This is a genomic window from Runella sp. R0.1_18 (assembly GCF_057652155.1).
Map to the genome: position 1 here is coordinate 57,672 of NZ_JBYFCK010000022.1, position 47,201 is coordinate 104,872.

Genomic DNA, 47,201 nt, shown 5'->3' on the forward strand with positions numbered 1-47,201 from the left:
ACTTGCGAAAGCCCTTTTTTGGATGAAACTTGGCTCGATAGATTGACTGGCGACGCCGATATGCTGCTGATATTGGCCGCAGGTGCCCGATACACCCCTCCCCGAGAGCTATTGACCTTGCCATATTGCTTCAAATACGACTCCCAGTACTGGCCTAGGTATTTTTCTTCAATTTTGGTTGTGACATACAATCCTTCAAAAGTGGACTTGTCAATGTCTTGTTTACCAGGCAATACTGTCTGTGCTTGTGTTGAGTAGCCAGCCAACCAGCCTAAAATAGCTACTATTAGTACTTTTTTCATTGTTTTCGTATGTTTCTGTTTTGACGCAAAGTACACGCTTTTTGTCACGATTTCATACGATAAATGTCATTTTCTATACTGAGCGGCAAGCTATTTTTATTAATTATTAGTAGTTACGGCCGTAAGTCTCTACCTTTACTTCAAATAATGAATATCTCTAAACCTCCATTAATCATTGTGAATCCTGCTAAAAAAATTCGTTTCGTTAACAAAGACAAAAACCAATTTTTCTCTACCCTCAAAAAAAGAGTTGACGCATATTTTAAAGATCAGAAGATTTCTAAATATTCCAACACGACGCTGATTGTCAAAACGATAGTACTTACTGCAATTTATACCGTCCCTTTTTGTTTGTTTTTGTACGTACAGCCTCCATTTGCCCTGAGCATGGTACTTTGGGCATTGATGGGTGTTGGCCTTGCGGGGATTGGGATGAGTGTCATGCATGATGCCTGTCACGGTGCCTATTCTGAAAATGAAACAGTGAACGAGTGGATGGGTGCTATTTTCATCACCATGTTAGGAGGATCGCCTTTTAATTGGAAGCTACAGCACAACGTCCTGCACCACATGTACACCAATGTAATTCACTTTGATGAAGACATAAAAGACAAACTCGTTCTCAAGTTTTCGCCACATACGCCCATCAAACCTTTCCACAAGTTTCAATGGATATACGCTTTTCTTTTTTACGGAATCTTGACACTCTATTGGGTAACTGCGAAGGACTTTGTTAACTTTTTTACTTATACCGCCAACGGCGTCAATACCAACACACGTTCCCAGAACATTGTCGTACTAAGTAAGATTATTTTGTCCAAAATCGGCTATTTTGCCGTTTTTCTTGGGATTCCTCTGTTTGTATTTGAAGTACCAACCCAAACATTAATTACGGGTTTTCTGCTGATGCACTTTATTGGTGGAATTATTTTAACGACTATTTTCCAGCTAGCCCATTCGGTAGAAGGCACTACGCATCCACAACCTAACTCAAGAGGTGAAATTGAAAATGATTGGGCGATTCATCAAATGAATACGACAGTCAACTTTTCGCGCGACAATAAATGGCTTTCATGGTACGTTGGTGGGCTTAATTTTCAGGTCGAACACCATCTTTTTCCTAAAATTTCGCACGTACATTACCCTGCCATTTCGCATATTGTCAAAGAAACAGCCGAAGAATTTGGGGTTCCTTATCTTGAAAATCCTACGTTTGCTGTAGCATTACGCTCTCATATCACAACCTTGCATCAGCTTGGGCACTTACCTGATCTCAACGAAGCATTTGGATAACAACTTTTGCCACGTCAAACCTTCATTAGAGGTTTGACGTGGTATTTACTACAACAAGTCGTTTTTGAAGGCGTAAGCTACCAAGCCCGCCGTGTTTTTGGTTCCCGTTTTTTCGAGAAGCCGTAAGCGGTGTCCCTCCACTGTGCGAGGGCTTACAAATAGTTTTTCGCTAATTTCGAGCGTAGAAAGCCCTTCACATAGTAGCTGTAACACTTCCATTTCACGGGGCGAAATTTGAATTTTGCTGTTAAACAACGGTGCTGGTGGATTGGCACGGGTAATTACTTTACGATGCAGCGCTTTTGACACAAAATCACTGTAATAAAAACCATCCGCCATGACGCGCCGTATGGCATTTTCTACTTCTCCAGGCTCCGAGTCTTTCAACAAATACCCATTGACGCCTTTTTCCAACAAATGAATAATAAAACGATCTTCCTCGTGCATCGACACAATGATTACTCGTAAATTCGGAAAATGTTGTTGAATTTGTTCAGTCGCCTCTACCCCATCCATAATGGGCATTTGTAGATCCAACAACGCAATGTCAGGAGTTACTTTTTCTAAGAGTTCCAACAATTCTTTTCCGTTTGCCGCCTCACCAATCAACTCAAAATCAGGAATTTGATTCAACATTGCAGTCATTCCTTTACGAAAAAGGTTGTGATCATCGGCAATCACGAGTTTTATCTTATTCATCTGTCCGTGCTGTAAATGTGTATTACTTTACTATTATTTTTTCGGGAGAAAGCGGCGAGTTCAAGGGCGTAAACTTAGGTAACCTCACCACCACTCGGCATCCTTTATTCAGGCCTGTTTCGTAATCAACTTTTCCGCTAATTACCCGCAATCGCCCCTCAATGCTGTCGAGTCCTAACCCAGGTGATGGCCGCAAACGCACATCATTAAGGTCAAACCCCAGTCCATCGTCTTCCACAACAATGCAAAATTGTCGCGGAGGGAGTTCAATCTGTATGTGAACATTCCGTCCATTCGAATGCTTGAGGGCATTGTTAATCAGTTCTTGTACTACCCTGTATAGCATCAATTCTGTACGAGATTCCAACCGAAACTCTTCATCTCCAAGGCAATCAAACGTCACTTTCAAGGCATGATGGGAATTACTTCTAGCCGCAAACTCTTGAATGGCAGCCGCTAACCCAAATCGCTCTAAAGTAGTAGGAACTAACTCGCGGCTAATACGACGAACGTGGCTAATGGTTTCGTCGAGGGCCTCACGTACTTGTTGGGCGAGGCGTTCGGCTTGTTCTTTGGAGCCCAACTGACTATACAACGCATTGAATGTTAGCTTTGTAACAGACAAAAGTGCCCCGATATCATCGTGTAAATCTTGGGCAATGCGCCGCCGTTCGGCTTCCGTAGAGGCCATAGAAACCTCTAAGAGTTTCCGTTGAAACTCCGCCTCCATATCTTTGACGCGTATTCGCTGCTCAATCTGTTTGCGTTGGTAATACATCACAAACACGACAATAAACATTGCCATGATAAGCATGATACTTGTCCCAATAACAATGGTATAAGACGGCTCCATAGTGAAGGGGCAAAACGACTGGCATTATATACTGTCAAAAATACGGAGAAAAACGAGGTGAGCTATACTTTTTTAGTAAACGGCATATATTTCTCTTTAATATAGCCATAGCCTCTAACTGGGTCGAGGTTTCATGTACCAAATGGCTACTGCTAAGAAGATGTTGAATACAACCGATAACAAGGCATCTACTACCCAGTATTGGTCTCTTAATTTCAAATCGTTGAAAGTATTATTAATAAAAATGTACGAAAATATAGTCCCAGAATAATAAAATAACGCCCCAGAACTAAACCAAAACAATGGCGATGAGCCTAGCTTAGGTTCGGGTAAATATTTGAGGAGTTCAAAATAATAAATAAGAATTAGTAGTATGGTAAAACTTCCAGAAGCATGATAGGAAAAGCTATTAAAACTTATAGTATTGACATCTAACAATGACTGTAGATCCAAACACGCTATACCTACCGAAACCAACAATAACAATAGCGCAAGCCCTTTGAAGTAGCGGTTCTGAAAAGTTAAATAATACAAAACCGCTACTACGATGAAACTGATTAAATTGTACCAATTATAGATGTAAATATTGAAAATGCCTATTCGTGCTAAAATAGACGTTATAAGATTCCGCAACAACGTTAATAGTACAAATACCAAGACAATCTTACTGGTCTTATCCAAGTGGGTGATTGCCATTGTTTTAAACAACAATAAAGCAAAAACCACTGGAATTAGCACACTAAAATCAGCTACATGAGATATAAGTCGTTGAGTCATCCTTGTTATGGATTACAGAAGTTGGGACAAGGGACTCCCCCACCAGCGCCACCTGGCTCACCTTCTCCATCTTTTTCGCCAGTGGTGTCAATTTTAAATTTCATGTCGCGGCCAAGGCCATCTTGGCCAATTTGAACGGGTACCAAAAACAAGCGTGGCTGTTCGTTACCCACAATCGAAAAATCAATTTCGCCTTCTTTGTTTTCGGGGGCATGGCCATAATAAATCCGAATCCCGTCGCAGCCTTCTACTTTGAGCAGTGTTTCAAGTATCTCACGGCTAAAGTATTCGGCTTTACGTATGCTTTTTGGGCTTTGGTGTTTTGCTTCAAAATTTTTACGTCCAAGTGCTATTTCTTTGACAGAGAATATTTTACCAGCTTTTTCCATGAAGTTTGTAGGGCTATTATTTGTGGAACAAGTTTGCAAGATATACTACTAGTCAGGGAAGTCCAAACCGTTAAATAAATTTTAATAGGTATAGATACGCAAGAAAAAAACGCGTATTTCTACGCTAAAATTTCTCAGCTTTAGCCGCGACCTTTGTAACGGGTTTGGTTGAATTAGCACTCAAAAGTGCCAACTTTTTCTCATAGGTTAGGTTAGAAGGAAAAAGCCGAAAACACTTGTTTTCGGCTTTTTTAGGTCTAAAGCGAAAAAACAATCGCTATTATTGGCCTTTGGCGGAGAAAGATGTTTTTTTGTACAACTTACGGTTCTATCACGCCGTCACGTCTTTTTCCTCAATTCATGAACAAAAAATTTCTACTCTATTCGTCATTAAGCGCATTGCTTTTTGCTTTCTCATCCACCACATTTGCCCAAACCACTGCCCGCCTCGTCTCTTACGTAGATGTAGCAGGTGCATGGAACACCGCTGCCTGGTCTGCCAATGCTCAGTACCATCAGTACTTAAAAGTTGACCGAAAGGGGGTATTTCAAGTCGGTTGGGGCATACGGGGCACTCATTTTCGTGGGAATAACCTCCCTTTCATCACTGCCCCCGCCTCTCAATCTCGTGGAAAAACGGGTTTCAGCGCCTTGAGCGCTCCATTACTGCTGCGAAACATTGATACGTTGCAAGTATCGGCGGGTATTACTTCTTTTAATTTTAACCTGGGGATACAGCTTTCGGTTTTTGATAAGGTAGATATTGGCGTAAATGCCGACATTCTTGGGCTGGCCCTCGGAGGCAAAAAGTCGGGCTTTTATTCTTCAACAGTAGGATATAACAAAGTAGATTCGCTCAATTTACACCAGACTTATCAACAAGCAAAGCCGACTTCGTCCAATGTACAACTCCTTGGCGACAATGCAGTTGGCAACCTCACGACCGAAATTTATGCCCGTTTACACATTACCGAACGGCTGGGGCTAAAAGCTGGCTATGTCTTCAATACCAACGAGTACCGCACGTCCAACAAACAGCTTGTTGCCGATGTGCGCCGTTTTCGGTATCGTTCAGATATGTTGCTGGTAGGAATTACGTTTAAAGTACTTCGGTAATTTTCTAACAACCATCCCGAAAGTAAAAAAACTTTCGGGATGGTGTGCTAATATGCTTTTAGGCTCAAGTCCAAGCTTTTGATTTGGTGCGTCAAAGCTCCGCACGAAATATAATCGACCCCCGTTTCAGCTACGGCACGCAGTGTTTCTTCCCTGATTCCACCTGAGGCTTCGGTAGGGTATTTTCCAGCCACTCGTTGAACAGCCGTGCGAAGGTCGTCGAGGCTAAAGTTGTCGAGCATGATGCGTTGAACCTGTCCAATCTGCAACACTTGTTCTAACTCCGCAAGATTGCGCACTTCAATTTCAATCTGTAGCTGTCTTCCCGTGCGTTGCAAATACGCATTGGCTTGGTTAATGGCCGCCTCTATTCCTCCAGCATAGTCCACGTGGTTGTCTTTGATAAGAATCATGTCGTACAACGCATATCGGTGATTCACAGCTCCCCCAATTTTAACCGCCATTTTTTCAAATAGGCGAAAATTAGGCGTCGTTTTGCGCGTATCCAGTAGTTTGGTTGGCAAGCCATCCAAAAGACGTACCAGCGAATGGGTGTAAGTAGCAATACCGCTCATTCGTTGCATTGTATTGAGTACCAGTCGTTCTGCTTTCAAAATTGACTGCGCATCTCCACTGACATGAAGCACGATGTCGCCTTTGTTGATGGCTTGCCCGTCGTTGATAAACACTTCTACCTCCAACAGCGGGTCCACTTCTTCAAAAATGATTTTGGCAACCTCAACACCTGCCACAATACCGTCTTCTTTTACGAGCAAGCGCGCCCGTCGCTCCGCATCACGGGGGATGGTCGAGAGCGAAGTATGGTCACCATCGCCTACGTCTTCGGCAAGGGCCAAACGAATGTAATCACGTATATCCATACCGCAAATGTGCGGGTTTTCGGGAGAATAAAAAAGCGAAGGGGTGGTTTTTCAGAACAGCTCTTTTTGCAGCACCACCATGCCTCGGAGCTCTGCGCGTAGCCGACAAAACACTTCATCGTCAAGGCGTGTTGTTGCGATTTTAACAAAACCTGCTTTTTCGTAGCTTTGAATCGTTTTTAGGGACGAATCCATGGCCATCAACCAAACCTTGTTGATACCCCATTGGCGCGCTTGTTCATCTACCCAAGCCATGGCTTTTTGCCCCAGCCCAAGTCCTGTTGCCTTTTTGAGGAAATAGATTTTTTCGAGGTACAAAAACGATTCTTTCGGCTGATTTTCAAACGGTGTTTTGTGTTTCACAAGTTTAAGAAAACCCACATTTTCGCCATTGAGCCGTACTGTAAAATACAATAAATGAGGATTTTCAAAATCGGCCTTAAGCGCATCATCCCCAAAGCAGCGTTCCATGTACCATTCTATCCCTTGGGTGTCATACCACAAGTGCGTATAATGAGGAAAATACGTTCGAGAACCTAAATCTCGGATGGCCTCAAAATCATTAAGTTGCTGAATATCAAAGCTATTTTCTGTCATTTATTCCGTAATTTTTCGACGCATTGCTTTGGTGTCTGACTGCCGCTGTTTTTCTTTCAGGCGTTTTTCTATCACTGCGGCAGAGGGTTTAGTTGCTTTGCGGGGTTTGGCTACTTCAAAGCATTTTTTGATAAGGTCGTTAAATTTTTTGACTACTTTATCGCGGTTGGCCAACTGAGAACGTTCGGTTTGGTGCGTCAACACCAACACGCCCTCGGTCGTCAAACGATTGGCTAATTTTTGTTGTAAAAGCGCGCGTTCGGTTTCGGTCAATAGCAGCGATTGCGAGACGTCAAAACGCAGTTCAACTTTGGTCTCGACTTTATTGACATTTTGCCCACCCTTGCCTCCACTGCGAGCAGTTTGAAAGACAAGTTCGGAATGGAGTTTTATTGGGTCAAACATGGTTAATTTCATTGAAATTTTGCACAAAAATAGCAGTTTGCGGCGCAAAGATTTGATAGAATACGACTTTTCAGTAATTTGTCGCAACCAACACTCTTCCCAGCGTTATTTTCTTTGAACCGATGGCACCTTTTGAGCGATTTTTAAAACTTCGACGGTTTGTGTTAGCCGAGCTTTCGCAGCAGCTCTCACCCAAGCTTACCTACCACGGGATTCACCACGTCCGTGATGTGCTATTGGTTTGTCGTCAGTATATTAAACGGCTTTCGCTCAGAGAGCCCGAGGCCGAACTATTACTTACTGGCGCCCTTATTCACGATATAGGCTTTACCGAAACCTACCAAGGACACGAAGAGAAAGGCATTGAAATGGCCAAGGTACTACTTCCAAATTTTGGCTTTACCAGTATCGAAATTGAGCTTATTAGTGGACTTATTATGGCCACAAAAGTCCCCCAAGAACCGCTGACTATGCTCGAAAAAATCTTGTGCGACGCCGATTTAGACTATTTGGGACGTAGCGATTTTAACCCCATTAGCGAAAGTTTATTTCAAGAACTTCAAAACATGGACATGCTCCACGACCGCCAAAAATGGGACGAAATTCAAATCAAGTTTTTGGAAGCGCACAAATACCATACTCCCTTTGCCCAAAAATACCGACAACCCAAAAAGGAGCAACGGATCAAAGAAATCAAGGAACGACTTGGCACTTAATGAGCGAATTGGCTTTGCTCTATTAGACGGATTTTTATTCCTTTTTGAGTTTCTCCCGCAATTGCAACAATTCGTCGCGATAACGGGCAGCTTCCAAGAAATTGAGTTCTTTGGCGGCGGCTTCCATTTTGCGCTGTGTTTCCGCAATTAGCTTTTCCAATTCGGGTTTTGCCATGTATTGTACCACTGGGTCAGCAGCTACCCGAACCTCTTCTGGTTCTACGTAATAACGTTTTGCCGATGGTTTTGAATCAGCCACCGACGTTTGTTCCATGATGGCCTCGCGGCTCTTGAAGACCGTTTTGGGCGTAATTCCGTGTTCCCTATTGTACGCCATCTGAATCTCTCGACGGCGATTGGTTTCTTCAATGGCCTTTTGCATCGAGCCTGTCATACGGTCGGCATACATAAGCACTTTTCCGTTTTCGTTTCGCGCCGCCCGCCCAATGGTCTGAATGAGCGAACGAATATCCCGTAAAAAGCCTTCTTTATCGGCATCCATAATTGCTACCAACGACACTTCGGGCAAGTCCAAACCTTCCCGCAAAAGGTTTACTCCTACCAGCACATCAAATGCCCCTAAGCGTAAATCACGCAAGATTTCGACCCGATCGAGGGTTTTTACCTCCGAGTGAATATATCGGCCTTTGATGCCTACCCGCTCCAAGTATTTACTCAATTCTTCGGCCATTCGTTTGGTCAAAGTCGTTACCAAAACGCGTTCATTTCGCTTGGCACGTTTGTCGATTTCTTCCAACAAATCATCAATCTGATTGAGGCTCGGACGCACCTGAATTTCGGGATCAAGCAAGCCCGTTGGACGAATAATTTGCTCTACCACGACACCATCCGTCCGTCGGAGTTCGTAGTCGGCAGGAGTTGCACTCACAAAAATCGTTTGTCCTGCCAAGTTTTCAAACTCTTGAAAAGTCAACGGTCGATTGTCCATCGCACTTGGTAAACGAAACCCAAAATCGACCAACGACTCTTTACGGGAGCGGTCGCCGCCCCACATCGCACGAATTTGGGGCATCGTCACGTGACTTTCATCCACCACAAGCAAGAAATCATCGGGGAAATAATCAAGCAAACAAAACGGTCGTTCGCCTGGTTTTCGATTGTCGAAATACCTTGAATAGTTTTCGATACCCGAACAGTAGCCCAATTCGCGCATCATTTCTAGGTCAAACTCCGTTCGTTCACGAATGCGCTGGGCTTCCAGCAACCGCCCTTCTTTTTCAAAATAACTAATTTGCGCTACTAAATCGTCCTGAATATGGCGAATTGCATTTAGTAAAACGTCCCTTCCTGTCACGAATAAATTGGCGGGAAAAATGGCCACCATCTTTTCGGACGATATTTTTTTGCCGTTGGCGGGATTGATACGCTGAATTTCCTCAATTTCATCACCAAAAAAAATGATACGATAGGCAAAATCAGCATAGCCTGGATAAATATCGACCGTATCACCTTTTACCCGAAAGTTTCCCCGTGCAAATTCGGCTTCCGTCCGACTATAAAGAATTTCAACCAAACGAAACAGAAACTGATTACGAGTGATTTGCTCTCCAACGCCTACCCGCACAATACTTTTGCGGTATTCCTCGGGGTTTCCTGCGCCATAGATGCACGACACCGACGCCACCACCAAGACATCTCTTCGCCCTGACATCAACGACGAAACCGTCGAAAGCCGAAGTTTATCAATCTCTTGGTTGATTGCTAAATCTTTCTCGATGTAGGTATTGGTCGTTGCAATGTAAGCTTCGGGTTGGTAATAATCGTAGTAGCTAATGAAATACTCAACCGCGTTGTTGGGAAAAAACTGTTTAAATTCTCCGTACAACTGTGCGGCGAGGGTTTTGTTATGGCTCAACACCAACGTAGGGCGATCGATCTGCGCTACCACATTGGCAACGGTAAATGTTTTTCCAGAACCCGTTACCCCAAGAAGCGTTTGGGAAGGTTCGCCGTTGTGAATACCTTCCACAAGCTGTGCAATAGCTTGGGGCTGATCTCCAGTAGGTTGATAGGTAGAAATGATTTCAAATGGCATATTAATAGAAGAAGTATAAGCCTAGATAACATCTAAAATAGCCACAAAAGTTCTGTTTTTCAAAGACAACTTGTTCCCCCTTAAAAAAAAACATGGCCCCGTTCCAATGAAACGGGGCTAATGCCAAATTACCCTACTCTATTATATTAATTATTGTTTACACAAGCATCGTGCCAAACTTGTCCCAAAAACTGGACAATTTTTTATTCCCCTACCGCAACGATTCCCCTCCGCCGTTAGTTATCTTCAATATACTCTATCTTTATCACTATGGCGGAAACTGTTTTAATTACTGGCGGAACGGGCATGATTGGCCGTCGTCTTACCACCCTACTCCTTGAAAAAGGCTATCAAGTGGCCTATTTAAGCCGAAAACAACAAAACAATCCCAACGTTAAAATTTACCGTTGGGATATTGAAAAAAATTTCATCGAAGAAGACGCCCTTCGTAAAGCCGACTACATCATCCATCTCGCTGGGGCTGGAATCGCTGACCAACGGTGGACTGCCAGTCGTAAACAAGAGATTATTCAAAGCCGTACCAAAAGCATTGAACTAATTGCGCGTAAACTTCAAGAGCGCCCCTACGACGTCAAAGCTTGCGTATCGGCTTCGGGAATTGGGTTTTATGGGGCCGACACGGGCGATGTGCGTGTATCCGAACAAACCCCTTCAGGAACTGATTTTGTGGCCCACGTAACGCGGCATTGGGAAAACGCCGTCGAACTGATTGACAATATTGGGATTCGTACGACAAAACTCCGTACGGGCATCGTTCTGAGTACGCAAGGAGGAGCGCTGCCCAAAATTGCGCTGCCCGTTCAGTGGGGCGTAGGTGCGCCACTTGCTTCTGGCAAACAGTGGACTTCGTGGATACACATTGACGATTTGTGCCGAATGTACATCGAAGCCCTCGAAAACCCCACATGGCGAGGGGCTTATAACGCCATAGCGCCCACGCCTGTGACGAACGCCGTTCTCACTCGTCAAATAGCTGAAGTCTTAGACCGCCCCCTTTGGTTGCCCAACATTCCAAGTTTTGTGCTCAAAGCCGTATTTGGAGAAATGGCCAACTTAGTCATTGGAGGAAATTACGTGCTCAATCACCGAATCAAGACCGAAACCAACTTCACTTATCAATTTGATGACCTAAAACAAGCCCTTAGCCAGCTGTACGAAAAGTAAATTCTGGGTCAGTAAGTGAGGCTTATTGAAAATGATTTTTTACTTTTGAAAAAGTCCGCTTTACCCAATATGATTGAACGTATTCTGACCAAGTATTCCAACCACTTTGTATCACGTCATCTCATTTTAGCGATTGACGGCGGCGTGGTTATTGGATCCTTCGTCATTGCCTGTATTTTACGATTCAACCTCAATGTTTCCAACATTAATTGGGCATTGTACAAGTACTATTTGGTAGCGTTGTTGGTCAATCGCTTGCTTTGTTTTCTTTATTTTCGATCTTACACGGGTATCGTTCGGCACAGTAGCGTCGAGGATGCTTCGCTCATTTTTAAAGCCACCACCGCCAGTAGTATCCTGACCATCATTGGTTCTACTTTCTTGAGCCATAGTACCGACAATGCGGTTTTTTACATCCCGATTTCAATCCTCATTATCGAGTATTTTATTTCATTATCGGTGATGATTTCGAGTCGTTTTTTGGTTAAAAATATTTACAAGACCCTAATTGCCAATGCTCCTGGCGAGAAGGTCAACGTGTTGATTTATGGCGCAGGCACGCTTGGAATTTTAACAAAAAATACCCTCCTCCGCAATCGACATAAAAAATATACGATTGTCGGATTTATTGACGACAACCCTTCTCTTAGTTTCAAAACCGTTGAAGGGGTACCCGTTTATCCCGAAAGTGAAGCCATAAAACGCTTTGTGGAAGACGAAATTCCCAGCGACCTAGAAGTCGTTTTGGCCATTCATCAAATAAAACCGCACCGCAAAAACCAAATCATCGAACGGTTTTTGAAAAAAGACATCATCGTCAAAGTCGTTCCTTCCATGTACGAACGACTCAACGGCGACCAGCTTCGTTCGGACGACATTCGCAACATTCGGATTGAAGACTTGCTCGAACGTGACCCTATTCTGCTTGACAATCAAAACATTATTCGCCAATTATCAGGGCAAATCGCCCTTGTAACTGGCGCGGCGGGGTCAATTGGTAGTGAGATAGTTCGGCAACTCATTCGATTCAAACCAGAAACCTTGATTCTTATCGACCAGTCAGAATCAGGGCTATATGACCTTGAAAACGAACTAAAGCAACACTTTCGCCGCTTTCTCGACGATGCCACGCGGGTGATTGTGCAAGTAGCTGACGTCACTGATGAAGTGCGAATGCGGCATATTTTTCGTCAATATACGCCTCAGTTTGTGTTTCATGCCGCCGCGTACAAACACGTGCCATTGATGGAAGAACATCCTTACGAAGCTGTGAAGGTCAACGTTTTTGGCACAAAAATCATCGCTGATTTATCCGTTGAAACCAACGTCAGAAAGTTTGTAATGATTTCAACCGACAAGGCCGTCAATCCTACCAACGTGATGGGCGCGACCAAGCGGCTGGCGGAAATGTACGTTCAAAGTCTCAATCATCGTTTTCTTAAAGGAACGCGCTTTATCACAACCCGTTTTGGCAATGTACTTGGCTCAAACGGCTCCGTTGTACCCCTTTTTCAAAAACAAATACGGGCAGGTGGCCCCATTACGGTGACTCACCCCGACGTCATTCGGTATTTTATGACCATCCCCGAAGCCTGCCAATTGGTACTAGAAGCAGGTAGTATGGGCAACGGCGGAGAGATTTTTGTGTTTGACATGGGCGAACCAGTTCGCATCGCAGACTTGGCCCAAAAGATGATAAAATTGTCAGGATTACGGGTCGATAAAGACATTCAGATTACGTACTCGGGGCTGCGTCCAGGCGAAAAACTCTACGAAGAACTCCTCAGCGACAAAGAACATACACTGCCCACCTACCATCCCAAAATTCAGATTGCCCAAGTCGATGAGCAACCATTTGGGGAAATTTCGGCGGCGCTACAAGACCTCAAAAAAGCACTTCGTGAGGGCGATAAAGCCCTGATGGTGACGTACCTTAAAACGGTTGTGCCTGAGTTTATCAGTAACAATTCGGAATACGAAGAGCTTGATGGTTTGGAATTGAGCTAAGTCAACCAATGAAACTATTTACTGTTCCCCAAATTCGGGCATGGGATGCTTACACCATTGCTCACGAGCCTATTTCTTCGCTCCAGCTAATGGAACGCGCCTCTACTGCTTTTGTCAAGTGGTTTTGCGAACGATTTGACGACCGTTGCACCATCAACGTCGTATGTGGAATGGGCAATAACGGCGGCGACGGTCTCGTTATCGGACGGTTATTGCTCCAAAAATGTTACAACGTCCACGTCTTTGTGGTAAAGCACAGTTTGGAAGGGTCAGCTGATTTTGAAACAAATTTAGCACGACTTCACCCAATGACAACCGTTCATTGGATCACAGAAAGCACGGAAATTCCCAATTTCTCCCAACAGTCGTTGGTAATTGACGCCCTTTTGGGTTCGGGTTTGTCTCGTCCTACCCAAGGACTTTTAGCCGAAGTTATTCAAAAAATCAATGCTTCCTCGGCCAACATCATCGCAGTGGACATTGCCAGTGGGCTTTTTGCAGATACCCCCAACGCTCCTTCAGACATCATTATCAAACCCGACTATACGGTTTCGTTTCAGTGCCCCAAACTAGCTTTTGTGCAGCCACAGTCGGCCGAGTACGTAGGAGAATGGCAGGTGGTGGACATTGGCCTGAGTGCTGCGTATGCCGAAGCCACCGCTACCCCTTATTTTTTCAGCAACACCTCCCTAATTAACGATTTTAAGATTTCAAACCGACGAAAGAAATACGCCCACAAAGGCTCTTTCGGACACGCGCTGCTCATTGGTGGAAGTTACGGAAAAATAGGCGCCATTGTGCTGTCTTCCAAAGCCTGCTTACGCTCAGGAGTAGGTTTATTAACAGTCCAAACGCCGCGTTGTGGTTACGACATTTTACAAACGAGCTTGCCAGAAGCAATGGCCTTGCCCGACTGGCATTGGATGGTCAATACCACCGTACCTGACATAGCGGGCTATAGCGCCGTAGGAATCGGGCCTGGACTAGGCAAAGACCCGCTCACCCTTCAACTCCTCCAAGAACTTTTACCGAGGCTCACACAACCTACCGTTTTTGACGCCGATGCGCTCAATTTGCTCAGTGAGAACCGCGAATTGCTCACATTACTCCCTCCGAATTCCATTTTAACCCCTCACCCCAAAGAGTTTCAGCGTCTGTTGGGACATCCTTGGCAAGATGATTTTGAGAAACTCTCTTTGTTACGAACATTTGCCCAACAACACCAAGTGATTGTCTGCCTTAAAGGGGCGCATACCGTGGTGGCATTGCCCGATGGCTCGCTGTATTTTAATTCGACGGGCAACCCAGGCATGGCCACGGGCGGTAGCGGCGATGTACTTACGGGTATCATCACGGGGTTATTGGCTCAAGGCATTCCTCCTCACCAAGCAGCTATTTTTGGCGTCTATCAGCACGGGGCAGCAGGCGACCGCGCCGCCCAGAAATGCACCCAACCTGGCCTTATTGCCTCCGATATTATAAACGAAATGGGCTGGTAGTTACCCCAGCCCATTCGCTACTCTCTATTTTTCTACCCTTTTACTTTCTCTTAATTGTCACCGTATAAGGAATACATTTTGGAGGAGGACAGCTACAATCTGGGGCTTTTACTGTCAATTGTGCCTTGCAACTATCTGTTGACGTAGCCGTTACGACTGCGTCTTTGTTGATTGGTACACCTGACACAGTAAACGTACCGTTTTGGTTGTTGGTAACTTGACCCGCATCCGCCGTAACTGTTCCGTTTGATGTAACGGTAAAGCTGTATGTCTGACGATCTGCACTACACTTAGGCTGTTCGCTTACAACCACTGTCGGATTGGGATAATAAGTCAATGTAAGTGGGATACGCAAGCTAATACAGTTTGAACCGTCATTTTTACGAGCTTCTACCCAATACGTGCCAGCGGCAGTAGGTTTGAACTCTAACGTACCATCGGCCAATTTGGTACCACCTGTTTCGCTGCTATACCAGTCGGCAGTTTCGCCAGTTCCTACCACAACCGTCAATTTTGTAGCGCTATCACCTTCGCAGAACGATTGACTAGAGCCGATTGGAGGATTCACGGTAGGGCAGTTACAATCAGGGGCTGCGATTTCGAGTGTTGTTTTACAATTGCTGTTGGTAGCGGTTGCAGTTACCAATACACTTTGACCCGCAGGAATACCCGAAATAGTGAATAAGCCACCACCGTTGTCAACTACATTGTAAGGAGGTGTTGTGGTAATAATTCCGTTAGAAATTACCTTCACTGAGTACGTTCCGAGGTTCAATGCGCAACTACGTTCTGACACTTCGAGGAGTGGTTTGGTAGTATCAGCACTTACGGTAGTAATACCTGTTCCTTTACAGCCGTTTATTGTATTGGTTACTTCAACTGAATAAGTACCTGCTACACTTACCACAAAGCTCGCTACATTGCCTGGATTAGCTACCCCTTGTGGCACTTGCCAAACATAAGTAGGAGTAGTTCCGCCGTTGTTCACGGTTGCGGTCAGCGTTCCTGTAGGCGTTGCACAGGTCAAGTTGAGCGGGTTAAGTGCTACTATCACGCGGTTGGTATCGTTCAATACAATCTCGCTTGCATTGCCAACGCATCCATTAAGGGTATTGATTACCTGTACTGTGTAAAGACCCGCAACCGACGCCGTCGCCGTTGGGTTGTTACCAGGATTGGTAGCACCCGCTGGCACGCCCCAGATGTACGTTGGAGCTGTACCCGCATTCACCACCGTAGCAGTTAAGCTCTGCGAAGGTGCGCTACACGTCAATGTAATTGGATTCAAAGTTACCGATACTTTTGTTGTATCAAGAGCAACGGTTGTACTTGCAGAAGCGCTACAACCATTGCCAGTATTGGTCACAATCACCGAATACACACCTCCTTGGCTCACCACTAAACTATCCACATTGCCTGGATTAGTTACGCCGCTTGGTACACTCCAAACGTAAGTTGGGGTTGGTCCTTCGTTGTCGGCAGTCACTTTCAACGTTTTGGTTGGGCTTGCACAAGTTAATGTCACGTTATTCAGGGCCACTGTTACTTTGGTAGTATCTGCCGTTACCCCTGTGATGGCTGTCCCTTTACATCCGTTGATAGCATTTGTCACTTCCACCGAATAGAATCCAGTTTTAGAAACAACAAAGTTATTTACGTTACCTGGGTTAGTTACACCACTTGGCACCGTCCACGAATAAGTTGGATTAGCACCTGCATTGGTTGCCGTTGCGGTAAGTGTTTGGCTCAAATTTGTACAAGTCAGCTTGATAGCATTGAGAGCTACAATCACTTTTGCCGTATCAGCCGTCACCGTTGAAGAAACCGTTGCTTTACAGCCGTTGGTACCATTGGTTACCTCCACGGCATACAAGCCAGTTGTAGTTACATTAAAGCTTGCGACGTTACCAGGATTTGTTGCTCCACTTGGTACTGTCCACGAATACGTAGGGTTTGCACCTGCGTTGGTAGCCGTAGCAGTCAAGGCTTTACTTGGCTGGGCACAAGTTAGCGTCACTGAATTAAGTGAAACTTTTACCGAGGCTGTATCAGCAGCTACGGTTGTTGTGGCCGATGCTTTACAGCCATTGGCGGCACTTGTTACTTCAACAGCGTATGTTCCTACACTTGTTACGGCAAAGCTTGCCACATTCCCTGGGTTGGTTACGCCGCTTGGCACTGTCCATGCGTAAGTTGGATTTGCCCCTGCATTGGTTACAGTTGCCGTCAATGTCTGACTAGGCGCTGCGCAGGTCAAGGTAAGTGGGTTCAACGCGACGGTTGGTTTTAAAGTATCTTGCGTCACCAGTGTACTTCCATTAACCGAACAGCCGTTGACAGGATTTGTGACCAAAACAGAATAAGCCCCTGCTTTCGTTACGGCAAAGCTCGCTACATTGCCTGGGCTCGCCACGCCACTTGGCACTGTCCAAGTATAAGTTGGATTTGCACCCGCATTGGTCGTAGTGGCAGTCAACGTCTGGCTTGGTGATGCGCAAGTCAATTTAATCGTGTTCAAATCCACCGTTGGTTTGGTAATGTCTTCGGTTACAATCGCGGTATCCGAAGCCGTACAACCGTTGACAGTATTTTTAACCGTTACGATATAAGACCCAGTGGTATCCACCACGATGCTTGAAGTAGTTAGTCCATTCACCGACGGATGGCCACTCCACACGTATGTCACCCCACTAGAAGCCACTGCTGTAAGCGTGATTTCTGTTTTGATACAAGTGAGCACGCCCCCTTCAACCGAAACCGTTGGATTCGTTTTGTTTTCATCAACCACTACCGCATCCGTAGCCACGCATCCATTAGGGCCTGTTACCGTTAAGGTATAAGTACCTGGCAATGTAACGGTTGGGGTTGGACTTGAAGCATTTGGCGAGAAGGTAGCACCAGCAGGCCCAGTCCAGCTATAAGTAACGCCTGGTGTTGTGCTGCTGCCGTCCAATTTTACCGAAGTGACTTCGCAGGTCAGCGTTTTGTTTTGGCCTGCATCCACATTTGGAAGGGTTTTGTTTTCAGTCACTACTGCCGTATCTGATGCCGTACAGCCATTGTCTGGATTTAAGACCGTCACGGTATAAACACCGACTTGTTGAACGGTAATAGAGGCATTGGTCGATGTAAAGCTGCTAGGACCAGTCCATGAGTAAGTTACCCCTGGAGGCGCTGCTTCGGCCAAGATAGTCACCGACGATTTAACGCAAGTGATTTCTCCACCATTAGCCACTACAATCGGACGGTTTACATCTTGCGTCACTACCGCCGTATCGCTCGCAGTACATCCACTTCCTAAGTTGGTAACTGTTACTTGATACACACCAGAAGCAGAAACCGTCACATTTTGGGTAGTTTGGCCATTTACGCCTAAACCTGTCCAAGCATACGTTACATTTGACGAAGCATTTGCTGAGAGTGTTAAGTTTAAGGTCGAGCACGTCAATTCGCCCCCATTCACCTGTACGGTTGGTACCGTTTTATCTTGGGTTACTGTGGTTGATACGTTTCTAGTACATCCGTTGGCTGAGTTTGTCACTACCACCGAATAAGTACCTGCCACTGTCACGGCAAAGCTTGCTACGTTGCCAGGGTTGGTCACACCTGCTGGAACAGTCCAAACATACGAAGCTGTTCCTCCGTTCAAGCCACTCACGGTGGCAGTCAAGGTCTGGCTTGGTGCTACGCATGTCAATTTGATGGTATTCAAACTAACAGTAGGTTGAGTTTTATCTTGAGTTACAGTGGTTGAGGCTGATCTCGTACAACCATTTTTTGCGTTTGTTACAACCACCGAATAAGTACCTGCCACTGTCACGGCAAAACTTGCTACGTTGCCAGGGTTGGTCACACCCGCAGGTACTGTCCAAGCGTACGAGGCAGTTCCGCCACCCAAATTGCCCGCAGTAGCGGTCAAGGTCTGGCTTGGCGATGCGCAAGTGAGTTTAAGGGTGTTCAAAGAAACAGTTGGCAGTGCTTTGTCCTCAGTGACTGTGGTTGAAGCTGTTCTTGTACAACCATTTTTAGAATTTGTCACTACGACAGAATATGTACCTGCTACTGTCACGGCAAAACTTGCTACGTTGCCAGGGTTGGTTACACCCGCAGGAACTGTCCAAACATACGATGCCGTTCCGCCATTTAGTGCGCCTACGGTTGCAGTCAAGGTTTGACTGGTAGAAGCACAGGTAAGCACAACTGTATTCAAACTTACCGTTGGTGGCGTTTTATCTTCGGTAACTGTCGTAGTCGCCGTTCTTGTACAACCATTTTTAGAATTTGTGACCGTCACTGAATACGTACCTGGGGTTGTCACGTTAAAACTAGCCACATTGCCAGGGTTAGTAACTCCCGATGGTACTGTCCAAGAATAAGAGGCAGTTCCGCCGTTCAGGCCACCCACCGTTGCGGTCAAAGTTTGGCTAGTCGTTACACAAGTTAAAGTAACTGTATTCAGCGAAACTGTTGGCTGGGTTTTATCTTCTGTTACAGTCGTAGAGGTAGAAGCAGTACATCCATTTCTTGAGTTGGTAACAGTTACGGAGTAGTTTCCAGCCGTGGTTACGGTAAAACTAGCTACATTGCCTGGGTTAGTAACTCCTGAAGGTACTGTCCAAGCGTAAGATGCTGTTCCACCGCCTAAGTTCCCCGCCGTGGCCGTCAGCGTACCACTTGTTCTTGTACAAGTCAAGGCTAAACTATTGATACTTACGGTAGGCGTAGAAACGATACTTGTAACAATGGCTGTATCAGTAGCAGTACAAGTTACGCCCGACTTCGTTGCCGAATACGTAACAGTGTAAGTACCTGCCGCCGAAACCGACGGATTGGCCGAAGCACTTGTAAAAGAGTTAGGTCCCGTCCAAGCATACGCAGAAGTTACACCGCTCGTTGGGCTACCCACTGCCGTAATTTGCACGGTGGACGGAACACACTTCAACAGGCCACCAGTGGCCGAAACAGTCGGTCTCAACACATCTACTTGGTATTTTACCCAAGGTTGGCAGGCAGCTGTTGCCCCTTTCAAACAAGCATACACGTAATATGTTTTTACTTGTCCATTTACAGCAGGAAAATTAGAAGAAGACAACGACGCCGAACCTGAATTGATAGCACCACTGCCTAAAATCGTTTTACCGTTTCCTGTAGCCGTGTATGGATTCGTCACTTCTGAATCAAAACGAACCCACTCAATAGTCACAGGGCTACGCGCTGTAGTACTGGCAGAAAATGTTACACTCGTACCTGGGCAAATGGTTCTTGCCGCCGACGGACTGGGATTGGTAACGGTTGGGCACGTTACTTGCAAACAAGCAAGATCCACTTTGATATAGTCCCCGTTGGCCGTTCCTTCTACTTGTACGTAAGAGGTATTGGCAGGGGCAGTACCACTCAAAAAGTACTGCTGTGTTAGCGGCGTTGGGCCAACGTCCACGTCTTTATCAACCTGTACTTCGGTGCTACTTAAAAGTGTATTCGAAGAATTGAAAAATTTAAGTTTGATACGGTGGTCCAAGTCTGGGCGGTGCGTACCTGCCCAAATAGACAATGAGACCGTGCTTCCTGGCGTAATATTAACATTTTGGTAAAAACGGGCGCTCGTACTAGTCGCTTCCAAAAATGCGTTATTGTTTCCACAGACTTGGTAGCCCGTTCCGCTGTAAAAATTTCCACCACTGGAACTCCAACCCGATACGCCTCCTTCAAAACTTGGATTGGAAAGTACGTTATTGGGGCAATTACAGCTTACCGTACATGTTAATTGTACGTTAAGGCTGGAGGTTGGCGAAGTGCCTGTTCTGGTGTAATTTACGCCTGCATACGTAAATTCGATACGGACAGGCGTACCATTGGCAATCGACGCCACATTATAACTTCCTAATGAATTGGTAGTTGCGGAACCAAGTGAGGCACCCGTAGAGCTATTGAAAACCCGTACGAGGATACTTGTCAATCCCTCACCATCATTATAGGCATTATTACCGCTTTTATCGCAGTAAATACGACCACCAACATCGGTGGCTAGGGCTGCATGAGCAACAACTAGCATCAACACTCCTGCCCACCAAGAAAAGGTCTTGGGGCTTAGTAGGGAGGAGAAAAGCTGCCTAGGTTTGACTCGAAATTTGCTTGTAAACGAAGTCATGGGGCGTAAAATTTAGATGTATTATATGATAGAGCAGTAGATTTATTACTTTTTAATAGGCACACCGCCTTTTTTGGTTTGTTTGATTGTGAATGGCACGCACAAATCAGCTGGGCAGCAGTTGTTGCTGGCTTCAACAATAATAGGACAACACCCATCGGCTGGACAGGCATTTGACGAGGCCGTAAATGTATAAGTACCTGGTTCGGTGATAAGAATGGCATTTCCAGTAGCCACGGGCGTTTGTCCACCATCTTTAAACCATTGTACATTTTGGTATTTTTCAGGAATAGATGCTTGAATTGCATCACCTAAGCACACTTCTAATGGCACCGTAAAACACTCACTGTCAATATCATCTTCTTCTGTATTGCCATTGCAGGGTGTTGAATCTTCGTCTTTTTCAGTCATGGTACATATCTCAGCGGTATTAAACCATACGCCTTGTGCCACTACTTTGACAACCAATAATAGCACCGCTGTATCTCCTGGCGCGATAGAGCCGATTGTCCATGTTTTACTGTTAAAGTCATAATTTCCAGTAGCAGAGGCATAAGTAACGTACTCAACGCCTGCGTTTAGACTATCCTTGACCGAAACATTGGTAGCCGTTGACTGACCCTCGTTCCATACCTTGATGGTGTAAGTAAGGTTATCACCTATTTTGGCCACTTTTTTATTAATGGATTTATCAAGCGCAAGGTCGTATGCTCCTTCGCATGCCTTAAACGATGGCTGAGGAGCGGGTAAGGCAGACGTACAACCGTTGGCATCTTGTACAAAGATGATATTTCCACCCATTGTTTTTAATTGCAAACTGGCCACTTGGCCACCACCTGCCACGCCTGTAATAGTCTGAGTTACTCCTACAGGAATCGGCCCATTTCCGATGGATGCAAGACCTGTCGCTACTGTTACTTTAAATGTCCCCTGACTCGAAATCTTGAGCGTAACCGTGTATGTAGTATCTCCCGTACAAGCAGGAATCGAATCAAGCTCAAATTTTGGTAATGGTAGCACCGTATAAACTTTTTCTGCGAATGGGAAACAGTTAGGCTCACTCGTAGGGGGCACACTCAGTATTGCGTACATGTAGTATTTTACTGGAGCCGTACCATTGTTGACGGGTAAATTTAACCCAGGAACTCCGTTGGGAGCACTGGCAAAGAAGTTTTGTGGTTTCACTTCCTCCAGTAGTGTTCCACCCGAATACATGCTATTTCCTGTTTGTGGCGAAGTGAAGTAAACAAACTTTATAAGTTTAGCGGTATCTGAGACTTGAACACTCATCCCCTCCCCATAATAGCCCGAGCAAAGCGTATCGGTGGCATCCACCGCTGTAATGGTTGGACAGTTGCCCACGCATGGGGTAGGGTTTACCACTACTGATGTATCTTTGTAACAACCTTCGTTGCTAAATACCCGCACATAATAGGTAGTCGAGGCGGTTGTATTGGCAATATTTTGGGCAATGGTCGTAGGCAAGCTACTAATTTCAGTACCTTCCGACGCCGCCGTTGGTAGCGTTCCTGCTCCTGTAGTGTTAGAAGCGAAGAACTGGCCCACTGTAGCCGAGGTAAGTGCCACTCTACCATTATTCAAGGCTGTACCACCTTGGCAAGTAGGGTTTTGTGCTTGCACCGTAAACGTAGGTTTAGGACTAATGGCCAACGTTACTGGAATCCGTACTCCGTTTACTTCATTGTTACAACCTGAGGCTGTGCTTTTGGCTTGCATATAATAAGTGCCTACCGTCGTAACACTGAATGTGAGCGTATTAGAAGCTAAAAGCGTTCCTCCAGTAGCTGCACTGTACCAATCTACCGTCGTATTTTCACCTACCAATGCCGTGAAAGTCGGAGTAGGAATGCTAACTCCTTCACAAATTCCCACGTTTGCTGCCAATGCCGTCGGAGTCGTTGGAATACAAGCACAGTTAGGAGCAATGATGGTCGTATCTTTTGTACAGCCATTCAAGGTTGAAGTCAAGACCAGATTCTGCCCTGCGGTCACGTTTGAAATGGTATAAGTACCTGTTCCCGTGATGGTAGTTCCCGACGGTGAGCTTACCGTCACATTTCCCGTAGAAGTAATGGTAATTGAGTATATTGAATTACCTGCGGCACAATTGGCGATAACGCCACTAAAAGTTGGATAAGGTTTCATTGTTACCCCAACCTGTACGCCTGTGCTTTTACAGGTTGATGCCGTTGAACTAACACAAGCAACGTAATAATTGCGGGCCTGTGTCAAAGCAGGCGTTGTGAAGCTAACACCACTGCCAACTTCCGTCGTTAATGCCGACGAATCGTACCATTTTGGCACGGTACCTGCGGCACAATTAGACGCCGTTAAAGTGGCTGTTGTGCCTACACAAATCGCTACACTGGACGCGACAGGGGCTGCTATCGGTGGGCAGTTGACACTACAAATGGGTTTATTTACCGTCAGACGAGTGCGACATCCGTTTAGGGTTGCTGTGATGGTATATTGTGTTGTATCACTTCCAACTGTGACTGTGAAGGTCGTGCCACTTCCACTGACAAAGCCTGCGTTTGACGTAACGACCGCACCATTGTCAACGGTTACAGTAGTTGTATATTTTGAGGTATCGGATGAACAAACCGACGATACTAAAGTAAGTTTTGGCGCGGGAAGCACCGTGACGGTGATAGTATCTTTACCTGTACATTGGGTCTGCAACGACGTGATGGTGACGTAATAATCGGTTGTCACCAAAGGCTGTACCGTAATGCGCGCGGTGGTTACCCCCGTATTCCAAGCATAGGAGAAATTTGTACTATCAGTATATCCAAAAGTCAATTGAGTCCCTGGACAAATTGGGTTCAGCTGAATTTCGGGCACAACGACCGTCGTTTTTTGAACTCGAATTGTATCTGTACAACCACTACTGTTGGTCAATACAAACCGATAGAAACCTCTTTTATCCAAACTTGCGATATTACCCTGGGCGTCAATGGTCGCCACGTCGGTATTTGAACTATTATTGGGGTCATTGAAAGACAAAAACGACCATGTTTCACCCGTACTTGCCGCAACTACCTTGGCCGTAGTTTCACAAACAGTGATGTCTTGTCCCGCATTTGGTTTGGGCGAAACCGCCACTTGAATCGTATCTCTAAATACACAGCCCGTTGATGAAGATGTAACTGCCACACGGTAATCAGTGGTTTGGGTAGGGCTTACGGTAATCGTAGGAGTGGTTGCGCCCGTGCTCCACAAGTAGCTGACGTTCGACAACCCTTGGTAGCCAAAAGTTAAGTTTTCTCCTGGGCAAATCGACTTATCGGTAATGGTTGGCAACAAAAAACTAGATTTAGTCACAACAATCGTATCACTACAGTTGGCGTCTGATTGTCTTCTAAGGACAAATCTATATTGCCCCGAAACCGTCAAACCAGTAGCCAAGCCCGTGGTAAAAATGGTGGCGGCGGTATTATTATTTGAAGAAAGAAACGCCCACACTTCGTCCGAAGCTGGCGTTTTCAACTGAATTGACGTCACACAAATTGTTGTATCTTTTCCTGCGTTGGGCTTTACACAAGTCACAACTCCGCAGTCAACATTTCCCTCAAATGGGTAATGGTGCATTTCGCCTCCCGAATGCACAAAAGACTGCCCCACCAATTGTCCCTGAATATTCGATTGGTTGGCCGTTTTCACCACGGCGGCATTAGGCGCTAGGATACTACCTTCAATGGTTGCGTTTCCTTCAATGTTCAGTGTTGTTGCACTAGGGAAGTTCCAGATAATATATTTCATCGCCCCGCCCACATTCTGGTTTTTTACATTCCAAGTAAAAGAAGCACCCGTCGATACATTAATAACGAGGGGTTCGCTTGCCGTAGGAGTAAAGCGTAAATTCAGTTCATTGATGGCGTTCAAATCCGCTCCTGATACATTCCAAATACGGGGCTTGCCCGCAATGGGGCTTGCAGGCAAATCTAAGAATAGGTTTTGTCCCGAAATACTCGTCAAAACATCCCCATTGGCATTCTCCGTTACGACATTCGTCCCTTGACATTCTGCAAGAGACGAAGAATTGGCCTTTAGCGTAGTAAATACGGATGTAAAATTGATAGAAGTAGTTTCACAAACGGGGTTGTTGGTGCTACTTACTTGGTTCGGTTGGGCATATCCAGCCCAGCCGTCCGCTTGCGTATTGATTTGAATCCAGCTACTTGGCGAAGCATAACCTTCTGTATTTTTGGTAATACGTATTGGCGAAAACGCGTCGTTATTATCTTTATACCAAACCGTTAAACCAGTGCAATTGCCTATTTTAACGTACCCTTGGTTATTCATTTGCAACTGCCCAGAAGTCAGCGTCACTCCGCCACCTACCACAAGCCCAATCGGGATATTACCCACTTTCAAATCACCCACATTGACGGTGGTAATTTGGTAATTACCTCCCACAGTCAAATTGCCTCCGATAGCGACGGGTCCTTCACTCTCGTTGTTCGTCAATGTAGCATTGCCTTGGGTAAAAACATTAAACTTCCCCACACTGGAAAGTGGATTTTGCGCAATCGCGAAAAAAGGAAGTGAACTTATAAGTACGGACAACATCCATCCAATACTTAAATTTCTTGAAGATTGTCGAATAACAAGGCACGCATTAATGCGAAGCCTTGAATAGGGCTTGTAAAGAAACAACATAATAGAGTAGAGTAAGTACTGTTAAAATAAAGCACTTGCGATGAAGCTATATAACAGCAACCAAAAGAAAATTTTTCTAAAAAATGGTTTTCTTTCAGGTGGCATTATACCACTTTAACGTCCTTATTTTTAGGACAAAAACTATACCAAAAAGAGGAAGACAGTGACAACACCCTCAAAAACAAGAAGTTATATATTATACTTTCTTTTCACCAAAAGTATAAGTATCAAAATAGAATGTACAGGTATAGTCCACAAATTTTGTGCCATTTATTTAAGGCAGAAGGTCGGGGCGCCGCGCTTGTGTGCGTTCCAACGATTGTTGAAAGCGCCAATCAGAGATTTTAGCTTCGTGCCCCGAAAGTAGAATGTCGGGAACTTTCCAGCCTTCAAAATCGGCAGGGCGCGTATAAACAGGAGGCGCCAACAAATTGTCTTGAAAAGAATCGGTAAGGGCCGAAGTTTCGTCGTTTAGAACCCCAGGAATAAGGCGAATAACTGAATCGGCAATGACGCAGGCGGCCAACTCGCCACCAGACAGTACATAATCTCCAATGCTAATTTCTTTGGTAATAAAATGCGTTCTCACCCGCTCATCCACCCCCTTGTAGTGGCCACAAAGAATGATTAAGTTTTCGGTGAGCGACAGTCGGTTTGATGTTTTTTGGTTAAGACGCTCGCCATCGGGCGTTACGTAAATCACCTCATCGTAGGTGCGTTCGCTCTGAAGTTGTCGAATACAGCGCGCAATGGGCTCAATGGTGAGTACCATTCCAGCCCCCCCTCCAAAGGCATAGTCATCCACTTGGCGTTGTTTGTTAAGACTATAGTCGCGCAAGTCATGCACAACCACCTCCACATGCCCACCCTCTTGAGCACGTTTTAAAATAGAGTGTTCAAAAAAACTATCTAACAAACGAGGCAAACAAGTGATGATGTCAATGCGCATAGGTATAATTCTTATAACTTTTTGTAGGCGACTAATCTTCTATTTCACTATCATCGTCATCAGCGACGGCGTTCATTCCTTCGGTATAAACATCCACTAAACCCTCTGGAAGGCTCACATTCATCACTTTTTCTTGACGATTTACGCCTTTGATAATGTCATCATTGACAGGAATGAGCACTTCTTGTCCCTGATACTCCATCGCAATCAGATCCTGCGTAGCCATGCTATAGACAGTTGTCACTAAGCCCAATGCGCCCAAAGTAGCGTCTATAATTCTAAAACCAACAATTTCGTGGTAATAAAACTTCGACCCATCCAGTTCATCAAGGGTATCTTCTGGCAAGAATAGTGGACAATTAATCAGCGGAGTAGCCTGTTCGATGGAGTGAATATCTTCAAACTTCACGATGGCTTTATTTCCCCGTTGAATGTTAATTTGTTCGATAAAGTAAGGAATTAACTGTCCTTTTATTTCGACAAAGACAGACTCCATCTGCTCGTAGTCGTCAGGAAAGTCAACGTCAAGGAAGATAACCACCTCCCCTTTCGTTCCATGGGTACGAGTGACGTGGCCGAGTTGAAAACAATCGTTATGCTGCATGATGTCTAAAAAACAAAAAATGGTATGGGGCTAAACGAATAGACCCATACCATTTGTAAAAAGAGAAAATTATTCAGCTGCTCCTTCGGCTGGGGCTGCCTCTTCGGCTGCTGCCTCAACTTCTGCTACTGCCACTGCATTTTTCTTTGCAATAGCGGCCGCACGTGCTTCATTCACTTTGCGTTCTGCATCTAGTTTTGCCAATTTATCATCTGCTTGTTTTTGAGTCAAGCCTTCAGATTTGGCATCATTACGTGAAGCTTTTTCTTGTTTCCAAGCTTCAAAACGAGCATCAGCAACTTCTTGAGTGATTGCCCCTTTTCTTACCCCTACTTGCAAGTGCTTACGCAACATTACACCTTCGTGGCTCAAAAGCGCGCGAGTTGTATCTGTAGGTTGAGCACCATTTAAAAGCCATTTTACCGCTTTATCAACGTTCAAAACAACTTTTGCAGGGTTAGCAATTGGGTTGTATGTACCCAATTTTTCAATGAAACGACCATCACGTGGTGCTTTAGCATCTGCTACGACGATGTCGTACATTGCTCCTTTTTTGCGTCCGCGACGCGCTAAACGAATTCTTACCATTGTTTTTGTTCAGTTTACTATATGAAGGAACACGTCCTTCGTGTGTAACGTGGGCGCAAAAGTACGCGATTTTACTTAAAAAACAAAATGGGCATTGCTTCAAAAGCAACGCCCATCTGTTCTTTTTATAAGAATCGTTACCGATTATTTCTTCTTTCTAGGCTCTTTGGCTACTTTACCAGGCTCTTGATCTTTCTTTTTACCCGTACGGAAACCTGCAGGATAAGAAGAACGAATTGAGTTCATTGGCAAAATACGAATCTCTACCCGACGGTTACGGCTCATTCCTTCTACTGACTTATTGTCAGACACTGGGCGCAACTCTCCGTAGTATTCTACCAATACGCGACTTGGGTCTTGCATACCGTTACGAATCAAGTAACGTTTAGCAGCTTCCACCCGACGCTTCGACAACTGAATGTTATAATTATCAGATGCACGGGCATCGGTATGGCCTACAATCACTGCGCGGCAGTTTGGACGCACGTTCAAGAGGTCAATTACTTGCTTCAAGATTTGCTGAGATGGATCTTTGATGATGGCTTTATCAGTATCAAACTCAATATTACCAAACATCGCCTCGCACTCTTCTTTAGGCAAATTTTTCGCAATGATGTCTTTCACGTATTTTTCCAAATCCATCGCAACCCCACCTCCAGACACAATGCTGTTGGCTGGTGTGTTGGGTTCTTTATCGAACAAGTCAGCTACGCCATCACCATCTGTATCGGTAAACAAGCGCGGATCAACTGGCTTAGGCATATTTGCTTTAGCAATCGAGTCCGCATCGTTCATGGTAGGATTATACGGCGGGGCAATCAAATCCATTGGATTGGTATAACGCAAGTGGTAGCGGCCTTTGGCAGGGTCATGTACCCAGTTTCCTTTGGCATCTTTTTTAGCCATCACCGCATTCTTACCAATTTTATAGGTGAGCGAAAGTCCAATGCTTCCCCATTTATCTAACTTTGAGTCACCTTTTCTAAACAACCAAATATCTTGACGAGGATATTGTTCTGAACCACCTCCACCGTAAGTTACGTCTAATTTTTCCGTATTTACGTGATTGAGGGTAAAATCTAAACCAATGTCGATTCTAGGAGATGCTTCAAAATGAATGGCCGAACCGATTGGGAAAACAATTTCACGGGTATAAGTCGAACCGTCGCGTTCCCACTCACCTGCTGTTTTAGAGCTTCGGTTAGTATTTGTACGAATCAATTCCACTGATTTACCAGTACCTAAGCGATACACCCGCGAGTTGAACCACATGTAGCCATAACCAGCGTACACATCCCACTTCCAGCGTTTCAGCTTATTGTATCCAAACAAAATCGGCTTGAGGTTTGCGTGGGCGTTGATGGTGGTCTGTAAAAACCCTTTACTTTCAAAATGGGCATTGTAAATACGCTCTTTTGAACCATTCAGGTTTCCAGTCCAAAAATTGAGACTAGCGCCAAAGATAGGCGTTACTTGCTTGTGGAGCGCAAGTCCAAGGCCGCCCGTCAAATGTTCTTCGGGGCCGAGTTTAAAATCATACTGACGAAGATCCCCATAAAATTGGGTAAGAGCCGGGGTAATTGTAAGTGCCCATGTATTTAACTTGTTTGGACCTTCGTAGCCCGCGCTTTTAGGGCTAGGCGACTGAGCATTGGTCTTTGCTACAGCCAACGATAACAAAAATAGAGTGGACAGTAAATTAATTTTTTTCATGGGCAATGAGTGTTGTTTACTGCAAAATAGTATTACAAAACTTTTTTTTAATAGCGTAATCGGGCCTATAAGCCGGATTCTGTTTATCAATTTAACTTGACAATCTTATCATTTATCTGGCTTCAACGTTGCCGTTGAAATCTATCAACCTACCCATGCCGACACCTCCGAAGAGAATTAGAACGAGTAGCTCTAAAATCGACACTTATTTGGTCTTTCAGCCCGTAAGGTTTACCGTGCCCCGTCTGTCGCCAGCCGAGCGGTGGGCTTTTACTCCACCTTTTCACCTTTTCCATTTCTTATTCAGAAACGGTAGTTTATTTTCTGTTGCACTTGCTGTCAAATAGCCGTCGCCAACTATCTGCCTTCCCGTTAGGAAGTACGGTACTCTGCGCTGTCCGGACTTTCCTTCCTGCCCTCAACATAAAGCGAGAGCAGAACGATAAGACGGCCTCGATAACGCTATCGGGTACAAAGCTATAAAGAGTTCGCCTCTTTAAAAATCAAATAAAAAGAAAAAAATCGTAAATACCATGAATAGGGGCGCTTTTTACCCTACAATAAGCCGTCTATTTTGACGTCAATCTGTCCTTTTGCCACAATTAATGCCACCAAAGAGGTCGGTGTTAGATAGACTTGGTCGGGGTCAAGATGGTCTAATCGCCCTCCAAATGCCACTCCTTTGGCCACTTTCCGATTGGTAAGCTGTTGGCGAATAGCTTTTTGCGCTTCATCCACCTGATCACCTACCGAAAACACAAACTGCTGTTCTATCTGCTTGGCAAACTTTCCTTGTAAAAGCCAGTTGGCCGTTTTCAACAACACATTCTTGGTGTCTAAATCATAATCAACATTTTTCAACGATAACGTTCGTGAAGCTGCATCATAATGCGGAATTCCTTTTAAATAAATGACGCCATTGATACTTCCCTTCACCCCCGATTTGATAATCAGCTTATCGTTCTGACCATAAATATCAACACTCGTCACCTCAATTTTGTATTTTCCTTCTTTAAAATCGAACCGTTTTCCTACAAATTGCGTAGCTGCTAACTTCGATGCTTCTTCGTATGGCACCACACCAATCAAGCCAATCTGAAAGCCTTTGGGAATATCTTTCACAATCATCAAATTAGGAATTTCGGTCGCGGGTTTGATGGTTGGCTTTTCTCCCGTGAGGGTTTGGGTAAAGCCCCTGATGCCGATACTTGTGCTAATTTTTCCTTTATCAACTTGGAATGGTGTCATTAAAATATCAGTCGGAGTAACAACCAGCCAAGTACGGTATTCTTCTGACAATTGACGCGGCTCTCTGATGAGGTTCCATGCCTGCACTACGTATGGTTTTACTTCGATGCTCTCTTGGATATTTTTATCAATGGCCTTGGAAAATGTCTCAAGGTTTTCGGAAATTTTACGGCTGATGATGCCCGTAATTGGGATTTCGATGTTGGCTACTTTGATACTCGGCTTGGTTACCCAATCAAACCCCGCAGATACCGTCTGAGAACGCACTTTCCAGTCGGGATCAACGCCAAAACGCGTCATAAATTTAAGATTGATTTGAAATTCGGTTGCTTGTGCCCCCGTAATACCTAAAACTTGGTAAGATTTTTCTCCCCAAATTTTCAGCGGAACAGTGTAGTACAACAGCGAATCGCGGGCTTCTGCTACGATGAGCGCCCGTTTCCATACTTTTATTTTAAATCCTTCTTGGCGGTCGTTATCTTCATAAATCAAGCCTTGCACTTGTGTATTGAGGTGGCGCGTCAGTTCGGCAATCGACAGTTCGATGGGAACGTGAACCGTCGATTTATGTTTTTCACTCTGAATATCCATGTTCGTGTGTTTATACGATTCAGTAGGTGCTTTGGGCTGCGTGGTGGTGGATGGCTGGCAACCCGTTAATACTAAAAAACAAACTACGGGTAAAAAAAGCAACGACTTTGAAAAGCGAAAACAAATAACAAATGGCTGTTTTTGTAGCATGGCAGTTAGGTGCAAAAGCACGCGTTATTGTGGGTTAAATTAAGGTTGGTCTTCGATATAACAACAGGGTATTTTCCAATCAACTCCTTGTACGCGTTGGGCGCCCATAATGGCCTGTGGCATGAGTTGTTTCAGGGCATGGATACCCGCAGCAAATCCTTGCGGCTGCTCGGCGGTAATGACGATACGCTGGGGTGAAATATCCAAAAAATAGCCTTTGTGACCCAATTTCAGGTCTTTGCCTGGTACAAGATTGATACCTTCTTTAACGCGAAAATTACCCGCAAACACGCGCGTATCGTGCCCCGACACCAGCCCAATGGTTTGCGCAAACTCTTCTGCAAAGTGGCGCAAGTGAGGGTCGGTGCTAGTGACGGCAATCAGCAAAGTTTTAGGGAAAACAAAATGGCCATTTTTGGGCACTAAATGCGCTGGTTTGGGAACAATCGGGTAAGTTGACTGCGCCAAGGCTGCTCCCCAACTCGCTACGCTTAACCACAGATACAAGCAGATTTTTTTCACCTTTTTCGTTCTTGAATTAGGCCAAACGTGCACCATTGGGGACGGGACGCTCGGGCTGAGATAGCACCACTTCGCCATCGGGCAGCACAAATCCCGTCACGAGTACTTCCGACATAAAATCGGCCACTTGTTTTGGGGGAAAGTTGGTCACACAAATCACTTGGCGACCTAGCAGTTCTTCTTTTGTATAAAGTTTCGTTACCTGCGCAGAACTGCGCTTTGTCCCGATTTCGGCTCCTAAATCAACCCAAATTTTGTAGGCTGGTTTCCGCGCTTTTTGAAAGTCTTCCACCTGCACAATTGTCCCTGCGCGAAGTTCCACTTTTTCAAACTCTTGCCACGAAATATCCATTGTCACTGTTTTTTACGTGTTTTTAACGTAGCTACCAAGCAATTTGATATAACTGCGGTGTTTTTTAAACACTTTCTGTACATTCTCGTCCTTGAAATACCCCTCTAATTCAATAAAAAACCAAAAATTAAAATCCTCGCTTCCTTTGTAGGGGCGGCTTTCGATTTTGGTTAAGTTGATATTAGCCCGTTTAAAATCTTGAAGAAAGCCTGCCAACACGCCAGGTTTCTCGGTATCAGGCAAACGTGCAATGATGGTCGTTTTATCATTTTCACTCGGCTGATTGACAAAGTCTTTGGCCAAAATAAAAAAGCGAGTGCGGTTGTTGCTGTTGTCTTCGATGTTATCAAAAAGCACAGGTAAGCTAAACAAACGTGCCGCAATCACAGAGCAAATAGCCGCGCTTTCGGGGTCTTCGGAAGCCAATTTAGCAGCTTTCGATGTTGACTCTACCTGAATTTCTTCGGGCTGAGTTTGTTCAAAATACTTGTTTAAAAACCCACGACACTGACGAAAAGCAATGTCTTTTGAGTAAATACGTTTGATTTTAGAAGGATTTTCGCATTCTGTGGCAAGGGCAAAATGCACTGGAATTTTGAGCTCGGCAGCAATACTAATGCTGGTTTCATTCAGCAAGTCAACCGTCTCATAGACAATCCCTTCTTGATTATTTTCGATGGGAATTACTCCAAATTTTGCCCGTCCCGTATCCACAGCCTCAAACACCGATTTAATCGTTGGAAGGGTCATGTACTCACTCATTCCGCCAAAACGGCTTTCGGCCGCTTGGTGGGTAAAACTTCCTTCGGGTCCCAAGTATGCAATGCGTTCGGGAAGTTCAATATTTCTCGCCGTGGCAAAAATCTCCAGATAAATCGCCTCGATTGCCTCGGGCGTCAGCATCCCTTTGTTCTGTTTATTAAGCCTATCCAAAATTGATTTTTCGCGTTCAGGGCGATAAATCACCGTCTTAGTAGCTCGTTTTAATTCTCCTACCTTATGCACCCACTGCATTCGTTGATTGAGGAGAATAAGTAATTGATCATCAATGGCATCAATTTCTCGACGGATGTCTTCTAAAGTCATTTTTTGGTTGGGTTAAAAACAAAACAGCGGTTAGTGGTCAGTGAAGAGCGGCCAGCACAAATAGTATATTATTTGTTGTCAGGAGTGTCGCCATCGGCAGGCGGTGGAATGGTCAGACCCGCAAAGAGTGAGTCCATTTTGGCGGCATACTCGGCAGTGTCATCCAAATAATAATGTAATTCAGGAACTATGCGGAGTTGGTGGCGAATTTTAGTTCCTAACAACTGACGAATAGATTTGTGACGTTCTTGGATTTGTTCGAGTAATAATCCTTTGTTTTTGGCGGCCAAAAAACTCAAATACACCCTTGCTACGCTCAAATCAGGCGACATACGCACGACGGTCACGGTAATAAAGGCATTGTCAAACCACGAACGGCCTTCTTTTTGAAATATATCGCTCAAATCTTTTTGGATTTGACGCGCCACTTTTTGTTGTCTTTTCGATTCCATACATATAGGTCGATGAAACGTACTTTTCATCTTTTTTGCAAAGGTACAAAATTCTAAAACGCGAAAGTGGTACGGTTTTTGTTCAAGAGCTAAAATAGCAAATCAGATCACTCAGCGACCATGCCTAAATTCTACACCTTTGGAATACTTTTTCTGATAATTGGCTCATTTTCCAGTGCCTTTGCGCAGACGTTTACCTCTTCCAATCTCCCCATTATTGTCATCACAACTGGTGGGCAAACGATTGCAGATAACCCCAAGGTAAATGTCAATATGGGCATCATTGACAACGGCCCAGGGAATCGAAATTATTATCGAAACCCTGCCAATAATAACCAGCCTGACCCTTTCAATAATTATAACGGAACGGTAGGCATCGAACACCGTGGTTCATCTTCCCAATTTTTCCCCAAAAAGCCTTACGGTTTTGAAACACGTACCGAAACAGGTGACGACCTCAAGGTGTCTTTATTGGGAATGCCCAAAGAAAGCGACTGGATTCTGAATGCCAGCTATACCGATAAAACCCTCATGCGCGACGTACTGACGTACCATTTGTCAAACCAAATGGGAATGTATGCTACGCGTACCAAGTTTGTTGAATTAGTGGTTGATGGCGATTATAAAGGCGTTTATATATTGATGGAGAAAATAAAACGGGATGCGAATCGGGTCAACATTGCCTCACTCAAACCCGCCGATAATTCGGGCGATGCCCTTACGGGAGGGTACATCCTGAAGGTAGATAAAAATACAGGAAGTGCCGATGCGTATTGGAAGTCGCCTTATCCTGCCAATAACCTGATGGAAATCAACATCATGCTTGAATACCCCAAGAAAGAAGACATTACCACCGAGCAATTTGAATACATCAAAAACCATTTTACAAATTTTGAGCATACCCTCAACGGCCCTAACTTCAAAGACCCAACCAACGGGTATGCCAAGTACATTGATGTCAATACGTTTGTTGATTATTTTTTACTTACCGAACTGACCTACAATATTGATGCGTACCGACTGAGTGTTTTTTTCTACAAAGACCGCGATAGCCGCGATTCAAAAATAAAGATGGGGCCAGCTTGGGATTATGACCACTCATACGGAAATGCCAACTATTGTAAAGGTTGGGAAACCAATCATTGGGCGTATGATTTTGTGCGGGAGTTTTGTCCACAAGACGACAAGCAAACCCCTACTTGGTGGGCACGTTTACTGCAAGACCGTGAGTTTTGTCTCAAAGTCCGTGAACGCTGGAAGCAGCTTCGCCAAAACCAATGGACCAACAGCAATATCACAACTTTTGTGAACCAAAACGTCGCACTCCTTGGCGAGTCTCAGGTGCGCAATTTTCAGCGCTGGCCACTGTTGGGCGAATGGATTTGGCCTAATTATTATTGGGGGAACACCTACCAAGAAGAAATTGATTGGTTTAAAAACTGGACAGAACAGCGTCTCAGCTGGCTCGACGCCAACATCCCTCGTGTGGGTGCCTTGGCCAACGAACCCGCCGATTGTGCCTCGGTGACAAAACCAACCGTGACTTCACCTGTCAATTATTGTATTGGCCAAACCGCAGCTGCACTTTCCGCAGCTGGTGTAAGCCTAAAGTGGTACACTCAAGCAACGGGCGGCACTGGCACCACCTCCGCTCCTACGCCATCGACTAGCAATGCAGGTACAACCGCCTATTATGTCACCCAAACCATCAATAATTGTGAAAGTACGCGGGCGCAAATCGACGTAATAGTAGCCTCTCAAGCCACCCCTCCTACGGCGACCACGTCCGTTGAATACTGCCAAGGTCAAACAGCATCGGCTCTTACGGCCAATGGCGCAAACCTAAAATGGTACACGGCACCTTTTGGAGGGACAGGCGTAACCACCGCACCTACCCCCTCAACTTCTGCCGCTACCTTGACCAGCTATTTTGTTTCTCAAACCGTGAATGGCTGCGAGAGTAGTCGTACCCAAATCAATGTCAATGTCAAAAACCGACCAGATATTCCGCACACGGTAGCCAGTCTCAATTACTGCCAAGGCCAAACAGCTTTGCAACTGTCGGCCAGCGGAACGGCCTTATTGTGGTATAATACAGCAACGGGCGGCACTGGTACTACGGGAGCTCCCATCCCTTCCACAAACACAGTCGGGACAACCTCCTATTTTGTGAGCCAAACTCTTAATGGTTGCGAGAGCAATCGTGCCGAAATCAAGGTCAACGTAGGCACCAAAACCACTGCTCCTAGCGCGTCCAACGTTGAATATTGTCAAGGACAAACAGCTTCGCCTCTCGCGGCGGTTGGAAATGATTTGTTGTGGTACACTTCTTCGACGGGAGGTGAGAGCAACACCACAGCCCCCACCCCCTCCACTGCTAGTCCCAACATTTTGAGCTATTTTGTTTCACAAACCATCAGCGGATGCGAAAGCAACCGAACTCAAATAATGGTGACCATTCGCAGCAAACCCAGCCTTCCAGAGGTGGTCAATCCACCAAGTTATTGTCAGGGAGATGCCACCAACCCACTTAGCGCCACTGGCTCAAACCTAAAATGGTATGACATTGCAGTAGGTGGAACGGCGAGTAATACTGCTCCTAGCCCTTCTTCGGCCACAGCGCGCACGGTTGCTTATTACGTCAGTCAAACTGTTAATTCGTGCGAAAGTAGCCGCGCCATGATACCCGTCACCATCAAAGCCAAACCTGTTCCGCCTGCGGTTTCTGGTTCGGTCAATTATACCCAAGGGCAAGTACCGTCGGCTTTGAGCGCCACTGGCACTTCATTGAAATGGTACAGTTCATCAACAGGTGGAACGGGCAATTTGGCAGCCCCAACCCCTTCTACGACCTCCACAGGAAGTACTTCTTATTATGTAAGCCAAACTGTAAACGGCTGCGAAAGCGACCGCTCGTTAATTACAGTGCTGGTAAGCCCTCCGTCTCAAGTGACGGCTTGTATCGAAACCAAAGTATTGTTAGAAGGTGCCATGAATGGAACCACCATGCACACCAAACTCAACCAACTTGGATTGCTCCCAGGACAAACGCCTAAGGATGCGTTGGCAACCAAAACGGCTGCTGGTCAGCCCTACAAAAATGCGCCTTGGAATTATCCTGGTAATGAAGGCTCTGAAATCTATTCTCCTGATGTAGTTGACTGGGTATTGGTTTCGTTGCGGACGTCGCCCGAAGAAGCAAGTTCGACTATCTTTAAAACCTCTGGATTGCTTTTCAAAGACGGTACTGTACAAACCACAGGAGCTTGCCCTGTGGTTAATCCCACCCAAACGCTGTTTGTTGCCATCGAACACCGCAACCACATCGGAGCGGTATCGCACGATGCCGTAGCGGTCGTAAACAATAAAATTAGCTATGACTTCACAAAACGCCAATCGTACGTTCCTGCGGGGCTTCCCGCGTCGGGGCAGTTGCAAGTTGGCAGTGTTTTCTGCCTTTTTGCCGCCGATTCCTATAAAACGTCTTTTGCCGAAGTGAACGCCAACGATGCTTCAATTTGGCTCAACGAAAACGGCAAGTTTGGGCTCTACAAACTCAGCGACTTCAACTTAGACGGTGAAATCAATGCCAATGACAACTCTATTTGGCGACGAAACAACGGCAAGTTTTCGGGAGTGAAGTTTTAAATATTAATCAGTTTATTGACCCAATCCCTAAAATGAGGGCATTTTAGTAAAACACTATCAATACCATTTTCCAAGGCAATCATCCCGCCTTGGAATGGCTTTTGATAGTTGGTGATAATATTTAGCATCCGTTTGGAAGGTGCTGTCAACGGGTTATCGTTTATGTCCTCTGGATTGGGAAAAAGTTCTATGATTCTTTTAAACTCATTGATTTTTAGCACATCATTTCCAAAACAGTACGCAAACCCCTCAATAGAAGAAAATAGTAACGCTTCAAACTCATGCAATTGGATGTAAGGAATAAAGTTAGAATGACCAATGTCTTGGCGCAAGCTTTCTTCTAAATACAAAACCCGCTCGAGCGAACTTTTTACAACTATTTCATCCCCGTATCCTGGGAAATCTGCGGGTAAGGCATAAAAATCAATAAAGGTCGTTACTGTGAGTGTATTGCTTTTTACGAGCCTTACCAAATCTCTTCTCACCTGACCATAATTATCTATTCCACCTTTAAAATTCCTTCCCCCCTTGACAATTTTTGTATTAATAATGGTTGGATTAAGGTGTTTACCATGCTGATTCAAAAATGGGTTAAGAACACTTTTGACAAATTCTTCTTCCGTTTGACCTTCAACCAAAATTAAAACTTGTTTCATGGTCGGCCTCCAATTAAATTTTTCTCCCAAATTTCACCAAGCGCATAATCATCTTGCCAAAGCGTCAGTTCATTCTCGTCAATACGGCGAAATACCGATTGTCCTTCACTTCTATCAACCACGATAATATCCTGTGGAGTAAATTGATTTATTAGCGTCACTGATTGCGTTGAAATTATAAGCTGTGTTCGCTCAGAAGCCATTTTTATCAATGATGCTAACAAATGAATGGCCGATGGATGCAACCCCAATTCTGGTTCGTCGATAATAATTGTTTCGGGCAACTCAGGCTGTAAAAGGAGCGTAGCCAGGCACATCATCCGAAGAGTACCATCTGACAAACTATGTGCATTAAAATACAAATCAGACCCTTTTTCAGACCACTCAAGACGGATTTTATCAGGATTAAGGGCGCTTGGTTTTAAATCAAAGCCATGAAAAAATGGTGCAATTCTTCTAATGGTGGTTTCAATCTGACGGTAATTTTCGACGTGTCTTTCCTTCAAACGATACAAAAAAGCCGCAAGATTAGAGGCATCTTCCCTTAAAAACTGATTATCGTCCAAGTCACCTGTATTTTTCACTTTTGCCGAATCGCTTGTATCATGAAAATGATATACTTTTAATCCTTTACAAGCTTTAATAGCATAAAATGAAACACCATTAGTTCCTCCGTAAGAATTTGAATCAGTTCTATTGTATTCTTCTAATTTGCTCTCAGAATGACCCACTCCTAAGGAATGCTCATTATTATTCCCACCTAAGCCTTCTCGATAACCTATTGATTCTAAAGTAAAGTAAAAACCATCAGTAGTGTTAGGAGCTAGGCGCGCTTCGTACGAAGTATAAACATTTTCAAGTCGCGAATTCAGGTTATCGAAAGTAATTTTAAAACCTATTTCTGGAGAAATTTTACTACCAAAAAAAAGCAAGTTATTGGCGCCTCCATTTCGTGCAACATACGCTTCTAAGTTTCGACTAATAATCTGATTCAAAAACTTAAAATAAGAGATAAAATTGGACTTTCCTGCACCATTCCCTCCTATCATAATATTAATATTCCCAAAAGACAGATTTAACTTTCTAATGGACTTAAAATTTCGTATTTTGATACTTTCAATTTTCAAGGCAGTAAAGTTTACTTTCTAACATGTTACTTTTGTAAAAATGCACATTTTTCTGAAAAAATCACATATTTCGTCGGTACTGGCCTCCTACTTGGTACAGTGCCGATGAAATTTGACCGAGGGTACATACCTTCACTGTTTCCATCAGGCATTCAAACAAATTGCCGTTCTGAAGAGCCACTTGTTGAAGGTTCGCCAATGCGGCCTTGGCTTGGGCTTCGTTGCGCTGCTGAAAAGCTTTTCTCGACGCAACGGCGTATTGCTTTTCTTCGTCGGTCGAGCGAATCACCTCGGCAGGGAGCACCGTGGGAGAACCTTTTTCATCCAAAAACGTATTGACCCCGATAATCGGCAACGCCCCCGTATGCTTCTGCATTTCGTAGTACATCGACTCCTCTTGGATTTTGCTGCGTTGGTACATACGCTCCATCGCCCCCAAAACACCACCGCGCTCGTTAATGCTCAAAAACTCCTGATACACGGCCTCTTCTACCAAATCGGTTAGCTCTTCCACAATAAATGCTCCTTGTAGTGGGTTTTCGTTTTTGGTTAACCCAAATTCGCGGTTAATGATGAGCTGAATTGCCATAGCACGGCGCACACTTTCCTCGGTAGGCGTGGTGATGGCCTCATCGTAGGCGTTGGTGTGCAACGAGTTGCAATTGTCATAAATCGCCAACAAAGCCTGCAAGGTCGTTCGGATGTCGTTGAAAGCAATCTCCTGCGCGTGCAAACTCCGCCCCGACGTCTGAATGTGGTACTTGAGCTTTTGGCTGCGGTCGTTGCCTTTGTATTTATTTTTCATGGCTTTGGCCCAAATCCGACGCGCTACCCGCCCCAAAACGGTATATTCAGGATCCATTCCGTTGGAGAAGAAAAACGACAGGTTCGGTGCAAAATCGTCGATGTGCATACCACGGCTGAGGTAGTATTCCACAAACGTAAAACCGTTGGAGAGCGTAAACGCCAACTGCGAAATGGGATTGGCGCCCGCTTCGGCAATGTGGTAACCCGAAATCGAAACCGAATAAAAATTTCGGACTTGATTTTCAATAAAATACTGCTGAATATCGCCCATGAGTTTCAGGGCAAATTCAGTGCTAAAAATACAGGTATTTTGGGCTTGGTCTTCTTTCAGGATGTCGGCTTGTACCGTTCCACGTACTTGACGTAAGGTATCGGCTTTGATTTTTTGATAGACGTCGGCAGGCAGCAGTTGGTCGCCCGTGGTGCCGAGGAGTGCCAAACCGAGGCCGTTGTTGCCTTCGGGAACCTCACCTTGGTAAGCAACCTCACCCCTAGCCCCGCTCCTTACAGGCGAGGGGAATTCTTGCTCCCTTCTCCTGTCAGGAGAAGGGCTGGGGCTGGGGTTGAGGTTATGCAAATACTTCTCGCACTGCTGATCAATGGCCGCGTTGAGAAAAAACGCCAGTACTATGGGCGCGGGGCCGTTGATGGTCATGGACACCGAGGTGTTGGGGTCGCACAGGTCAAAACCACTGTATAGTTTTTTGGCATCGTCGAGGGTGCAGACGCTTACGCCTGAGTTCCCTACTTTGCCATAAATATCGGGACGCAAATCAGGATCTTCACCGTAGAGCGTCACCGAGTCAAAGGCCGTGGAAAGGCGTTTGGCAGGCATCCCTTTCGACACATAGTGAAAACGGCGGTTGGTGCGTTCGGGGCCGCCCTCCCCCGCAAACATCCGCGTGGGATCTTCGCCCTCGCGTTTGAGCGGAAACACACCCGACGTATATGGATAAGCGCCAGGAACATTTTCGGTCAGTAGCCACCGCAGAATATCGCCCCAATCGTGGTACTTGGGCAGGGCTATTTTCGGGATTTTCAGGTGCGACAACGTTTCATGCCACAAATCTTGTTCAATGATGCGGTCGCGTACCTTGAATTGATACTTTTCGGCACGGTATTTTCTCACCGTTTCGGGCCACTGTTCGAGCAAGTACTTGCAGTCGTAGTGCAAACGGGCTTCCAACTCGACGTATATTGCTTTGAGTTCGTCAATATTGACACCATTTTCCAACTTCGCCAATGTTTTAAGCGTACCGTCCAACTGATACAATTGCCTAGCCAACGCCACTTGTTCGTTGACAAACTGCTCATACGCTCGCGCATTCTCCACGATTTCGGCCAAATACCGCACACGATCCGAAGGAATGATTCCGAGTGACGAATGTCGATTGAAGAGTGTCGAATCTCTGGTTTTTCTACCACCCATTACCCACTGTTCTTTGCCACTCTCCTCTTGCCCTTCGCTATTTGCCCTTTGCCATTTCCCCTCCAGCAGCTCCAGCACTTTGGCGTAGAGGGCGTTCATACCTGCGTCGTTGAATTGACTGGCTATGGTGCCAAAGATGGGTAATTGTTCATCAGGAACATCCCAAAGGTTGTGGTTGCGGCGGTATTGTTTCCTGACGTCGCGCAGGGCATCGAGCGAACCGCGTTTATCGAATTTATTGATGGCAATAATGTCAGCAAAATCGAGCATGTCGATTTTTTCCAATTGCGTAGCCGCTCCGTACTCCGCCGTCATCACGTACAGCGAGACGTCGGAATGTTCGGTGATTTCGGTATCCGACTGACCAATGCCTGACGTTTCGACAATAATCAAATCAAAATGAGCCGCTTTGCAAATATCAATGGCATCTTGTACGTGCCGACTGAGTGACAAATTGGACTGCCGCGTGGCCAACGAACGCATATAGACCCGCCCCTTGGCGATGTCGGGATGCAGGGAGTTCATCCGAATACGGTCGCCCAACAACGCCCCGCCAGATTTACGTTTGGTAGGATCAACGGAGATCACAGCCAAGGTTTTATCTTCAAAATCGAGCAAAAAGCGCCGTATGAGTTCGTCAACCAACGACGATTTTCCCGCCCCGCCCGTTCCTGTGATACCGAGGACCAGAGCCCCCTGACCCGCGCGGCGGTGGTGCGCCACTGCGACCGTCCCAATGGGGGTAAAAGAACCGTTTTCGGCTTGAGAGATTAATCGGGCAATGTCTTGATAATTGGCTCCCTGGCCCCCAATGGGGGAAATTACAGTTCCCCCATTGGGGGCCAGGGAGCGTAACAAATCATCAATCATCCCTTGCAGTCCCATGGCGCGACCGTCGTCGGGAGAGTAGAGGCGGGTGATGCCGTAGGCGTGGAGTTCAGCGATTTCGCTGGGCAAAATCGTGCCGCCTCCCCCGCCAAAAATCTTGATATGGCCTGCGCCGCGTTCTTGCAGCAAGTCGTACATGTACTTAAAAAACTCCACGTGCCCCCCTTGATAACTCGTAATGGCAATGCCATGCGCGTCTTCTTGGATGGCACACTCCACAATCTCCAACACGGAACGGTTGTGTCCTAAATGAATCACCTCAGCACCAGATGCTTGCATGAGCCGACGCATGATGTTGATGGCGGCATCGTGACCGTCGAACAGGCTGGCTGCCGTGACGATTCTGATAGGATAAGTGAGCGAGATGGGTTTTTGAGTGACTTTTTCCATGTTCTGACGTTTACCAATAAAATTCACTGCGAAGGTAGAAGAAAGATGTATCTAACCTAGTTGATTCTTCCTTGTTTTTACTCAAAACATCCTATACAACAAACATTATGCGAGGTTTAAATAAAGTTACTTTGATTGGCAATTTGGGCGACGCACCCGACTATCAACAGCTTGAGGGCAACATTTCGGTGGCAAAATTTTCACTGGCAACGACCGAAGTGTTTAAAGACAAAAACGGTCAATCACGTACCGAGACCGAGTGGCACCAAGTTATCTTGTGGCGAAATTTAGCTGAATTAGCGAATAATTATTTAAAAAAAGGAAGTATGGTCTATGTTGAAGGGAAACTAAAAAACCGAAACTATGACGCTCCAGATGGGAGCAAAAGATACGTAACCGAAATCATCGCAGAGCAGTTAATAATGCTTGATAAACGTCCCGAAACCAATGCCAAGTAACCCACCTTTCCCCGACGAATGGCAGTTTGAACTGTCCGTGCATAACGATAAGCCCGTGATTTTGATTCGGTTTCCCTTTAACAACGCGCATCATGCGCTTGTACGTACACTTACTGGGGCTCGCTGGAGTCAGTCCCAAAAAGCTTGGTACGTACTCGACACGCCTGCGTACCGCGAACGATTTGGCTTAAAAATTGACCCTGCGGGTAAAGAAGTACTATTGCATATCCATGCCATCAATCAACCTGCTTTGCTACGGCTGATTGAAACCCTTGAACTCAAAGCTTATAGTCCCAGCACGATTAGGACGTATCGCAATGAGTTTGCTCAACTGTTATACATCTTGAAGGACAAACCCGTAGACGAACTAAGCGCTGCGCGCCTCCGCGACTATTTTTTGTATTGTACCAACACGCTCAAGCTATCCGAAAATACGCTCCATAGCCGCATCAATGCCGTAAAATTTTACTTTGAGCAGGTATTACATAGAGAACGTTTTTTTGTAGAAATACCCCGTCCCAAAAAGAAGGTCATATTACCCAATGTTCTGGCTATCAATCAAGTAGAAAAGCTATTTTCACAACTTGAAAATCTCAAACACAAGACTATGATTTATTTGGCCTACTCGGCTGGCCTGCGGGTGAGCGAGGTAGTCAATCTCCGCATCAAAGACATCCACTCGGCTCGAATGGTGATCAACATCAAAGGAGCAAAAGGCAAAAAAGACCGTTCAGTCGCCTTATCAGAAGGAATCTTAGAACTTCTGCGAAAGTACTATGTAGCATATCAACCCAAAGACTGGCTTTTTGAGGGACAATACAGTGGCGAGCCATACAGTATACGAAGTTTACAGAGTATTTTCCATCGTGCCAAAGATGCTGCCAAGATTATCCAAGATGTGACCTTTCATAGCCTACGCCACAGCTATGCCACTCATTTGCACGAAGCCGGCACAGATATTAAACTGATTCAAGAGCTACTCGGTCATAACGACATCAAAACAACCCTCCGCTACACCCACGTGAGCAAGCGGACTCTCGACAATATTAAGAGCCCATTTGACTCTCTAAAACTTAAAAAAGAATAAATTTGGGAATCAGAAAACCTTTTTTTAGCTTTGGTATAACAAGCAACAGTAGCCAACAATACAAAAAGTACGGCATACCTAACAATACGAAAAGTACGGCACGAATAATACAGTAATAAATAAAAATAGTACAGCAAATATCTTGAAATTACTGCAAAACTTTCGTATATTTGGGAGTTAGCTGCAAGCTTAAATAAAGAAAGAATGGGAATATTCAGTAAAAAAAAAACAGAAATAAGTTCTTCAGAAAGGTCATTACAAGAAGAACCAAATGCTATAAATGAACGACCAAGAATTTGCTGCATTGATATTGATGACAGCTCTATAAACATTTTAGAAAAAAACGGTTTCAATATTTATGCTGGAACATTAGGTAAGAAAATTAATGTTCCAAATACAACTAGAAAGGAGAATCACCAATTACTATTAAATTTTGACTTCCCTTCAAATTTGCATGAGTTTGACATTATTATAATGGATTTAGAATCCGACGCCAAAATCCCATATAATCCAGAAGAACATATCCGAAAAAATCATACTGGTAAAAGCGCAGTTGCCCTTTTAAGTAGCTACCCTGAGACTGTTTTTGACCCTAGACCATTAAGTAGTCTAATTCTAAATGACCGTTTAAACCAAATTGGAAAACGACCACATATAATTATTGCTTTTACCGTTGATTCCTACGATATAGAGTATGAGACTATAAGAATTTCAGAAGGGTACCCAGAAAGACAAGGCGTTGAAAAATACAGTATATATTCATTCGCTGGACATGCCCCTTTATCAACTCCAAAAGAAGGAAAAGAAATGACGGTTACTGTTGGTAGAGAGGATTTGAAGAAACTTTTAGAATCACATCTAAGTAAAACTATTTACAATCAAACATTTTATCACCCCACTATTTGGGATTCCAACAAGCAAATTCCGAATCCTGATGTTGTGCCTTTAATCAAAAATTCTAGTGGAGACATTGTCTCTTTGTGCGAGTTCAGAGATAATTCAATAATTTTCTATTTTCCACAAATAGAGGACAAAGGAGATTTTTTAAATTCATTTTTAACTCGCATTGCTCCTGATTTAATGCCTGATTTATTTCCATTCTCGACTACCTTTAGTTGGACAGAATCACAAGATTATTGGCTACCAAAACATAAAGAACTTTTAGATCAGCATAATAAAATTCAGATTGAGTACGATGAAAAGTTAAAAAGCAAGGAACTAGAGATAATTAATAATAAAGAACAATACTCTTTTCTACATGAAATACTGACTGAATCAGGTGACAAATTAGTAGATGCCCTCATTAAATACTTTAAATGGCTAGGGTATAAAAAAATAAACAAGATAGACGAGGAAAAATCAGAATCAAAAATTCTTGAAGAAGATATCCAAGTTGAACTTCCAAATGGAATATTAATAATCGAATGTAAAGGTATTGGAGGAACATCAACAGATTCAGATTGCAGTCAAATTTCAAAAATTAAACATAGACGATGTAAAGAGAGGGGCAAGTTCGATGTATTTGCGTTGTATATAGTGAATCACCAGAGATATCTACCACCTTTGAATAGACAAAATCCTCCTTTCACAGATAATCAAAAACAAGATGCTGTTAATGACGAAAGGGGTTTATTGTCAACGTGGCAACTTTTTAAGGCATACAACGAAATCGAAAACGGTATTTTAGTAAAAGATGATGTAAAAAAGGACCTATTGAATTTTGGCTATATTGAGCTCTTACCTAAAAACTTGTTGCTAATCGATGAACCGCTAGAAATATTCAAAGATGGAGAAGTTTGTATTGTGAATATTAGCAATATCGAGTTAAAGATATCTGAAGAAATATTAGTTGAAAAAAATGGCATTTTCCAAAAGAACATCATCGAAGGCATTCAATTAAATGAAAAACCAGTTTCATCAGCAAATAATGGTGAATTAGGACTAAAATTAAAATATAAAATCAAAAAGAAATCAAGACTTTGGAAGAAAGCCAGCAGCTAACAGCCGTTTTGCAAAAGCGGGGGTTTCGAACTTCTTTGACAGTGAAGTGCTAAATTCAAATTTTGTGCATCTAATGAAGTTTTGTGCTGAAAATCCCCGCCTTCGCAAAGCTGCAAAACGTTGGTGGCAAGTTTAAACGACCCTACATTATGACATTCAAATACTTTGACAATCCAGAACTTTTTGTTGGACTTCGTGACACAGAAACAATTTGCGACACTTGCCATCAAAGCAAACTTTGTTTTGACGCAGAGGCTTTTTATGGTTCTGACGACTTAACTTCTATCTGCCCAGAATGCTTAGCAAGTGGAAAATTGACAGATTTAAATTCATTTACTTGCGATGGTGACATAAAAAGTTTAGTTGAACAATTGAAACAATTAAATCCTCTTTTGACAGATAATGAAATTCAGGAAATTGCTAAACAAAAGACTACTGAATTAGAAAAGACAACCCCTCATTTAATTACGTGGCAAGATTGGAGTTGGCCCTGTTCGGACGGAGACTATTGCAAATTCATTGGCTATGGTTCTAAACCGTTTTATATTGACTTAGCTAAAGACATTCCAGTTGAAGATTTTTTTAAAGCAACATTTTACGAACCTGAATTTTATAACGACGACTTATGGACAGACGCATTGCCCGACAAATTAATAAAGGACTATAAAGACAGCAACCAATATGGAACGCTGTTTTATGTTTTCAAAAGTATTAACTCTGACAAAATAATAACAACGTGGGATTGTGATTGACGTGAAGAAAACCTGCCACCAATAACTAAGCATTCGTGGTGGCCGTAGGCCAAGCCATGAAGGCGCTGTTGAACGAAAGCTTCGGTAGCGGCGAGTG

General features: G+C 44.6%; 34 protein-coding genes and 1 other RNA gene (1 of these 35 only partly in view). 11 read left to right on the forward strand and 24 right to left on the reverse strand.

The window, feature by feature from the left end; translation table 11 throughout:
- Positions 1–302, reverse strand: the start of a protein-coding gene (locus AC23P2_RS26240; protein ID WP_487775940.1) for a hypothetical protein. The gene continues 343 nt to the left of window position 1, outside the view; 302 of the gene's 645 nt are visible here — the first part of the coding sequence; the start codon lies at positions 300–302; its stop codon lies off the left edge, out of view.
- A gap of 147 nt (positions 303–449) precedes the next feature.
- On the opposite strand from AC23P2_RS26240, the gene AC23P2_RS26245 reads away from it, so the two are divergent.
- On the forward strand, positions 450–1,595 hold the full coding sequence (locus AC23P2_RS26245; protein ID WP_487775941.1) for a fatty acid desaturase family protein: 1,146 nt from the start codon (positions 450–452) through the stop codon (positions 1,593–1,595).
- A 48-nt stretch (positions 1,596–1,643) separates the two neighbouring features.
- Here AC23P2_RS26245 and AC23P2_RS26250 read toward each other — a convergent pair whose 3' ends face one another.
- The 4 genes from AC23P2_RS26250 to AC23P2_RS26265 all read right to left on the reverse strand — a co-directional run bounded on the left by AC23P2_RS26250 (position 1,644) and on the right by AC23P2_RS26265 (position 4,313).
- On the reverse strand, positions 1,644–2,294 hold the full coding sequence (locus AC23P2_RS26250) for a response regulator transcription factor (protein ID WP_122931729.1): 651 nt from the start codon (positions 2,292–2,294) through the stop codon (positions 1,644–1,646).
- Positions 2,295–2,316: 22 nt separating this feature from the next.
- On the reverse strand, positions 2,317–3,147 hold the full coding sequence (locus tag AC23P2_RS26255; RefSeq protein ID WP_487775942.1) for a sensor histidine kinase: 831 nt from the start codon (positions 3,145–3,147) through the stop codon (positions 2,317–2,319).
- Between the two features lie 114 nt (positions 3,148–3,261).
- Positions 3,262–3,843 carry a hypothetical protein gene (locus AC23P2_RS26260; protein ID WP_487775943.1) on the reverse strand — a complete coding sequence of 194 codons (582 nt, stop codon included), beginning with the start codon at positions 3,841–3,843 and terminating at the stop codon, positions 3,262–3,264.
- 86 nt (positions 3,844–3,929) lie between these two features.
- Positions 3,930–4,313, reverse strand: a complete 384-nt coding sequence (locus tag AC23P2_RS26265) for a hypothetical protein (protein WP_487775944.1) — start codon at positions 4,311–4,313, stop codon at positions 3,930–3,932.
- Positions 4,314–4,673: 360 nt separating this feature from the next.
- Between AC23P2_RS26265 and AC23P2_RS26270 the strand changes: the two genes are divergently transcribed.
- Positions 4,674–5,429, forward strand: a complete 756-nt coding sequence (locus AC23P2_RS26270; protein ID WP_487775945.1) for a hypothetical protein — start codon at positions 4,674–4,676, stop codon at positions 5,427–5,429.
- Positions 5,430–5,476: 47 nt separating this feature from the next.
- On the opposite strand, the gene nadC is transcribed toward AC23P2_RS26270, so the two are convergent.
- The 3 genes from nadC to arfB are packed head-to-tail and all read right to left on the reverse strand — an operon-like array spanning position 5,477 to position 7,324.
- A complete protein-coding gene (gene nadC / locus AC23P2_RS26275) occupies positions 5,477–6,310 on the reverse strand; it encodes a carboxylating nicotinate-nucleotide diphosphorylase (protein WP_487775946.1) in 834 nt (277 codons plus the stop codon).
- A gap of 51 nt (positions 6,311–6,361) precedes the next feature.
- The gene (locus tag AC23P2_RS26280; RefSeq protein WP_487775947.1) at positions 6,362–6,907 is read right to left on the reverse strand and encodes an N-acetyltransferase family protein; all 546 of its coding nucleotides are present in this window, start codon (positions 6,905–6,907) and stop codon (positions 6,362–6,364) included.
- The gene (arfB, locus tag AC23P2_RS26285) at positions 6,908–7,324 is read right to left on the reverse strand and encodes an alternative ribosome rescue aminoacyl-tRNA hydrolase ArfB (RefSeq protein ID WP_487775948.1); all 417 of its coding nucleotides are present in this window, start codon (positions 7,322–7,324) and stop codon (positions 6,908–6,910) included.
- Between the two features lie 110 nt (positions 7,325–7,434).
- Between arfB and AC23P2_RS26290 the strand changes: the two genes are divergently transcribed.
- The gene (locus tag AC23P2_RS26290) at positions 7,435–8,028 is read left to right on the forward strand and encodes an HD domain-containing protein (protein ID WP_487775949.1); all 594 of its coding nucleotides are present in this window, start codon (positions 7,435–7,437) and stop codon (positions 8,026–8,028) included.
- 34 nt (positions 8,029–8,062) lie between these two features.
- Here AC23P2_RS26290 and uvrB read toward each other — a convergent pair whose 3' ends face one another.
- Positions 8,063–10,084, reverse strand: a complete 2,022-nt coding sequence (uvrB, locus tag AC23P2_RS26295) for an excinuclease ABC subunit UvrB (RefSeq protein ID WP_487775950.1) — start codon at positions 10,082–10,084, stop codon at positions 8,063–8,065.
- A gap of 270 nt (positions 10,085–10,354) precedes the next feature.
- Between uvrB and AC23P2_RS26300 the strand changes: the two genes are divergently transcribed.
- From AC23P2_RS26300 to AC23P2_RS26310, 3 genes are all read left to right on the forward strand, one after another.
- The gene (locus tag AC23P2_RS26300; protein ID WP_487775951.1) at positions 10,355–11,269 is read left to right on the forward strand and encodes a TIGR01777 family oxidoreductase; all 915 of its coding nucleotides are present in this window, start codon (positions 10,355–10,357) and stop codon (positions 11,267–11,269) included.
- Positions 11,270–11,338: 69 nt separating this feature from the next.
- Complete coding sequence (locus AC23P2_RS26305) at positions 11,339–13,276, forward strand: polysaccharide biosynthesis protein (RefSeq protein WP_487775952.1); 1,938 nt, start codon at positions 11,339–11,341, stop codon at positions 13,274–13,276.
- Positions 13,277–13,284: 8 nt separating this feature from the next.
- Positions 13,285–14,775: an NAD(P)H-hydrate dehydratase gene (locus tag AC23P2_RS26310; RefSeq protein ID WP_487775953.1), complete on the forward strand. Its 1,491-nt coding sequence runs from the start codon at positions 13,285–13,287 to the stop codon at positions 14,773–14,775.
- 40 nt (positions 14,776–14,815) lie between these two features.
- Here AC23P2_RS26310 and AC23P2_RS26315 read toward each other — a convergent pair whose 3' ends face one another.
- The 12 genes from AC23P2_RS26315 to rbfA form a co-directional block, all read right to left on the reverse strand.
- Entirely contained in the window at positions 14,816–20,923 is a 6,108-nt protein-coding gene (locus tag AC23P2_RS26315) for a beta strand repeat-containing protein (protein WP_487775954.1), read from the reverse strand.
- Between the two features lie 45 nt (positions 20,924–20,968).
- Positions 20,969–25,453 carry a collagen-binding domain-containing protein gene (locus tag AC23P2_RS26320; RefSeq protein ID WP_487775955.1) on the reverse strand — a complete coding sequence of 1,495 codons (4,485 nt, stop codon included), beginning with the start codon at positions 25,451–25,453 and terminating at the stop codon, positions 20,969–20,971.
- Positions 25,454–25,880: 427 nt separating this feature from the next.
- Complete coding sequence (trmD, locus tag AC23P2_RS26325) at positions 25,881–26,555, reverse strand: tRNA (guanosine(37)-N1)-methyltransferase TrmD (RefSeq protein ID WP_487775956.1); 675 nt, start codon at positions 26,553–26,555, stop codon at positions 25,881–25,883.
- A 31-nt stretch (positions 26,556–26,586) separates the two neighbouring features.
- The gene (gene rimM, locus AC23P2_RS26330) at positions 26,587–27,159 is read right to left on the reverse strand and encodes a ribosome maturation factor RimM (protein ID WP_487775957.1); all 573 of its coding nucleotides are present in this window, start codon (positions 27,157–27,159) and stop codon (positions 26,587–26,589) included.
- Between the two features lie 69 nt (positions 27,160–27,228).
- Positions 27,229–27,747, reverse strand: coding sequence for a 30S ribosomal protein S16 (locus AC23P2_RS26335; RefSeq protein WP_472493114.1), 519 nt, complete (start codon positions 27,745–27,747; stop codon positions 27,229–27,231).
- Between the two features lie 144 nt (positions 27,748–27,891).
- A complete protein-coding gene (locus tag AC23P2_RS26340; RefSeq protein ID WP_487775958.1) occupies positions 27,892–29,460 on the reverse strand; it encodes an OmpA family protein in 1,569 nt (522 codons plus the stop codon).
- 52 nt (positions 29,461–29,512) lie between these two features.
- Positions 29,513–29,920: RNase P RNA component class A (gene rnpB, locus AC23P2_RS26345), an RNA gene on the reverse strand.
- 95 nt (positions 29,921–30,015) lie between these two features.
- Positions 30,016–31,449, reverse strand: coding sequence for a DUF4403 family protein (locus AC23P2_RS26350; protein ID WP_487775959.1), 1,434 nt, complete (start codon positions 31,447–31,449; stop codon positions 30,016–30,018).
- A 39-nt stretch (positions 31,450–31,488) separates the two neighbouring features.
- Complete coding sequence (locus AC23P2_RS26355; RefSeq protein WP_487775960.1) at positions 31,489–31,971, reverse strand: glycoside hydrolase family 20 zincin-like fold domain-containing protein; 483 nt, start codon at positions 31,969–31,971, stop codon at positions 31,489–31,491.
- A gap of 16 nt (positions 31,972–31,987) precedes the next feature.
- Positions 31,988–32,323 (reverse strand): tRNA-binding protein, encoded by a 336-nt coding sequence (locus tag AC23P2_RS26360; protein ID WP_028525286.1) that lies wholly within the window; start codon positions 32,321–32,323, stop codon positions 31,988–31,990.
- A gap of 12 nt (positions 32,324–32,335) precedes the next feature.
- On the reverse strand, positions 32,336–33,409 hold the full coding sequence (gene pheA / locus AC23P2_RS26365; RefSeq protein WP_487775961.1) for a prephenate dehydratase: 1,074 nt from the start codon (positions 33,407–33,409) through the stop codon (positions 32,336–32,338).
- Positions 33,410–33,477: 68 nt separating this feature from the next.
- The gene (gene rbfA, locus AC23P2_RS26370; protein WP_487775962.1) at positions 33,478–33,861 is read right to left on the reverse strand and encodes a 30S ribosome-binding factor RbfA; all 384 of its coding nucleotides are present in this window, start codon (positions 33,859–33,861) and stop codon (positions 33,478–33,480) included.
- A gap of 120 nt (positions 33,862–33,981) precedes the next feature.
- Between rbfA and AC23P2_RS26375 the strand changes: the two genes are divergently transcribed.
- Positions 33,982–37,509, forward strand: coding sequence for a CotH kinase family protein (locus AC23P2_RS26375; RefSeq protein WP_487775963.1), 3,528 nt, complete (start codon positions 33,982–33,984; stop codon positions 37,507–37,509).
- Here AC23P2_RS26375 and AC23P2_RS26380 read toward each other — a convergent pair.
- From AC23P2_RS26380 to AC23P2_RS26390, 3 genes are all read right to left on the reverse strand, one after another.
- Positions 37,506–38,165 carry a DUF4276 family protein gene (locus tag AC23P2_RS26380; protein WP_487775964.1) on the reverse strand — a complete coding sequence of 220 codons (660 nt, stop codon included), beginning with the start codon at positions 38,163–38,165 and terminating at the stop codon, positions 37,506–37,508. The genes AC23P2_RS26375 and AC23P2_RS26380 overlap by 4 nt on opposite strands.
- Positions 38,162–39,292 carry an AAA family ATPase gene (locus tag AC23P2_RS26385; protein WP_487775965.1) on the reverse strand — a complete coding sequence of 377 codons (1,131 nt, stop codon included), beginning with the start codon at positions 39,290–39,292 and terminating at the stop codon, positions 38,162–38,164. Before AC23P2_RS26385 ends, AC23P2_RS26380 begins: the two co-directional genes overlap by 4 nt.
- A gap of 61 nt (positions 39,293–39,353) precedes the next feature.
- Positions 39,354–42,806 (reverse strand): methylmalonyl-CoA mutase family protein, encoded by a 3,453-nt coding sequence (locus tag AC23P2_RS26390; protein WP_487775966.1) that lies wholly within the window; start codon positions 42,804–42,806, stop codon positions 39,354–39,356.
- A 107-nt stretch (positions 42,807–42,913) separates the two neighbouring features.
- On the opposite strand from AC23P2_RS26390, the gene AC23P2_RS26395 reads away from it, so the two are divergent.
- The 4 genes from AC23P2_RS26395 (at position 42,914) to AC23P2_RS26410 (ending at position 47,104) form a co-directional block, all read left to right on the forward strand.
- Positions 42,914–43,264: a single-stranded DNA-binding protein gene (locus AC23P2_RS26395; RefSeq protein ID WP_487775967.1), complete on the forward strand. Its 351-nt coding sequence runs from the start codon at positions 42,914–42,916 to the stop codon at positions 43,262–43,264.
- Positions 43,254–44,351 (forward strand): tyrosine-type recombinase/integrase, encoded by a 1,098-nt coding sequence (locus AC23P2_RS26400; protein WP_487775968.1) that lies wholly within the window; start codon positions 43,254–43,256, stop codon positions 44,349–44,351. Before AC23P2_RS26395 ends, AC23P2_RS26400 begins: the two co-directional genes overlap by 11 nt.
- Positions 44,352–44,555: 204 nt before the next feature.
- A complete protein-coding gene (locus tag AC23P2_RS26405) occupies positions 44,556–46,352 on the forward strand; it encodes a hypothetical protein (RefSeq protein ID WP_487775969.1) in 1,797 nt (598 codons plus the stop codon).
- Positions 46,353–46,501: 149 nt separating this feature from the next.
- Positions 46,502–47,104, forward strand: coding sequence for a CbrC family protein (locus tag AC23P2_RS26410; RefSeq protein ID WP_487775970.1), 603 nt, complete (start codon positions 46,502–46,504; stop codon positions 47,102–47,104).
- The last annotated feature ends 97 nt before the right edge of the window (positions 47,105–47,201 follow it).

Bases quoted from the DNA above. Each gene is read 5' to 3' on its own strand.
- AC23P2_RS26315 (WP_487775954.1), bottom strand. From the start codon at position 20,923: ATGACTTCGTTTACAAGCAAATTTCGAGTCAAACCTAGGCAGCTTTTC.
- AC23P2_RS26380 (WP_487775964.1), bottom strand. From the start codon at position 38,165: ATGAAACAAGTTTTAATTTTGGTTGAAGGTCAAACGGAAGAAGAATTT.
- arfB (WP_487775948.1), bottom strand. From the start codon at position 7,324: ATGAAATTAACCATGTTTGACCCAATAAAACTCCATTCCGAACTTGTC.
- uvrB (WP_487775950.1), bottom strand. From the start codon at position 10,084: ATGCCATTTGAAATCATTTCTACCTATCAACCTACTGGAGATCAGCCC.
- AC23P2_RS26405 (WP_487775969.1), top strand. From the start codon at position 44,556: ATGGGAATATTCAGTAAAAAAAAAACAGAAATAAGTTCTTCAGAAAGG.
- AC23P2_RS26350 (WP_487775959.1), bottom strand. From the start codon at position 31,449: ATGCTACAAAAACAGCCATTTGTTATTTGTTTTCGCTTTTCAAAGTCG.
- AC23P2_RS26250 (WP_122931729.1), bottom strand. From the start codon at position 2,294: ATGAATAAGATAAAACTCGTGATTGCCGATGATCACAACCTTTTTCGT.
- AC23P2_RS26300 (WP_487775951.1), top strand. From the start codon at position 10,355: ATGGCGGAAACTGTTTTAATTACTGGCGGAACGGGCATGATTGGCCGT.
- AC23P2_RS26305 (WP_487775952.1), top strand. From the start codon at position 11,339: ATGATTGAACGTATTCTGACCAAGTATTCCAACCACTTTGTATCACGT.
- AC23P2_RS26280 (WP_487775947.1), bottom strand. From the start codon at position 6,907: ATGACAGAAAATAGCTTTGATATTCAGCAACTTAATGATTTTGAGGCC.
- AC23P2_RS26360 (WP_028525286.1), bottom strand. From the start codon at position 32,323: ATGGATATTTCGTGGCAAGAGTTTGAAAAAGTGGAACTTCGCGCAGGG.
- AC23P2_RS26265 (WP_487775944.1), bottom strand. From the start codon at position 4,313: ATGGAAAAAGCTGGTAAAATATTCTCTGTCAAAGAAATAGCACTTGGA.
- AC23P2_RS26340 (WP_487775958.1), bottom strand. From the start codon at position 29,460: ATGAAAAAAATTAATTTACTGTCCACTCTATTTTTGTTATCGTTGGCT.
- AC23P2_RS26290 (WP_487775949.1), top strand. From the start codon at position 7,435: ATGGCACCTTTTGAGCGATTTTTAAAACTTCGACGGTTTGTGTTAGCC.
- AC23P2_RS26245 (WP_487775941.1), top strand. From the start codon at position 450: ATGAATATCTCTAAACCTCCATTAATCATTGTGAATCCTGCTAAAAAA.
- rimM (WP_487775957.1), bottom strand. From the start codon at position 27,159: ATGCAGCATAACGATTGTTTTCAACTCGGCCACGTCACTCGTACCCAT.
- AC23P2_RS26270 (WP_487775945.1), top strand. From the start codon at position 4,674: ATGAACAAAAAATTTCTACTCTATTCGTCATTAAGCGCATTGCTTTTT.
- AC23P2_RS26375 (WP_487775963.1), top strand. From the start codon at position 33,982: ATGCCTAAATTCTACACCTTTGGAATACTTTTTCTGATAATTGGCTCA.
- AC23P2_RS26395 (WP_487775967.1), top strand. From the start codon at position 42,914: ATGCGAGGTTTAAATAAAGTTACTTTGATTGGCAATTTGGGCGACGCA.
- rbfA (WP_487775962.1), bottom strand. From the start codon at position 33,861: ATGGAATCGAAAAGACAACAAAAAGTGGCGCGTCAAATCCAAAAAGAT.
- nadC (WP_487775946.1), bottom strand. From the start codon at position 6,310: ATGGATATACGTGATTACATTCGTTTGGCCCTTGCCGAAGACGTAGGC.
- AC23P2_RS26310 (WP_487775953.1), top strand. From the start codon at position 13,285: ATGAAACTATTTACTGTTCCCCAAATTCGGGCATGGGATGCTTACACC.
- trmD (WP_487775956.1), bottom strand. From the start codon at position 26,555: ATGCGCATTGACATCATCACTTGTTTGCCTCGTTTGTTAGATAGTTTT.
- AC23P2_RS26255 (WP_487775942.1), bottom strand. From the start codon at position 3,147: ATGGAGCCGTCTTATACCATTGTTATTGGGACAAGTATCATGCTTATC.
- AC23P2_RS26400 (WP_487775968.1), top strand. From the start codon at position 43,254: ATGCCAAGTAACCCACCTTTCCCCGACGAATGGCAGTTTGAACTGTCC.
- pheA (WP_487775961.1), bottom strand. From the start codon at position 33,409: ATGACTTTAGAAGACATCCGTCGAGAAATTGATGCCATTGATGATCAA.
- AC23P2_RS26410 (WP_487775970.1), top strand. From the start codon at position 46,502: ATGACATTCAAATACTTTGACAATCCAGAACTTTTTGTTGGACTTCGT.
- AC23P2_RS26260 (WP_487775943.1), bottom strand. From the start codon at position 3,843: ATGGCAATCACCCACTTGGATAAGACCAGTAAGATTGTCTTGGTATTT.
- AC23P2_RS26335 (WP_472493114.1), bottom strand. From the start codon at position 27,747: ATGGTAAGAATTCGTTTAGCGCGTCGCGGACGCAAAAAAGGAGCAATG.
- AC23P2_RS26390 (WP_487775966.1), bottom strand. From the start codon at position 42,806: ATGGAAAAAGTCACTCAAAAACCCATCTCGCTCACTTATCCTATCAGA.